This window comes from Streptomyces sp. 8N114, from assembly GCF_052245835.1.
Classification (GTDB): domain Bacteria; phylum Actinomycetota; class Actinomycetes; order Streptomycetales; family Streptomycetaceae; genus Streptomyces.
Genome location: NZ_JBQQBT010000034.1, coordinates 1 through 53,353 on the forward strand (window position 1 = coordinate 1; position 53,353 = coordinate 53,353).

The 53,353-nt window shown below is 67.7% G+C and carries 43 protein-coding genes and 9 pseudogenes; 29 read left to right on the forward strand and 23 right to left on the reverse strand.

All coding sequences use genetic code 11. From position 1 onward, the window contains the following. Nucleotides 1-722: 722 nt before the first annotated feature. Nucleotides 723-1,487: an AAA family ATPase gene (locus ACTWQF_RS34280; protein ID WP_443283673.1), complete on the reverse strand. Its 765-nt coding sequence runs from the start codon at nt 1,485-1,487 to the stop codon at nt 723-725. Further along, nucleotides 1,487-3,079: a transposase gene (locus ACTWQF_RS34285; protein WP_443283675.1), complete on the reverse strand. Its 1,593-nt coding sequence runs from the start codon at nt 3,077-3,079 to the stop codon at nt 1,487-1,489. The genes ACTWQF_RS34280 and ACTWQF_RS34285 overlap by 1 nt, the downstream gene beginning before the upstream one ends. A 54-nt stretch (nt 3,080-3,133) precedes the next feature. On the opposite strand from ACTWQF_RS34285, the gene ACTWQF_RS34290 reads away from it, so the two are divergent. Further along, entirely contained in the window at nt 3,134-3,283 is a 150-nt protein-coding gene (locus ACTWQF_RS34290; protein WP_443283676.1) for a hypothetical protein, read from the forward strand. Nucleotides 3,284-3,362: 79 nt separating this feature from the next. After that, entirely contained in the window at nt 3,363-3,893 is a 531-nt protein-coding gene (locus tag ACTWQF_RS34295; protein ID WP_443283677.1) for a hypothetical protein, read from the forward strand. 13 nt (nt 3,894-3,906) lie between these two features. Here ACTWQF_RS34295 and ACTWQF_RS34300 read toward each other — a convergent pair whose 3' ends face one another. After that, entirely contained in the window at nt 3,907-4,905 is a 999-nt protein-coding gene (locus tag ACTWQF_RS34300) for a hypothetical protein (RefSeq protein ID WP_443283678.1), read from the reverse strand. 823 nt (nt 4,906-5,728) lie between these two features. On the opposite strand from ACTWQF_RS34300, the gene ACTWQF_RS34305 reads away from it, so the two are divergent. Then, nucleotides 5,729-6,493: an IS5 family transposase gene (locus ACTWQF_RS34305; RefSeq protein WP_443283679.1), complete on the forward strand. Its 765-nt coding sequence runs from the start codon at nt 5,729-5,731 to the stop codon at nt 6,491-6,493. A gap of 647 nt (nt 6,494-7,140) precedes the next feature. On the opposite strand, the gene ACTWQF_RS34310 is transcribed toward ACTWQF_RS34305, so the two are convergent. Further along, nucleotides 7,141-7,650 (reverse strand): MarR family winged helix-turn-helix transcriptional regulator, encoded by a 510-nt coding sequence (locus ACTWQF_RS34310; RefSeq protein WP_443283680.1) that lies wholly within the window; start codon nt 7,648-7,650, stop codon nt 7,141-7,143. A gap of 106 nt (nt 7,651-7,756) precedes the next feature. Between ACTWQF_RS34310 and ACTWQF_RS34315 the strand changes: the two genes are divergently transcribed. The 8 genes from ACTWQF_RS34315 (at nt 7,757) to ACTWQF_RS34350 (ending at nt 15,831) form a co-directional block, all read left to right on the forward strand. Next, on the forward strand, nt 7,757-8,551 hold the full coding sequence (locus tag ACTWQF_RS34315; RefSeq protein WP_443283681.1) for an alpha/beta fold hydrolase: 795 nt from the start codon (nt 7,757-7,759) through the stop codon (nt 8,549-8,551). 42 nt (nt 8,552-8,593) lie between these two features. Beyond that, nucleotides 8,594-9,103: a cupin domain-containing protein gene (locus ACTWQF_RS34320; RefSeq protein ID WP_443283682.1), complete on the forward strand. Its 510-nt coding sequence runs from the start codon at nt 8,594-8,596 to the stop codon at nt 9,101-9,103. 75 nt (nt 9,104-9,178) lie between these two features. Further along, nucleotides 9,179-9,802: an NAD(P)H:quinone oxidoreductase gene (wrbA, locus tag ACTWQF_RS34325; protein WP_443283684.1), complete on the forward strand. Its 624-nt coding sequence runs from the start codon at nt 9,179-9,181 to the stop codon at nt 9,800-9,802. Nucleotides 9,803-10,057: 255 nt separating this feature from the next. After that, complete coding sequence (locus tag ACTWQF_RS34330) at nt 10,058-10,972, forward strand: NAD(P)-dependent oxidoreductase (RefSeq protein WP_443283685.1); 915 nt, start codon at nt 10,058-10,060, stop codon at nt 10,970-10,972. Between the two features lie 902 nt (nt 10,973-11,874). Next, a complete protein-coding gene (locus ACTWQF_RS34335) occupies nt 11,875-14,193 on the forward strand; it encodes a hypothetical protein (RefSeq protein ID WP_443283686.1) in 2,319 nt (772 codons plus the stop codon). A gap of 397 nt (nt 14,194-14,590) precedes the next feature. Further along, nucleotides 14,591-14,797, forward strand: a complete 207-nt coding sequence (locus ACTWQF_RS34340; RefSeq protein WP_443283687.1) for a hypothetical protein — start codon at nt 14,591-14,593, stop codon at nt 14,795-14,797. A gap of 198 nt (nt 14,798-14,995) precedes the next feature. After that, nucleotides 14,996-15,265 carry a hypothetical protein gene (locus ACTWQF_RS34345; protein WP_443283688.1) on the forward strand — a complete coding sequence of 90 codons (270 nt, stop codon included), beginning with the start codon at nt 14,996-14,998 and terminating at the stop codon, nt 15,263-15,265. Then, entirely contained in the window at nt 15,262-15,831 is a 570-nt protein-coding gene (locus ACTWQF_RS34350) for an ATP/GTP-binding protein (RefSeq protein ID WP_443283689.1), read from the forward strand. The genes ACTWQF_RS34345 and ACTWQF_RS34350 overlap by 4 nt, the downstream gene beginning before the upstream one ends. A 285-nt stretch (nt 15,832-16,116) precedes the next feature. On the opposite strand, the pseudogene ACTWQF_RS34355 reads toward ACTWQF_RS34350, so the two are convergent. Both ACTWQF_RS34355 and ACTWQF_RS34360 read right to left on the reverse strand, forming a co-directional pair. After that, nucleotides 16,117-16,284 (reverse strand): annotated as a pseudogene (locus ACTWQF_RS34355) (ABC transporter ATP-binding protein); the annotation flags it as partial. 484 nt (nt 16,285-16,768) lie between these two features. Next, a complete protein-coding gene (locus ACTWQF_RS34360) occupies nt 16,769-18,157 on the reverse strand; it encodes a pyridoxal phosphate-dependent decarboxylase family protein (RefSeq protein WP_443283690.1) in 1,389 nt (462 codons plus the stop codon). A gap of 95 nt (nt 18,158-18,252) precedes the next feature. Here ACTWQF_RS34360 and yczR point away from each other — a divergent pair, with 95 nt between their 5' ends. Next, nucleotides 18,253-19,617: an aminotransferase class I/II-fold pyridoxal phosphate-dependent enzyme gene (yczR, locus tag ACTWQF_RS34365; RefSeq protein WP_443283714.1), complete on the forward strand. Its 1,365-nt coding sequence runs from the start codon at nt 18,253-18,255 to the stop codon at nt 19,615-19,617. A gap of 9 nt (nt 19,618-19,626) precedes the next feature. Here yczR and ACTWQF_RS34370 read toward each other — a convergent pair. Then, nucleotides 19,627-19,998, reverse strand: a pseudogene (locus tag ACTWQF_RS34370) (NF041680 family putative transposase); the annotation flags it as partial. Nucleotides 19,999-20,435: 437 nt separating this feature from the next. Here ACTWQF_RS34370 and ACTWQF_RS34375 point away from each other — a divergent pair. Next, nucleotides 20,436-21,509 carry a hypothetical protein gene (locus ACTWQF_RS34375; RefSeq protein WP_443283691.1) on the forward strand — a complete coding sequence of 358 codons (1,074 nt, stop codon included), beginning with the start codon at nt 20,436-20,438 and terminating at the stop codon, nt 21,507-21,509. 380 nt (nt 21,510-21,889) lie between these two features. Here ACTWQF_RS34375 and ACTWQF_RS34380 read toward each other — a convergent pair whose 3' ends face one another. From ACTWQF_RS34380 to speB, 3 genes are all read right to left on the reverse strand, one after another. Next, a complete protein-coding gene (locus ACTWQF_RS34380; RefSeq protein ID WP_443283715.1) occupies nt 21,890-22,126 on the reverse strand; it encodes a helicase associated domain-containing protein in 237 nt (78 codons plus the stop codon). Between the two features lie 294 nt (nt 22,127-22,420). After that, nucleotides 22,421-24,268 carry a Helicase associated domain protein gene (locus ACTWQF_RS34385; protein WP_443283692.1) on the reverse strand — a complete coding sequence of 616 codons (1,848 nt, stop codon included), beginning with the start codon at nt 24,266-24,268 and terminating at the stop codon, nt 22,421-22,423. 537 nt (nt 24,269-24,805) lie between these two features. Beyond that, entirely contained in the window at nt 24,806-25,846 is a 1,041-nt protein-coding gene (gene speB, locus ACTWQF_RS34390) for an agmatinase (RefSeq protein ID WP_443283693.1), read from the reverse strand. Nucleotides 25,847-25,902: 56 nt separating this feature from the next. On the opposite strand from speB, the gene ACTWQF_RS34395 reads away from it, so the two are divergent. The 4 genes and pseudogenes from ACTWQF_RS34395 to ACTWQF_RS34410 all read left to right on the forward strand — a co-directional run bounded on the left by ACTWQF_RS34395 (nt 25,903) and on the right by ACTWQF_RS34410 (nt 28,410). Further along, nucleotides 25,903-26,961 (forward strand): ArsR/SmtB family transcription factor, encoded by a 1,059-nt coding sequence (locus tag ACTWQF_RS34395; RefSeq protein WP_443283694.1) that lies wholly within the window; start codon nt 25,903-25,905, stop codon nt 26,959-26,961. A 33-nt stretch (nt 26,962-26,994) separates the two neighbouring features. Further along, nucleotides 26,995-27,381: pseudogene (locus tag ACTWQF_RS34400) on the forward strand (transposase); the annotation flags it as partial. 147 nt (nt 27,382-27,528) lie between these two features. Next, nucleotides 27,529-27,723 (forward strand): annotated as a pseudogene (locus ACTWQF_RS34405) (Tn3 family transposase); the annotation flags it as partial. Nucleotides 27,724-27,936: 213 nt separating this feature from the next. After that, nucleotides 27,937-28,410: an amino acid permease gene (locus tag ACTWQF_RS34410; RefSeq protein ID WP_443283716.1), complete on the forward strand. Its 474-nt coding sequence runs from the start codon at nt 27,937-27,939 to the stop codon at nt 28,408-28,410. Between the two features lie 448 nt (nt 28,411-28,858). Here ACTWQF_RS34410 and ACTWQF_RS34415 read toward each other — a convergent pair whose 3' ends face one another. Next, nucleotides 28,859-29,080, reverse strand: coding sequence for a hypothetical protein (locus tag ACTWQF_RS34415; RefSeq protein WP_443283695.1), 222 nt, complete (start codon nt 29,078-29,080; stop codon nt 28,859-28,861). A gap of 231 nt (nt 29,081-29,311) precedes the next feature. Then, nucleotides 29,312-29,641, reverse strand: a complete 330-nt coding sequence (locus tag ACTWQF_RS34420) for a hypothetical protein (protein WP_443283696.1) — start codon at nt 29,639-29,641, stop codon at nt 29,312-29,314. A 266-nt stretch (nt 29,642-29,907) separates the two neighbouring features. Here ACTWQF_RS34420 and ACTWQF_RS34425 point away from each other — a divergent pair, with 266 nt between their 5' ends. Further along, nucleotides 29,908-30,246, forward strand: coding sequence for a hypothetical protein (locus ACTWQF_RS34425; protein WP_443283697.1), 339 nt, complete (start codon nt 29,908-29,910; stop codon nt 30,244-30,246). Nucleotides 30,247-31,194: 948 nt separating this feature from the next. Here the strand turns inward: ACTWQF_RS34425 and ACTWQF_RS34430 are convergent. Together ACTWQF_RS34430 and ACTWQF_RS34435 are read right to left on the reverse strand one after the other, a co-directional pair. Next, complete coding sequence (locus ACTWQF_RS34430) at nt 31,195-31,767, reverse strand: GNAT family N-acetyltransferase (protein ID WP_443283698.1); 573 nt, start codon at nt 31,765-31,767, stop codon at nt 31,195-31,197. A 20-nt stretch (nt 31,768-31,787) separates the two neighbouring features. After that, nucleotides 31,788-32,408 (reverse strand): TetR/AcrR family transcriptional regulator, encoded by a 621-nt coding sequence (locus ACTWQF_RS34435; protein ID WP_443283699.1) that lies wholly within the window; start codon nt 32,406-32,408, stop codon nt 31,788-31,790. A gap of 116 nt (nt 32,409-32,524) precedes the next feature. Here ACTWQF_RS34435 and ACTWQF_RS34440 point away from each other — a divergent pair, with 116 nt between their 5' ends. From ACTWQF_RS34440 to ACTWQF_RS34455, 4 genes and pseudogenes are all read left to right on the forward strand, one after another. Next, nucleotides 32,525-33,436, forward strand: a complete 912-nt coding sequence (locus tag ACTWQF_RS34440; RefSeq protein ID WP_443283700.1) for an alpha/beta fold hydrolase — start codon at nt 32,525-32,527, stop codon at nt 33,434-33,436. A gap of 153 nt (nt 33,437-33,589) precedes the next feature. Continuing rightward, nucleotides 33,590-33,967, forward strand: coding sequence for a transposase family protein (locus ACTWQF_RS34445; RefSeq protein ID WP_443283701.1), 378 nt, complete (start codon nt 33,590-33,592; stop codon nt 33,965-33,967). Between the two features lie 20 nt (nt 33,968-33,987). Continuing rightward, nucleotides 33,988-34,251 (forward strand): annotated as a pseudogene (locus ACTWQF_RS34450) (ISL3 family transposase); the annotation flags it as partial. A 665-nt stretch (nt 34,252-34,916) separates the two neighbouring features. Then, on the forward strand, nt 34,917-35,096 hold the full coding sequence (locus ACTWQF_RS34455; RefSeq protein WP_443283718.1) for a transposase: 180 nt from the start codon (nt 34,917-34,919) through the stop codon (nt 35,094-35,096). Between the two features lie 119 nt (nt 35,097-35,215). Here ACTWQF_RS34455 and ACTWQF_RS34460 read toward each other — a convergent pair whose 3' ends face one another. The 4 genes and pseudogenes from ACTWQF_RS34460 to ACTWQF_RS34475 form a co-directional block, all read right to left on the reverse strand. Next, on the reverse strand, nt 35,216-35,656 hold the full coding sequence (locus ACTWQF_RS34460) for a hypothetical protein (RefSeq protein ID WP_443283702.1): 441 nt from the start codon (nt 35,654-35,656) through the stop codon (nt 35,216-35,218). Nucleotides 35,657-36,397: 741 nt separating this feature from the next. Beyond that, nucleotides 36,398-37,006: a hypothetical protein gene (locus ACTWQF_RS34465; RefSeq protein ID WP_443283703.1), complete on the reverse strand. Its 609-nt coding sequence runs from the start codon at nt 37,004-37,006 to the stop codon at nt 36,398-36,400. 274 nt (nt 37,007-37,280) lie between these two features. Then, nucleotides 37,281-38,298 (reverse strand): annotated as a pseudogene (locus ACTWQF_RS34470) (IS110 family transposase); the annotation flags it as partial. Nucleotides 38,299-38,636: 338 nt separating this feature from the next. Continuing rightward, a complete protein-coding gene (locus ACTWQF_RS34475) occupies nt 38,637-39,647 on the reverse strand; it encodes a GlxA family transcriptional regulator (RefSeq protein ID WP_443283704.1) in 1,011 nt (336 codons plus the stop codon). Between the two features lie 100 nt (nt 39,648-39,747). Between ACTWQF_RS34475 and ACTWQF_RS34480 the strand changes: the two genes are divergently transcribed. Next, the gene (locus tag ACTWQF_RS34480; RefSeq protein ID WP_443283705.1) at nt 39,748-40,572 is read left to right on the forward strand and encodes a dienelactone hydrolase family protein; all 825 of its coding nucleotides are present in this window, start codon (nt 39,748-39,750) and stop codon (nt 40,570-40,572) included. A gap of 301 nt (nt 40,573-40,873) precedes the next feature. On the opposite strand, the pseudogene ACTWQF_RS34485 reads toward ACTWQF_RS34480, so the two are convergent. Next, nucleotides 40,874-41,689, reverse strand: a pseudogene (locus ACTWQF_RS34485) (transposase family protein). A gap of 180 nt (nt 41,690-41,869) precedes the next feature. Beyond that, complete coding sequence (locus ACTWQF_RS34490) at nt 41,870-45,661, reverse strand: nSTAND1 domain-containing NTPase (protein ID WP_443283706.1); 3,792 nt, start codon at nt 45,659-45,661, stop codon at nt 41,870-41,872. A 509-nt stretch (nt 45,662-46,170) separates the two neighbouring features. Between ACTWQF_RS34490 and ACTWQF_RS34495 the strand changes: the two genes are divergently transcribed. Further along, a complete protein-coding gene (locus ACTWQF_RS34495; protein WP_443283707.1) occupies nt 46,171-47,232 on the forward strand; it encodes a sialidase family protein in 1,062 nt (353 codons plus the stop codon). A gap of 88 nt (nt 47,233-47,320) precedes the next feature. Beyond that, nucleotides 47,321-48,010: a helix-turn-helix domain-containing protein gene (locus ACTWQF_RS34500; RefSeq protein ID WP_443283708.1), complete on the forward strand. Its 690-nt coding sequence runs from the start codon at nt 47,321-47,323 to the stop codon at nt 48,008-48,010. 98 nt (nt 48,011-48,108) lie between these two features. On the opposite strand, the gene ACTWQF_RS34505 is transcribed toward ACTWQF_RS34500, so the two are convergent. Further along, nucleotides 48,109-48,534 (reverse strand): hypothetical protein, encoded by a 426-nt coding sequence (locus ACTWQF_RS34505; protein WP_443283709.1) that lies wholly within the window; start codon nt 48,532-48,534, stop codon nt 48,109-48,111. Between the two features lie 184 nt (nt 48,535-48,718). Here ACTWQF_RS34505 and ACTWQF_RS34510 point away from each other — a divergent pair. Then, nucleotides 48,719-48,958 (forward strand): annotated as a pseudogene (locus tag ACTWQF_RS34510) (IS630 family transposase); the annotation flags it as partial. 176 nt (nt 48,959-49,134) lie between these two features. Here ACTWQF_RS34510 and ACTWQF_RS34515 read toward each other — a convergent pair. Then, the gene (locus ACTWQF_RS34515) at nt 49,135-49,602 is read right to left on the reverse strand and encodes a hypothetical protein (protein ID WP_443283710.1); all 468 of its coding nucleotides are present in this window, start codon (nt 49,600-49,602) and stop codon (nt 49,135-49,137) included. A 393-nt stretch (nt 49,603-49,995) separates the two neighbouring features. On the opposite strand from ACTWQF_RS34515, the gene ACTWQF_RS34520 reads away from it, so the two are divergent. Together ACTWQF_RS34520 and ACTWQF_RS34525 are read left to right on the forward strand one after the other, a co-directional pair. After that, nucleotides 49,996-50,757, forward strand: a complete 762-nt coding sequence (locus ACTWQF_RS34520; protein ID WP_443283711.1) for a metallophosphoesterase family protein — start codon at nt 49,996-49,998, stop codon at nt 50,755-50,757. Between the two features lie 407 nt (nt 50,758-51,164). After that, the gene (locus ACTWQF_RS34525; RefSeq protein ID WP_443283712.1) at nt 51,165-51,530 is read left to right on the forward strand and encodes a hypothetical protein; all 366 of its coding nucleotides are present in this window, start codon (nt 51,165-51,167) and stop codon (nt 51,528-51,530) included. A gap of 102 nt (nt 51,531-51,632) precedes the next feature. Here ACTWQF_RS34525 and ACTWQF_RS34530 read toward each other — a convergent pair whose 3' ends face one another. Next, nucleotides 51,633-52,364, reverse strand: a complete 732-nt coding sequence (locus tag ACTWQF_RS34530; RefSeq protein ID WP_443283713.1) for an endonuclease/exonuclease/phosphatase family protein — start codon at nt 52,362-52,364, stop codon at nt 51,633-51,635. Nucleotides 52,365-53,223: 859 nt separating this feature from the next. Here ACTWQF_RS34530 and ACTWQF_RS34535 point away from each other — a divergent pair. After that, nucleotides 53,224-53,353, forward strand: a pseudogene (locus ACTWQF_RS34535) (peptide-methionine (R)-S-oxide reductase); the annotation flags it as partial.

Here is a 53,353-nt window from a genome sequence, read left to right on the forward strand (position 1 = left end):
GCTTCGCAGACACGACGCGACGCCGCTACGCGGCGTAGGGCTGGCCCCCTCCGGGGTCCAGCCGACCCCTCCGGGGTCGAGGCCCCGGCCTCCGGCCGGGGCCAACCGGGCCTGATCGTCTGTGGATTCGCCTGTTCCGGTCTGCGGGTTAGCTTGGGGCTGAGGTAAATGAGTGTCCCCTCCGGGGCCACTCATTGGCGGGCTACAAGGAGGGGTAGGGGTTGCCCGCTCGGTTTCCTGAGTATGCATACCGGGGTTGGTTTTGGTCTCTGGAAACACTCCCCCGCAGTCTCATGCGGCTTTCCATGAAGCTGCCCTGATGCCGAATCAAGTATGCACCCGAGGGTCGGTATTGGGGACGGGGACACTGCCCACGCAGTCGAGTAAAACTTGCCTGGGTAGTTTGGACGCCCCGTCAAAAGACCGCTTGTTTCACTGTGATGAGCAACGGAATTACCGGCGGCGCCCTTCGTGAGGTTCAGCATTCGCCCTTTCGGTGAAGCATTCCCACCAGAATTTTAGTATCAGGCGTTCCGAAGGGCCCGGAATTCTATGGGCAGTGGCATTCACAGTCCCATACAAGAGGGTCCGGGACGTAGTTGAGCACGGCACCCGGGACCGAACCGGCCCTTATAGGGGCGTGGCCAAGCCACGGAACGCCATTCCAGTCAACTGCTCCTGGCGCCCCTTGCACGCATCTTTCGCGCAAGGTTGTGCCGGGGTCAGCCGAGTCTGCTGAAGGCCCAGCGAAGTAATTCCTGGTCAGGTCTGGCCCGCCCGGTCCGTTGGAGGGCTGTGAGGGTGTGGGCTGTGAGTCGGGCCCAGTTGCGGAAGTTGCCGTGCGCTGCGTGGCGATCGGCGTAGGCGATGTCCTCGGGATCGGTCCTGCTCCAGACGGGGTGGTACAGCGGGATGACCTGTTGGACTTCCGCCATCGTGAGCTTTTTGAGGTGCTGCCAGATGAAAATGCGGGAGGAGAGCATCGGTTCCTTTCGCAGCACGCTGTGCGCGCCCTCGCCTCCGGCGAAAAGGATCGCGATCTGCGTGTAGGGATTGTCCCAGGCGAACCGGAAGTACTCGAAGGTCTCTCGGTTGAGCCATTGTGCTTCGTCGACGACGAGCGTACGCGGCTGCGAGGCGAGAGAGTCCAGAAGGAGCCGGTCGAACTCGGATGGATGACGCGGGGGTTCGCCTGGCAGGCCGAGCGCGGCGAAGAGTTCGTGCCGTACCGCGCGGGCGGTGGGACGGGCGCGGAAGGTGATCCGGCAGACTTCCTCGCCCTGGGCTGCTTGGAGTTCGCGCAGGCAGACGTTGGCAGCGAGGGTCTTGCCGACGCCGGCCGGGCCGTGGAGGCACATCATGGCTCTGGCCTCGATTGTGTCGGCGATGTTCTCCCTGGCGGCCAGCAGGGCGCGGGTTGTCACGACCGCGGCGTCGGGGAGCTGCGTGTAGTGGTCGGTCTCCCGTGGGGGCAGCTGGCTGGTCATCACTCCTCCTCCCCGCCGGGTTGGGCTTTGTGTGTGCGGTGCAGGCTGGGTGGGGTGTTCCAGTCTTTGGGTGGTGGTGCGGGCGGGATGAGGTCGGGGAGGGCGAGGGCGTTCATGTCGCTGTGGGCTGTGATTTCGAGTTCTTGGTCGGCTTCGGCTGCTGTCACGGTGCCCAGGCGCTGTGGTGGTGTGGGGGTGGTGGCGGGGGCGAAGCGTTGCCGGCGCAGGGCTTGAGCTTTCTTGGTCTCCTCGCGCAGTCGGCGGGCCCTGGCTGTGCGGGTGCGCCGTAGTGCGTCGAGTTGTTCGGGGGTGGCGGCGTCGGCGAGGTGGGCGGAGCCGAGGTGGTTGCCGGCGGGGTCGAAGATTTCGATCTCGTGGTCGTGGTGGGGCATGTAGCGGATGCGGACGCTGCGTCCGGCTTGGCCGGCCATCCATGCGCCGATGTAGTCACGGCCCTTCCAGCGCACTCCGTGGCTGGTCAGTTTCCGGGTTCGGCCGTCGTCTTCCAGCATCAGGCCCCACAGAGCGGTTTCGGGGAGGTCGGAGAGGGGGGTGGGGTCGCTCTGCCATGCCTCGATAGGGGTGTGGCCGGTCAGGCCGTCAGGACGGTGGGTGGTGTTCCACCACGTCGTCCAGGCCAGGACCTCGGCGGTGAACTCGGTGAAGGCCAGGGGCGGGGGGTCATCGGGGTTGGCGGGCTTCTTCTTTCGGTGCCGGGGTGCGGCGGTGGTGGTGTGACCGGGCAGGGCGGCGAAGAGCATGCGGTCGGCCGAGCGGTTGAGGTTTTCCACCGTGCCTTTCAGGTGCGGGCTGTAGGCGGGCAGGTCATCGACCCTGGCGCCGAGGGTGCCGAATACGCCCAGGACCGTCCTTGAGAGGAAGTCCTTGCCTCTGTCGATGCGCACCGCTTCGGGGATGCCTCCGGCCGGGCCGTACGGGCCGGTGCGCAGGATCGCGGCGCGCAACGCGGCCAGGATCGAGGCACGGGACGGCTGACCCGGTGTGACAGCGGTGCCGGTGATGGTCTTGGTCGCGACATCGATGAACCAGGTCACCCACGGGCGCACCAGCTCCCCGCCGGCATCCACCAGGAGCGGCGCCTGGACGTGGTCGGCCTCCCAGGTGTGGTTGCGCCACAGCCGGGGCCGCTTGCCGAAGACGTCATGGGCGCGGGCCGCCTCCGGGCTGCGGGCCAGAGCGGCGCGTTCCCCGGCAGTCAGGTCACGGCGCACCGCGCGCAGGAACGTCGAGAGCGACGGCACCGGATCCAGCACCGGTACCGCCTGGGCTGGTGCCCCTCCCGGAACGGTGGGGGCAGGCTCTCCTGCTGCTTCCCGGGCGCGGGCGGTCAGTTGCCGGTGCACTGCAGAGGCGTTTCCCTTCCAGTACGCCAGCAGCACCCGTACCTCGGGCGTGACCTCGAACCGGTCTCCCGTTCTGAGGCCCGGACGGGCCGCCGCGTCCGGGTCGGCTTCGGCCTGTGCGAGCCAGCGCCACACCGTCCGCTCCGAGACTCCCAGACACTCCCCCGCCAGCCGCACATGCCCCCGTGAGAGCCGGCCCTGCCCGCGCAGCAGGAGCAGCTGCTGCACAGCGGGCCCACGCAGCACGGTCAGCCCGGGGCCCTCTGGTGGTGCGCCGACTGGATGCTCGGCTCACCGCGCTTCGGCGGCGCCGTGGCACGGGTACCCGTCATCACCCTGTCCGCCCTACTCGCCGGTTGCGCCCTCGCCGCGTCGCTGCACGCGCACTCCGCCGAACTCGAAGCCTGCGCCGCCCGCCGCATGGGACACTGAGCCCTTTCCATCCTCAGCCTGAGCTGGCCAAAGGTCAAAAACTGCTTTCGACCGGGCAGTGACGCGACAGACTTGCGGTATGACAGCCGCAATCATCTCCGCCAGCGCGAGCATCGTCGTCGCTGTGCTTGCCTTCTTGCTCGGTCAACGAGCCCAGATCCGCCAGGAGAGACGAGAAGCTCGGCTCGCCCGTGTCAACAGCCAACTGCGTGAGCTGTATGGCCCCATGAACACCCTTGTGCAGACAAACGAGCAGATTTGGGAAGCGCTGCGTGCAACTTTCCTTCCTCCACGCGACCAACGCGCGGCGAGCGCAGGTTCAGACGAATGGACCCTCTGGAGGAACCAGGCACTCATGCCCACGAATCGAAAGCTCCGCGATCTTATAATTGATCACGCCGACTTGGTCATCGAGTCAGAATTCCCACAACCTCTTCGTGATTTTTGCGCACACGTCCTGTCACTGGAGGTCGAAATTTCTTCCGAGCCGGAAAGACTAGCGAGGCGTGCCCTTATCCCGCACCCGGGTGATGAATTTGTTCACTACGTCCGGACATCTTTCGATCAACTGAAGGCTCGCCAGCAGGAACTGCTGGGATCGACAATGTGACTCAATAGCACCGTCAGCTCAAATCTTGCGCACTGGACATCAATCTTCTTTCCTTCAGACATAGTGGGCAGCAAGACAAGCCTTCCAGGTAGCTACTCACGGGCCACCCCTGCGCCTCTTCTTCTCTTCTCTTCATGCACGCCTGACTGGTCAATCTGCAATTTAGGCGCGAGTGCTCTTTATACAAGCCAAGGCGGCAGCACTCCAGTCCACCCAATCCGCTGACCATTGTGCCGTGCAGTGGGAGCCTCTTCAGCCCGAAGAGCTTCTGTAGCGCCAGGGCTTCAATCAACTCCTGCGTCAGGAAATTCCCTTCGCCCCAGTTGACGGAGGCCTGCTGCGCGCGCCCGGACCCGTCGAAGCAGATTACGGAATAGTACTCGGTCGGTAGAAATGGCTTCTTTTGCCCAAGTTTAAGCCGCTCAATATCTTGACGTAACGCCAGGACGTGGGCATTGTAAGCTTGCCTCAAGTTGCAGGAATCGGGAAAGTATGCAATGACTTCCTCGATAAACTCACGCGGATATGCGTGAACTGCGACGAGGAGGACTATGCGTTCAAGTGGGACGTTGCTGGCGAGGTGGCGCAACTCCCATTTCGTGTGATCTCCCTCGTGTAGCTGAATTACGATCAGGGAGGCTCTGGAAGCAAAGGTTCTGACCGCATGCCTCCATTCCTCATCTGCGGCGTAATGACGTGCTGCACCCGGATGCGCAAGCCTTTCTCCCGGTCTTCCGAGCGCAACGACTTCGCCGTATGCGCGTTTCAGTACCAAACACAGGAACTCCTCCTCCGTAAATGCGTCAATTGAATGGCGCATATCAATCTCCGCGTACTGGAACTTCGAGGCTCTGACGTCCGTCCCGAAAGTGCGGAGGTAAAGGACAAAATCCTCGGGTAGCTCAGAGGGAGATTCGTAACGTTTCGCCGCAATCGCGCGCCTAAAACGACCAACTTTATAGGCCGTCTCGTGAAAAGAGATGAGCTGAAGGATGGCGACGATGACGAGCATCGAAAACAAAAGGTACCGGGGAGATCTTTCCATCCAGCTGCCATCGCTTACATACCGCGCGACCCCCTCACTGTAAAGTAGGCAGAATATAATAAAGCCGCCAGGATCCCTTACGGCTCGCGCGAGACGCTGAAGTACGGTGCTGCAGATCGCGGCAGACGCCTTTCGAAACCACCCTGGCATTGCGCCTCCATCGCACGGCCGTAGTCGTGAGTACAAGGTGTTGCCGACCAACTCTGTGCCACAGCAGGAGGTTTCCAGAGGCTCCGTGCACCTCGGAAATCCGGACTCCCGTGAACCCTCTGCCAGTCTGATGACACAAGTTCGTCGTCAGCGAAGATCCTCCTGATCGCTACTCCCCATGCGTACGACAGCTTGACCACCACAGCGCCGCCCCCGATGTGCCAGCTGCCACGCCTGGAACACATTGTGGTGGCCATGGTCATCTATGTCAGCCGAACTTCAGAACGACAAAGGACGACTGCTACCCTCTTGGCCCGAAACAGTCTGGTTTTCGGGTCATTCGTTCGGTTTAAGTGATCTGGTGGGAACACGCGGCATCCGCGCCCATCGCCGGAAGCAGCATCCGCGGGGCGGCCGGGTTTCACCGCCAGGTCGTCCATGTGGGGCGTCGGCGAACGGGCCGGAGCGTTCGATGATCATCGCGAGGGCCTGGTCGCGGGGCGGTGTCCACGGTCTGGTGCTCGGTGTCAGTGACGTTCCCAACCCGCCTTGGTGGCACGGCAGTTGGCGTGACAGTGGAGTGAAGGCCCTGGTAGACGGGTTCACGACCTAGATCACCCGTGCCGGCCAGAGGCTTCACGTGCTTGTTTACCCTTCTGGACTTGACCTGTCCAGCTCGCACCTTCGCGTCCTGACCGCCCGCATCCGTGACCGCCGCCGGGAGATCGGGAGCCGATGGCGACGGCTGAGCGCCGGCCGACAGGCACTCCTCACCCTCGCCCACCTGCGCAACGGGCATCCCTACGCCCAGCTCGCGGCAGGGTTCGGCATCGGCACGACCACGGCTTACCGGTACATCACCGAAGCCGTCGACCTGCTGGCAGCCCTGGCACCCACGCTCGAACAAGCCGTCCGCGACGCATCGAGGAAGGCGTTCGTCCTGCTCGACGGCACGCTCCTGCCGATCGACCGGATCGCCGCCGACCGACCGTTCTACTCGGGCAAATGCAAGAAGCACGGCATGAACGTCCAGGTCCTGGCCGACCCGGCCGGACGCCTACTGTGGGTCTCGCCAGCTCTGCCGGGCGCCGTTCACGACATGCGTGCCGCACGCGAGCACGGCATCCTGGACGCACTGGCCACGGCGGAGGTCAACTGCTGGGCCGACAAGGGCTACCAGGGCGCCGGCTCGGCTGTCAGCGTGCCGTACCGAGGCCCCAGGGAGCACCTGTCCGGCGGTCAGCAGGCCGTCAACCGCTCGCACGCCAAGATCCGAGCCCTCGTCGAACCCGCCATCGCCACCCTCAAGACCTGGCGACTCCTCCGCAAGCTGCGATGCTCGACCACCCGCATCACCAGCCTCGTTCAAGCGGTTCTCACCCTCCACCTCACCTGCTCAAACTGAGGTTGGAAAAGGCTCAGTGTCTCCTTCGACTGCAAGGACCAGAACACCTGCTACTCCAACCCTCCGACGCCCGGGGGCGTTCCGTTCCCCGGTGGACGGGTCGCTGTCGACTTCGCCGAGGTACCGCCCGGTTCCACCGTGACCATCAGGGTTCTCGTTGACGGTGTGACCATGGAAGAGGTCACCAGGAACGCCGACGAGGTACCCGGTTCGTGGTACGTGGATGTTCCGGTCGCGGGTAACCTCAGCCTTGTGGCCAGTGTCCACGGCGACGGGCGGGGTACCCTGCGCGGCGGTGCCCGCTGGGGGCTGAGAGGCTGTTTTGTGCCGGCCCGGTCGGCGCTCCGCGTTCCGATAAGGAATCTCCGTGTCCTATCCCGATCCCCGCTCCTTCGGTGAGCATGGAGAGACCAACGCCGGGTTCCGGCCCGCGAGCACCGTGCCTGACTTCATCGCCACGCCGCGCACGTGTTCTGCCGGGTGGAGGAAGGAGCCGTGCTCGATGTCGGGCGGCAGGAGTTCGGCCGCCACGGCGTAGAAGGACGCGAGCGCGGGCGGGAGTTCGGTGGCCGCCGCCGGGGGGCGGCGGTTCTCGGTTCGGGCATACGCGCCATTGTCCCGGCTGTCCCGGTGCCGCTGTCCCGGCGTCAGCGGGCGGTGTCGCCGGCGGTGTCGCCGTAGGACTCCAGCACCGCGGCGAGCGTGGCGGCGAGGCGCCGGCGGTCCTCGGCGTCGAGGCCGTCCAGGAGGCGGGCCTCGTTGGCCAGGTGGAGGGGGAGCACCCGGTCGATCACCTCCAGGCCGTTCGGGGTGAGGCGGATCTTGACGGAGCGCCGGTCGTGGGCGTCGGGGACGCGGGTGACCAGGTCCTTGGCGGCCATGCGATCGACCCGCAGGGTGATCGCCCCGGTGGTGACAAGCGAGGACTTGAGGAAGGTCTTCGCGGTCAGCTCGTAGGGCTCCCCGGAGCGGCGCAGCGTGGACAAGATGTCGAACTCGCCCGGTTCGAGGCCGTGTTCGGCGAGGAAGTCCTTGATCTCCTTGTCCCACAGCCGGGACAGTCGCATGATCCGCCCGACCACGCCGATCGGCGTGAAGTCGAGGTCCGGGCACTCCTGGCGCCACTGCTGCAGTACTGACTCCACCGCGTCCGCCACGGGGTACCTCCTGACTTAGATAGGTGAGCGCTCATTTAATTGACACTCGCGCAAGTGGCGTTTAGCTTAGCACTCACTTAATCGCTCCTCATGCAAGGAGGCGGCCATGCCGTTCACCTCTGCCCGCACCACCCGGGTCCACTACGAGATCGACGGCGAGGGCGAGCGTCAGGCGCCCGGCCTCGCCCTGGTCCACGGCGTCGGCGGCGACGCCGAGAAGGTCTTCGCCAACGTCGTGGACCACTTCAGCGACACCCGTACCGTCGTCCGGCCCAACCTCAGCGGCAGCGGGCTGACGGACGACGACGTCGGCGAGCTGACCGTCGACCTGATCGCCGACCAGGTCACGGCCGCGGTCCGGGACGCCACCGACGGCCCCGTGGACCTGCTGGGCTTCTCCCTCGGCGCGGTCGCCGCCGCCGCGGTCGCCGCCGCCCACCCCAGCCTGGTCCGCCGGCTTGTCCTCGTCGGCGGCTGGACGCACTCCGGCGGACCGCGCGACCGCTTCTACTTCGAGACCTGGCGCAAGCTGCTGGAGACCGACCGCGACCTGCTGAAGCGGTTCTCGGCCCTGACCGGCTTCAGCGCCGCCACCCTGGACCGGTTCGGCCACGACGGGCTGGCCCAGTCGCTGGCCGACCCGTGGCCGCCGGCCGGCATCGTCCGCCAGATCGACCTCGCCGGGCGCATCGACATCAGGCCCCTGCTCCCCTCGATCACCGCGCCCACGCTGGTCGTCGGCTTCGGCGGCGACGCCATGATCCCCGTCGAGGGCTCCCGGCAGCTCCACGCGGCGATCGCCGGCAGCCGGCTGGTGGAGGTCCCGGGCGAGGGGCACATGGACTGGTTCGCCGACCCCTCCGGCCTCGTCAAGCTCACCCACGACTTCCTCGACGACTGACCCGGTTCCCCCTACGCCCCCTCCTGCGCCCAAGGAGTCCTCATGTCCTATCCCGATCCCCGCTACTTCGGTGAGCACGGCGAGATCAACGCCAGCTTCCGGCCCGCCACCGCCCCGCCCGACTTCGTGTCGCAGCCGGCCGCCACCGACGGCCCGAACGTCTCGCAGGGCACCGCGTACCACTACCTGTCCACCACCGTCTCCACCGGCGGCGAGTACGGCCTGTACCGGGTGGACATGGGCCCGGACTTCGGCGGGCCCAGCACGCACTTCCACAAGGCGATGTCCGAGTCGTTCTTCATCCTCTCCGGCACCATGCGGCTCTACGACGGCCGCCGCTGGATCACCGCCACCCCCGGCGACTACCTCTACGTGCCCGTCGGCGGGCTGCACGCCTTCCGCAACGAGTCCGGCGAACCCGCCTCCATGCTCATGCTCTTCGCGCCCGGCGCACCCCGCGAGGACTACTTCGAGGGCGTCACCCAACTCGACGGCCTCAGCGAAGAGGAACGCGCCGACTTCTTCCGCCGCCACGACAGCTTCTTCGTCTGACGCTACGTCAGTCATCCCCCGGTCCCGGCACCAACCGCCAACCGCCACTTCCCACTTGCAAGGAGAGCCACTCCCATGACCACCGTGGCCGTCATCTACTACTCCTCCACCGGCAACGTCCACACCATGGCTCGGGCCGCCGCGCAGGCCGCCGAGAAGGCGGGCGCCGCCGAGGTCCGGCTGCTGAAGGTCGCCGAACTGGCGCCCGCCGAGGCCATCGCGAGCAACCCGGCCTGGGCGGCGCACATCGCCGCCACCGCCGACGTCCCGGAGGCGACCCCGGCCGACGTCGAGTGGGCCGACGCCATCCTCTTCGGCACCCCGACCCGGTTCGGCCTGCCCGCAGCGCAGTTGAAGCAGTTCATCGACACCACCGGCGGCCTGTGGGCCCAGGGCAAGCTCGTGAACAAGGTCGTCTCCTCGTTCACCTCCACCTCGACCTGCCACGGCGGCCAGGAGAGCACCCTGCTGGCCCTCAACAACACCTTCTACCACTGGGGTTCGATCATCGTCCCGCCCGGCTTCGCCGACCCGATCCAGTTCGACGCGGCCAACGGCAACCCCTACGGCGCCAGCAGCATCTCCGACAACGACCCCGACAACGTCGCCGAGGCGAACCTCGCCGCCGTCGAATTCCAGGCCCGCCGCGCCGTCGAAACCGCCGCCGCCCTGCTGCGCGGACTCACCCCCACCGCCTGACCGGCCCACCCGCACACAACCCGCCCCCCGGGCCGGTGAGCGGGATGCGCCCCCTTCCGCAACGGGTCCGGCGAGCCCGCCTCCATGCTCATGCTCTTCACCCCCGGCGCGTCCCGTGAAGGCCACTTCGGCGTGAGCGCACTCGCCGACCTCGGCGAGCCGAACAGGAGCGCGCCGAGTTCTTCCGCCGCCCCGCCCCGCCCCGCCCCGACAGCCTCTTCGTCTGCTTCTTCGCTCTGATCCAGGAGGACCCCCATGACCACAGCAACGGACACCACCACCCGTCCGGCCGCCGAAGCGGGCCCGGTCACCGTGCTCGGCCTCGGCGCCATGGGCTCGGCGATCGCCAGGACGTTCCTGGACCACGGCCACCCCACCACCGTCTGGAACCGCACCGCCGCCAAAGCCGCGCCCCTGGCCGATGCCGGAGCCGCGACGGCCCCGACCGCCACCGAGGCCGTCGCGGCAAGCCCCCTCGTGGTGATCGCCCTGCTCGACAGCGCGGCAGTCGAGCAGGTGCTGGCCTCCGTCGACACCGCGATCACCGGCCGCACGCTGGTCAACCTCACCAGCGGCTCACCCGACCAGGCCCGGGCCAACGAGCGCTGGGCACGCGAACACGGCGCCGCCGGATACCTCGACGGCAAGATCATGGGAGACCCGCCCTACGTGGGCACCCCGAACATCCTCTTCCCGTTCAGCGGCTCCGACACTGCCTTCGCCGCCCACGAGACGACTCTCCGCGAGTTGGGCACCGTCACCTACCACGGCGAGGAACCCGGCGCCGCCGCCGTCGAGTTCATGGCCCAGGTCGCCACCTCCTACGAACTGCTCATCGGCTACCTGCACACCCTGCGCCTGCTCCGCGAAGAGGGCGCCGACCTGGCCGGGTTCACCCGGCGGTTCGGCGACTCTCTGACAGTGTTCCCGGCGTTGCTGACCTCGATGGCCCAAGCGGTCGAGGCCGGGGAGTACGGCCCGGACCTCGGCTCGCTCGACGTCCAGGCGGCGCTGATGGACGACCTGATCGGCCACCGCGAATCCGTAGGCGTGGAAGCCGTGCGGATGCGGGAGGTCAAGAGGCTGATGGACCGCCGCATCGCGGACGGCCACGGCGACCAGGGCTTCTCCAGCCTGTTCGAGCTGCTCGCTGCGCAGAGCGCGGCGTAAGGCAGACACCGCCCGCGCACGTAAGCGCACGCACCCGACGACGGAAACGGCAACCCGTGCTCTGCGCACCATCCCCGGCCGCCACCCGCATGAGGCGGCCGGGCTGTCCACATTGCGACCATCCAGGCCGGCCTTGGGGACCAGGAGTTCTCCGCCCTGGTCAATGCCCTCGACGATTCGCTGACGGCTCTCCGTCCTGAGGAAGACCTCAGCTCGACCCCCTGAGGACGTGGGCACCTTGCGCGTCCGTTCTCGTCCCGTCCCGTGGGTCACAGTGCATTGCGACGTGCTGCTCGACCCCGCCTTGAGCGCGACGGCTGGCTGCTGCATATCGTCCTGCTGGCCGCAGCCGACTACGAGGTGCCTCCCGAAGAGGTCCCGGCGCTGGTCGGGTTGCCCGACAGTGACGCGATGGAGCCCTTCCTCCAGGAGCTCGCCCAGGCCGGACTCGTTGACCTGGGCGAGCACCTTGGCCGGCCGCCTGCCACCACCGTGTACCCGCAGCCGCTGCCGGAAGAGCGGCGCCACCCCTGTGTGCCGTGTCAGCAGTGCGGCGAGTGCTCGTGCCGGTACATGCCGGCCGGTGCCAGCCGTGTGCCGATGCTGACCGTGCTGAGGCGCGTCTGCGCCAGGATGTGGCCCGCTGGAAGGCGCAGCAGGCGGCTGGTGCCACCTATGCCAAGGGCCGAGGCGGGACGCGTTTGCACCGCTGGGACTGTTCCTCGCTGGAGAACCCGGACAAGGCGATGGCCCGGTTGTCAACGGTAGGTCTATCATCCGGCACACCCTGCTGAGAGCAGCGCTTCTCGATGAGCCGCGAAGGCACCACGGCTGCTGGCCTCGGCCGGCGGCGGACAGCAGCAATGGACAGGACTCCCCGGCTGTCGGGGAACACGGAGTGCATGACTCTCCAGCACCCCTCGCATCGGGGCGGTGAGCGCCGCGACCGGTTCGCCCGCTTCGCGGAAGCCGCCTCGAACCTGACCAGTTCGCCGCTCTTCTTCCTGATCTGCCTATTCCTGATCACCGGGATGGTCATCGTCCACATGGTGCATCTGCCAGTGCCCTGGCTGGTCTTCGCGGGTGACGTACTGACTTCCGTCAACCTGCTCATGCTGGCCCTGCTGAAGAACTCCGAACGACGCGCCGAGGACGCTATCCAGCGCAAGCTGGACGCGATCGCGGCGCGCCCGGAGTTAGCCCGTCCCCGAATGGGAATCACGGTGATGTCGGTGCCGGTCAGTAGTCTCCGTCCCATGAATCTAAAAGGCCGTGATATCGCGCTCTCCGGTAGTTTCGACGCCCTCGGGCCAGGCGAGGCCGAGCAACGTCTGGAGGCCGCGGGCGTGCACGTGACGGACGAGCTCACGCCCTCGACAGCTGCGATCTTCGTAGGGCGTGAGACTTCACGCGACAAGGGCAACAAGGCGTACGTCCTGGGCATACCGAGGTACGACGAGGCGGTGCTCCTCGCGGCGCTCGCGGAACTTGAGGAGCCGGTGAGCCGGACCGCTGAGCCACCGGGCTGTTTCGTCGACTCGGCAGCGCTCCCTGCGGCCGGCCCGGCGGAACTGGAAGAGGTGCTGAGGGACGCCGACTGGGCAGCGTTTGTGCCGGCCCGCGACCTCCCTCCGCTGCGGGCCCGGCTTATGGAGCTCGAAGGCGAGCACGGCGTCACCCCGGCGCACCGATTGGCCACGAACATGATCCGCGTGCGGGGCACGATGCTGAGCCGCCCGTACGGGCACCGGTCGAAGATCACAGCGCTGGCGCTCAGCCCTTCCGGCAGCCATCTGGCCACCGGCGACTGGGGCGAAGGCGACAGCGGCACCGCGCAGGTCTGGGAGGTCGCGACCGGGCGGTGCGTCAACGTCCTGAAGTGGATCGACGGCGGCGTCGGCTGGGACGGCGAGGCGCGCACCATGCAGTGGTCGGCCGACGGCCTGCACCTGGGCATGGCCTTCCGCACCAACGCGATCGGCGTGTGGGACCCGTTCGGCGAGTCTTCCGAGCCACGCGCGGAGGCCCAGGTGACCGACGGTAATCCCCGCCCGCCGGCCTGGGCACTGCATCCCGACGGGCGCAGCGCCTACATCGCCACGGGCAACAAGGAGGGGGGCGGTGTGGAGGGCTGCCTGGCCCCGCTGGAGCACGGCGTCCTGTTCTGGCTGGCCGCGGAGGCCGAGATGCCGCACGAGCACATCCTGGCCAAGGGACCCGTGCCAGCGGACATCCGGGAACCCTGCGGGGAGAATCTGGAGGTCGACCGCTCGCCCCTCTGGTCCCCCGACGGAAACCGGCTGTACGTCGCCAACCGCTCCGAAGCTTTCGTCGTCGATGTCCCCACGGGCGCCCCGCTCTGGCTCTCCCACAGGGTCGACTGGCTTGCCGAGTGGAGCCCGGACGGACGCTACCTCGCTCATATCCATAAACGGCTGCTGCACTTCCGTGACGCGGACACCGGCCGCCCGGCCACCGACCCCACACCGACCGCCGGGTCACGCTGGAACCTGTCGCTGCACTGGGGCATGCGCGGTGACACCGCCCGACTCGCCGCCGTGCTGAGCGAGAAGGCGGCCGAGCCCGGCGTGGCGGTCTACGACGACGGGCGACTCATCCACCGGCTGGCCATCACCCCTGCGGAAGCAAAGCTTGCCCGGGAGAACAAGGACTTCACGGTATGGGCATGGGCGCCGTCCGGAGACCAGGGAGCCGTCCTCACAGCAGCGGGAGACATCGAGATCTGGTCACTGGGCGACGGCGAGCCCAGGCGACTGCGCACATTGGCCGCCCCGATCGATACGCAAGGCGTGCTGTGGGGCGCTGACAACGTGATCGTCGCGGCAGGCGAGAAAGTGCTGCGGTTCCTGCGGGCCGACAGCGACGAAATCGTGGGCGACTATACGTTTCTGCGAAAAGCGGAAGCTGAGCTGCCGATCCACCCAGACTACGTCTACGACGAATTCGACGGCAGAATCCTCACACTCGACGAGCACACCTGGTGCCTGCCCATCGAACCGGACACGGCCATCGCGCCACCCGAGCGCCGCGCCGACATCGAAGCACATCTCGCCTGGATCATCGACCGGCGCTTCGCCTGGCCGCTCCACTGGGGCCGGTTCGATATCTGGCCGGACGCGGCAACCGCGGTCGCCCATCTCCAGACAACGTCACCGGACACCAAAGCACTGCAGCAGGCCGTAAGGGAAACAGCCGGATAAGAACTCCTCATGTCAGTGCGCACACACGCCTGTACAGGATGATGCAGACGGCCAAGCGCAGGAGGGTGACGTGGATGTCATCGCAGCGATCCCAACGACCGCGACCACGTGCATGAGCCCTTCGGTGAACAGTCATGGCGGCGCGTGAAAACGATCGTGGAACAGCGGGGCGGGCCGCCAGCAGCGCAAGGCCGACCTCGCCGAGGTCCTCGATCAGGTCCTGCGCCGAGCACGCCCTGGGGTCCTGTCGGCCCGGAACGGGGGGAGCGTTGGTGCACTCTCGGCGGGTGTACCCGAGCAGCAGGCGGTGCAGGCCTGCAAGGGGCGCAAAACCGGCAGGGCTGCGGCGCCCGCCCACGACAGGGACGAGGGCACAGGGAGTGCTGCTGGTGGTCCGTTGGGTGTCCCGGTGGGTGCGCTGCCGGGACAGTACGGCGGTGCCGAGGTGGAGGACGTCGCCGTCGAAGACGTCGAGTGGGAAAAGGCAGACAGCCTCGACGACCTGACCGCCCAAGGCGACAGCGAGGATGCGCCGCCGCGCGACACGCGGCCCGACGGTGGGTTCGCGTTGTGGGACGCCTACCAGGAGGCACAGCGATGGTGAGTGAACTCGAAGCCGTCCCGCTGTCCGCAGAGCCGTCGGCGATCACTACCTGGCAGGGATTCGAAGCGTTCGCCACCACTCCCCCACCGGCGCCACCGGCGGCGGGTGCACCACGGCGCAGCGTGGACGAACGTCTGGCCTACCACTCGGCGTTCGTCACCATCCGCACCCCGGCCCGTCGACACCCTGGCCCGCAACGTGCGCACGTTGATGATCCTCGGACAGCACCAGCGGGTCACCGCACGACCCAGCCTGATCGTCACCGGCCCCGCCACCACCGGCAAGACCACCGCGCTCCTCGAGGTCGGCCGGGTCTGCCACCTCGCCCACACCGCACGCAGCCACCCCGGCATCGGCCACACCGCCGCCGTGCCGGTCGCCTACGTCCTGGTACCACCCGCCGCCAGCGCGAAAACTCTCGCCGCCGAGTTCGCCCGCTATCTCGGCATCCCATCACAGCCCGGATGACCCAAGCCCAGATCACTGCGGCAGTGTGTGCCACCTACGCCCAAGTAGGTGTGCGGCTGGTGCTGATCGACGAGATCCACCGCCTCAACCCATACACCGCCACCGGGGCCGAGACCGCCGACCTGCTCAAAGACCTCACCGAACGTATCGGGGCGACGTTCGTGTACGCGGGGATCGACGTGGCACGCAGCGAGTTGTTCAGCGGGGTGCGGGGTGCTCAACTCGCCGGACGGGCCAGCCTGATCGACTTCGGTTCCTTCCCTGCCCGTCTCGGACAGCAGGAGCCGTTCAAAGAGCTGATCACGTTGATGGAACAGGCACTCGACCTCGACCATCACAAGGCGGGCAGCCTGCCCCGCCTGGCCTCATATCTTCACGAGCGGACCGGCGGGAAAATCGGCAGCCTGGCCCGGCTGATCCGGCAAGCCGCGATCGACGCGATCTGCGACGGCAGCGAACGCATCACCCGCGCATCCCTCGAGGCCATCCAGCTCGACCATTTCGCCGAAGAACACTACCGACCCCGTACCCGCCACTCCCCCACACACGGGCGTTCACGCCGGTAACAGCGCTGACGCGCCGACTTTGAGTACACAGCCCGGGAGCGGGGCTGCCCCCTGGGAACGGGCGTGTAAAGCCCCGGCTGTCTTACGGTCTGCCAGTACAACTGTGCAGACAGGCCATGCTCACCCAACCAAACTGCACAGCACGCACGAAAGCCCAGGCCATCGCCACAATCACCCCCGCTGAACGCAGCAACAGCCAGTCCCTGTACCGGACTTGACCCCCTACCCCGGACCGGCAGATCACCCAGCCAACCCGCGAAACCCCAGCTCACAGGACCGCTCTCTACGCAGACTCACCGACCGGCGACACCCATTCGGGCCGAAGAACCCCGTCACTCTTCCCGACCCGACCGTGAACGACAGGTCGTCGACTGCCGTTCTACGGCCATAACGCTTGGTCAGCCCTTCGACCCTGATGGCCACCGGGTCCCCAACAAATGTTCGTGAAGTCATACCCGGAGCGTCCGGTGTGGTGATCCCCCAGTCATCCGCCCACGGTCGAAACCCGAACTCCCACCAGGGGTGGAGACCACACCGCTGGGCGCCGTCTCCCCGCGGCCCGCTCCAGCAGGTGTTCATAGGTGTCCGCCTGTAAAGCGCGGCGATGCTCGCTGATCGTGCTGTGGGTTTCATACCTTCATGAGTGGCCGCAAATGGCTGGATTCCTGAAACACCTTCACGAAACAGCCAGGGATCGCGGCGCTTCAAGCGCGTGGACGCGCACGACGGCCTGTGAGCTGGTCACCAACGCCATCAAGCACAGCCACGGCACCGAGATCACCGTGACGCTCCGGCTCGACAGCGGCGTGCTGCAGTTCGGCGTCAGCGACAAGGCCAGCCGTTGTCCGCAGATCCAGCAACCGAATCACGACGCTGAGGCCGGGGTGATGCCGCAAGGCGAGGAGCCGGGTGGCCGCGGTTGTTTCCGTGAGGCCTTTCACAACTTGTGTACCGCGGCTTGCAGCGCCGCGGCTATCCGGCGAGTGTCGGTTTCGGTGGTCTGCCAGTTGCTGAAGGCGGCGCGCAGTGCGGGCACGCCGTCGAGAACGGTGGGGGTGAGGAAGACCTCGTCGGCGAGTTGCCCGGTCAGCGCGGTGAGCCGTTGGGCGGTGGGGTTGTCGGCGAGGGTGAAGCAGACGACGTTCAGGCGGACCGGCGCCAGGAGGCGCAGGCTGGGGGTGCTGTCGATGGCGTCACCGAGGGCCCGTGCACATGTGGTGCACCGCTCGGTGATTTCACGATGGCCGTCCCGCCCGTAGGCCCGCAGGGTGAACCAGGCGGCAAGGGCGCGCAGGCGGCGGGAGTTCTCCGGGGTGAGGTGGGCCATGTCGGGGGTGTCGCCGAGCGGGCCCAGGTAGGCCGCCGCGTTCTGGAAGACGCTCGTTTGCAGGTCGGGCCGGCGAGTGAACTGCACGGCGCTGTCGTAGGGGACGTTCAGCCACTTGTGCAGGTCGACGCAGATCGAGTCGGCCAGGTCGAGGCCGTCGACCCAGTGCGCGTGATCGGGTGACAGCGCGGCGAAGGCGCCGAAGGCGGCGTCCACGTGCAGCCAGAAGGCGTAGCGCTCGCGCAACGCGGCGATGGCGCGCAGGTCGTCGAAGTCGGCGGTGTTGACGGTACCGGCGTTGGCGACCACGATGCACGCGCCGTCGGCCTCGCCCTCGCGAAGCGCCTGTTCCAGCGCCGATACGTCGATGGCTTCTCGCCCGGGCAGGGACCGCACAGGGGTCAGGGCCCGGCGTCCCAGGCCGAGTACCGACAGAGCCTTGGGCACGCTCGAGTGCGCGGCTCCCGACAGCACACGTACCGGCCCGAGTACACCCGCTCCGGACTCCGCGGGTGAGACGCCCCGCTGTTCTCCGAGCCATTCGCGGGCGACGGCGAGGCCGACAGTGTTGGACATGGTGGCGCCGCTGACGAAGGTTCCGTGGTGCCGGTCGGACAGACTGAACAGACTCCGCAGCCAGGCGATCGTCTGGCGCTCCAGGTGCTGTCCTGCCCCGTCCAGGGACGAGAAGGCGTTCTGGTCCCAGGTCGCGGTCATCCAGTCGCCGGCCAGCGCGGCCGGCGTCGCCCCGCCGGTGACGAATCCGAGATAGCGCGGTCCAGCGCTCGCCGAGAACGCCGGCTCCCAGCGGGCGGCGAACTCCTCCAGGGCTGCCCGCGTTCCCGCCCCCTGGGCGGGCAGGGCATCCGGCTCCGGTATCGGCGCAGCGGGGACGACGTCCCGCTCGGCGACCTGCCCGAGCAAGTGCGACGCGTGTTGCTGGACAGCGTCCAGCAGGTGTGGCAGCCCGTCGCGGTCCTCGGCGAGTCGTGGATGCATGGCATGTCTCCGTTCGTTTTGTCGGCCGACCACGACCGTAGGCAGCCTCGCGGGTCCGGTGCCTGATCCAATCATGGAAAACTGGACCAGTGCGCATGAGGGACGACTTCCTGGTACAGGCCCTGGGGCCCTGGCGGAACACCAAGGCGCCACTCAGCGCGGCGCTGGCCCGCGCGGTACGGGAAGCACTGCTCGACGGCCGTATACGCGCTGGCAGCGAGTTGCCCGCCGAGCGCCGCCTCGCCGCCGCTCTCGGAGTGAGCCGTGGCACGGTGACAGCTGCCCTGGACCGGCTGCGTAATGCCGGATGGGTCCGCACCCGGCACGGCAGCGCCAGCACGGTGCAACTCCCCGCCGCCGCCGCGGAACGGATCGCTCCCCTCTCGGCGACCGGGGAGGTCGGCTCCCTGATCGACCTGCGCCGGGCCGTTCCCGCCGCGCCACAGGAGCTCTACCTGGAGGCAACCCGGCGAGCCACCGAACGGGCAGGGCCGTTGCTGGCCGAGCACGGCGAACCGGGCCCGGGCATCCCGGAGCTGCGCGCGGCGATCGCCGCACAGTACAGCCGCGAAGGCACCGCGACACGGCCCGAGCAGATCCTCATCACCAGCGGGGCGCGAGCCGCACTGACCCTCCTCGCCACACACTTCAGGCCTCGCGTGGCGGTGGTGGAGACCCCCACGTACTTCGACGCGCTTCAGGCCCTGCGCCATGCCGGAACGAGGCTGGTGGGCTGCCGAGTCACCACCGACGGCTGGGACCTGGACCAACTGCGCGACGCCTTCGCCGCCGCGCGCGGCCACCTCGCCTACCTGGTGCCCGACTTCCACAACCCGACCGGAGCGCTCATGCCCCCGCACACCCGCCGGACCGTGACCGAACTCGCCGCCCAGCACCAGGTCACCCTCGTGGTGGACGAGACCCTGCGCGACCTCGACTTGCGCGACCAGCCGGACCCCATACCCCGCATCCCCGGCGCGCTGCTGATCGGATCGACCAGCAAGTCCATCTGGGGCGGTCTGCGCATCGGCTGGATCCGGGCCCGTGCCTCGCTCATCCGGACGCTGCAAGACCACCCACTGTCCGGACCATTGTCCGCGCCCCCGATGCAGCAGCTCGTCGCCGTTGAACTGCTCCGGGACCTGGAACCGGTGCTCGGGCGACGCCGGAAGGAGTTGCGGCAACAGCGCGACCACCTCGGCAACCTGCTCGCCGAAGACAGCCGTTGGCACTTCGCTCTCCCACCCGGCGGACTCACCCTGTGGCTGCGACTGACCACCACCCTCGCCGACACCGTCGTCGAGCGGGCCGGCAGGCACGGGGTCGCACTCGTGGCGGGCCCACGCTTCGCGGCCGACGCCACCCTCACCCGCTACCTGCGTGTGCCCTTCACCCCACCACTGCATGTACTGGATCAGATCGCAGGCGTCCTCGACGACGCCTGCCGAGATGAACGCTAAGCTTGTTCTTTAACTTTTCAACCGTTGTAGGGCGATAAGGGTCTTCTCGCGGCGGACGGTTTTGCCCACGTCGTAGCGGGGTGCCCGGTGTCTGTTTGGGGTGCCTGGTGGTCGTCCGGGGCCGGGTCGGTGGGGTTTCGGTGCTCTGGCGGGGCAGGGCAGGTGCTGGCGGAGGTTCCGAAACGTCCGCCGGACCCGGGCGGGTGTGAGCCGGTGTGGTGCGGCCGGCTTCTCCCACGGGTGTCGCAGGTCGTGGGTGATCGGGCGGGCGAGCCGTAGCTGGGTGTAGGCGGCGATGATCAGCCAGGTCCATCGGTCAGCAGCCTCGGGGTCCCGTAACCGGGGACGGGCCCAGCCCAGCGTCTGCTTGAACAGTCGGAAGACACCTCACCTTCCTAAGTCGTCAAGCTGCGGCGGCCCGACTTCCACGACTGACCGCCCACCGCCCACCGCCGACCGCCGACCGCCGACCGCCGACCGCCGACCGCCGACCGCCCGGACGATGCTCGTTGACTCCATCAACTCCACGGGCACACGTGCCCACCTCGGTGCTCAACCCGGTGGGCGTCGTCCACTCGCTGCCGGGAGACCACTGCCCGCCTGATGCTCCAGCACGTGGTGACGTGGGCGCACGGACAGGTCAGATGGTGTTGCGCAGTCGCGGTAGACGGCTTCAGCGGCTTGATTTCGATCACTCGTTTGGGTGACGCCTGCGATTCTGGGAATTTCCTCGGCTCCCTCGGGCAGTCACGCACGAGTCGACTCGCCGTGACAGAGGGAAGCGGCCTGCGGAAGTAGCTCAGCACGCGGAGGTGTTCATGGCACTGCCGAAGATAGGTAACGTCTACACACTCAGGATGCAGCCCGAAGAAGGGTACTCGGCATACTGGTGCGGAAACTACATGGACGAACGCTCGGAGGATGATCCCGGTGAAGATGCCGGTAAGTATGTCATCCATTGGGCCGATGAGTCTGACTCTTCTCTTCTCCTCGCCTCCGTGACCAAGATTGGCGATGACAGAACTCCCAATTCTCTCCCCGGTCACATCCTGTGGACCGACGGCGGAGGGGTCACGGACGTCTCTGTCAGCGACATCCCGGACGACAACAGGGACGGCTGCATCTGGCGCATTGAAGAGTCAAATGGCGGCTGCATTCTATGGAATCGCGGGAGTGCGCAATACGCCCAGTCGGACGGCCAAGACATTGTGTTCGTGGACGAGCGCAAGGAGGCGACCACCTTCTACTTCGACGAGCAGCCCGGTGGCTTCCCCGAGGTGGCGAAACTGGGCCGGGTGGAGGCTCCGCGGCTCGCAGCTCCCGAGCTGACCGACTACTCTGTCCCGCCCGAAAACACCCCCTGGCAGATTGCAGGCGAGGTCGCCGTACCCTATTTCTTCATCGCCAACGATCACGGGCACGCCGTGCAGTGGCAGGGGGAACATAGCCCTTACTACATTATTCGCCGCTGGTCCAGCTGGAACAGGGTCGGATGGAAGGTGCACCCTGCCAAGGTCACTCAGACGCATTCCTGGTCCACCACCGAGGGCACCACAGCAGAGGCCGCCTCGGAGGTGGACCGGACGCTGAATGTCAGCGTCACCGCTGAAGCAGGTTTCGGCATCAAGGGACTCAGCGCAAGCGTCAGCACCACGATCGAGAAGGGACTGAGCGTGAAGACCAGCAAGAAGTGGTCCCAGTCCTACAGCAAGGCGGTAAGCGACAGCTACCAGGTGGGCCCCACGGACCAGGATATTGCCGTCGGTGACTGGTTCCGTCAGGACAGGTACCGCATCTACCGCGCGCAGGGCGGCGGAGAAATCATGGAATTCACCGTGACCCGCCCAGGAACACAGGTCTCCCGCACCTACATGCGCCCGACAAAAAAGTAGAGCGCCCAACATCAGCAGCATGATCCCCAGGACAAGTCGCCAACCCTGTGCCGACGATGACGCCGACAGCGAAGCCGTTCCCCGGCAGCGGACAGTGCTGTCCATCAAGGGCCTGACAGCGAATCTCTTTCATCCTGTGCCGAAGGGTGAAATGGGCTGGTCAGCGGGTGGTGACGAGACAGGGCCCCTCGTCGTCGGCGTGGTGATTCCATTCAGCACGCCGACGACCCGAGGGGCCCGGTGGGCCGTACCCCGCCATGCGCGACGTCTCGCATGAGCTTATGGGGCGCATCGCCTGGCAGTGTTGCAAGCCTTTAGTCCGCCGGACGTGCCCTAACAGCATATCGACCGTGCGGAAATGCTCGGTCAGTTGGCTGAGATCAGACCAGTAGGCCCAATTCATGGGCTTCGCGAGACTGATCGGGGGTGAGTTTCTGTTTCTTGTGACGGGTACGGGCGTTACTCCGAAAAACGCCCAGACGAATCGGACGTTCGCGCCCGCCGTTGTCGGTGACGGTTTCGATGTGGTCCCGTGGAACGCGTAGGTGTCCCTCTCGGGTTTTGAATTGGCGGGCGGCGGCAAGGTTGATTTCCCATCGTGTTGCCCCGGCGGGCATGGTCGGGGCGGTGAGTGCCGCCGTGGCGGCCGGCCGGACCCCGAGCTCAGTGAGGCGCTGCTGCTGGCCCTCTTCCAAGGTGTTCCAGACTGCTGGTTGTTCGGCGAGCCAGGTGCCGACGTCGTCGCCGCCGAGGCTGACGCCGGGCTGGAGCTCCGCGAGGGTGGCGCCCTGGGACAGGAGCCAGCGGGCTTTCGCGTAGTGTGCCGCTGCCAGGACAGCGACCAGGCGGGGTTCCAGTCCGGGTCGATGGCCTCCAGCCGCTCCCGCCGGGCCTCAGCCCGCGCGGACTTCTTACCCAGCCCACCAGGCTTGCGGGCCTGGTGCAGCCGCTCCCCCACCGCCACGCCCGCAATGACAGCATCCCGGGGCGCAGCGAGGGTGTGGTACTCGGCGAAGTAGAGCGCGCACACGTCCTAAAACTCGGTGAACGCCTGGTCGCGGGGATCGAAGACGAAACCCTTCCGCGGCCAGCAGCTCGGTGCGCCAGTCGGCCAGATCGCCGTGGCGCCAGGCGCGGCGCTGCTCGGCCGCCCACTGGCCGGCCGGGTAGGCGGTCGCGTGGTCACCGAGGTCGACGGTGGCGGTGTAGGGGATGTTGGCGTGTCCGTGGGCGGCGGTGTAGGTGCGGACGGCTTCCAGGCCGGTGAGCCCGGCGGTGGATTCCGGGCGCAGGACGCGGGTGCGCACCAGCCGTGCGATCTCCCCGGCCTCCCGGCCGCGGCGGGAGAAGTGCAGCAGCGCCAGCTCGGCCGCCTCGCCGTGGCTGTCGGTCTCCTCCTGGTCGTCGGCCGGCTCGGCGCCCTCGACTGCCTCAGCGGGTGTTTCGGCCTGCTGCCGGGGGTCCCCGGCGGGGTCGGCAGCGAGAGTGTCTTCAGGCGCGCCGCTGCGGCCTGCGGGGCGCAGCGCCAGGTGCTCGATGATGCGCGGGTCGAAGGCGCGCAGCGCACGCAGGACGGTCACCAGCGGCTCGAACGCGGCCACAGCGGCCATGTCACGGCCCTCGTACTCGGCGGCCAGGAGCACGGGCACGACCAGGCGGGCGGTCTTGCCCTCGTGGGGCTTTTGCCGCAGGGCGCGGCCGACGGCCTGCACGATGTCGACGGGGCTGCTGCGCACGTCGGCGAACAGCACGCCGTCCAGCCCGCAGCGGCCCGTGATGTCGGTGCCCTCCCCCAGCAGGCGGCAGGAGGACAGGATGCGGAACTCCGTCTTACGGCCCTCGGCATCCACCCCGTTGGCGAACTGGTCAAGCGTGGCGCGCTGGTGGGAAGCCGGGTGAAGGCCACACAGCCACTCCCCCCACACCTCACCCGGAAACCGGCCCGCCGCACGCAGCTCATCAGCCGCATCCGGCAGGCCACGGGCGAAGGAGAGGGCCTCCTGGGTACGGGAGTGGAAGGACAGCAGGCTGACGACACCGGCCGTCTCCACGTGGGCGAGGGCCGCGGCGCGGATCGCGCCCAGCCGCAGTCCGCGGCGCTCCTCCAGGCTCGCATCGGTGCCGGCCGGTGCGGGGTCGCGGATCTCCAGGATGTCGATCTCGAAGGAGGCCAGCACGCCCTCCTCGATGGCCTGCCCCAGGGGGTAGGTGAAGGCGGGCTTGCCGTAGAGAGCTTCATCGTCCATCGAGGCCACCAGCACCTCGCCACCGGTGGCGTCCCCTTCATAGATGCGGGGCGTGGCGGTCATATACAAGCGGCGGTCGGCCGGGATGCGGGCATTGTCGTGAATGACCGCCCACGGCTTGGTCGCCAGACCGGCGGTGCGGTGAGCCTCGTCCACGACGGCCAGGCCGAACCCCTCCAGCTGCTGCCCGAACGCCCCGGCCAGCGCCCGCTCCAGGACACCGGCCACCGCCCGCTCCTCGGCGACCTCCGCGTCTTCCTCGTCCTCGTCGGCGCTGCGGCGGCCGGGGTTGCCGACCAGGGAGGCGTACGTCGCGAACACCGTGACGGGCCCGCTGCCCGCCCACAGTGCCAGCCGGAGCGGGTTCGTGGTGCACCGCACCCCGAGCTCGTCGGCGAGGTAGGCGCGCACGTCGGGGTCGCGGTCCAGGGAACAGACAGCGACCGCGGGGCCGCGCATGCCGTACTGGCGCCACTTGGCCACCGTCTGCGTCAGCAGATTCAAGGTGGGCACCAGCACTACGGCGAGAGCCCAGCATCCTCTGACCTTCCCGTACAGGCTTCCAAGCCCGAGGCGGCCGAGGCGGGGGCCTCAGTCGACGTGCTGCTTGGACACTCAGACGAGACACGCGAGCAGTTGGCGCGCGCCGTTGAGCAGTCCGGGATGCACGTTGGAGTCTGATGCATGATCCGCCGCTACATCATCTGGCAAACCGGCACGCGAACGATCAGCGGCTACAAGCCGTGGTCAACAGGGCGAACGTCGCCCTGTTGCAGCACAAGATTTGCCCGTAATGGAGCGGCGGTCGGTGCGTCTTGGGGGTCCCACTGGCTCCTCCCCCTAGCTTCGCCGGGCGGTGCCCCCAGGGGGACCCCACCCCGCGAAGCGGGGGAGAGCGCGCGTGCCGCGAGGGCCTGATGCGTCTACTGCTCGTCGCGATGTCTCGCCAGGCAGTACGTGCGGATCAGCGGGTTGAGTAGGCGTTTGGTGACCGTGCCGGGCATCGCCAGTGAGGCCGGCTGCGCATGCCTTGCGGCGCATTCTTTGAGGTCATGACGTCAACCGCGCCTTGGCATGCTTGTTGAAGGCCAGGCCAGCGAGCGTCTCCCAGATCAGCCGGTGGGCGTTGTTGACGGTCAGGTCGGCGTGGTCGTACGGAGGGGAGACCTCGGTGACGTCGAGTGCCACCACGTTGGTCTCCAGGGCGATCCGGCGGACGGCTCTGAGCAGATCGGCCGGAGCGAACCCCCCAGGCTCAGGTGTCCCTGTCCCCGGGGCGAACCCGGGGTCGAGCACGTCGATGTCGATCGAGATGTAGATGCCATCCGTGCCGTCGATCGCCTCGGCGATGACATCGTCCATGACCGCCTTGATACCGCGCTCCCAGATCTCCTGCATCGTGTGATGGCGCATGCCCTGCTCGCGCATCCACTTCTGAACGTCGGCCGGTGGCCAATAGCCCCGGAGCCCGACCTGGATGAAGTCACTTCCGGCGATGGCCCCCGACTCGATCAGTCGCCTCATCGGTGTGCCGTGACTGGCGAGGTTGCCGCGCAGAACGTCAGCCGTGTCGGCGTGCGCGTCGAAATGGATCACCCCGATCCGGCCGTGACCGTGATGCGCGCCGACCGCCATCCCGCTCGGCCACGTCACCGAGTGGTCGCCCCCGATCACCACGGGGATGATTCCGCGGCTCACCACTTCGGATATGCGCTGGCGGATGGCGTCTCGCGAGAGCTCCCACATGCCGGGCAGGACAAGCGCGTCACCGTAGTCGACCACGTTGAGGTGGTCGAAGATCTCGATCTCCAGGTCGAGGTGGTAGCTGCCCGCATCGTAGGCGTTGGCGCGCAGTGCCCGGGGCCCGAAACGAGCACCGGGACGGTTGGTCGTGCTGTCGTCCCACGGTGCGCCGATCACGGCGACGTCGGGCCGCCACTCGTCGAGTTGCTCCGGCTCGGTGAGGTAAGGCCGCCGGCCGAACGTCGGCACGCCCATGTACGAGGACGCATCAAGTTGGGCCTGCATGCCGGACGGTAGGGCCGGTCGGGCACCGGCCGTCGCGCGTTCGCCACGGGTTTCCTGTGTCATGCGGTGGAGTCCACAGCAGCGACGATGCCCTGCCAATCGATGTAGCCTGCGGCTTAATGATTGGCTTCGCGCTGGGTGTCGAGGATCTAGCCGACACCAGGTTCGCCGTCTCACCCCTGCAGGAGACCGTGCTCAGTCTGCGGGTGCTCCGTGATCCGGGCCTGTCCGCGTTGCACCTGCCGTGGCGCAGGGCCGTTCTCCCCAAGCTCGGCGCGCTCGACACCGGCCCGCTGATGTCCCTGGTCGGAAGGCGCCACACCGTTCCCGACTTCCTGACCCCACGGCCCACGAACTTCGCCCCGTCCTTTGAAGACGAACTGGCCGCCGTCCGCCGGACCTCCCCTCACGTGGTCCGCCGCGAACTCGAGGCCGTATATGCACCCGACCCGCTTCCCGAAGCTTTGCACCACGCCGCCGCAGCTTTCGCCGATGCCGATGCCCATGACACTGACGCGGCTGTCGCCGGACTCGTCGACACCATCTGCGGACTCCTGCAGCAGTACTGGGAACTCGCCATCAGACCGACATGGCCGCAGCTGCAGCTCGTGCTGGAAGCCGACATGACCTATCGCGCGGGGCAGTTGGCCGTAGGAGGCGCCCGCCTGCTCTTCACCGACATGCACCCGAACCTGCGGTGGCATGACGGAGTGCTGCACATCGACAAGGTGATCGGCAACTACCTCGTCACGGCCTCCGGCCGGGGGCTGTTGCTGATCCCGTCCGTGTTCGCCACCAAGCCAGCGCCCCCCATCAGCCCGGACGAACCCCCGGTGCTGGCATACCCCAGCCGCGCGGTGGCGACGCTGTGGGCCCCGGCACCGGCCGCTGACGGGACCGCTCTCGCCTCGCTTCTCGGTACGCCCAGAGCCGGACTGCTCCGCCTCCTTGAGGAGCCGCTGGCAACAACGGAGATCGCCCGGCGCCTCAGGGTGACCCCGAGTGCCGTGTCCCAACACCTTCGCGTGCTGTACGCCACGGGCCTGGTCACCCGGGCACGCCACGGACGGCGGGTCCTGTACCGCCGCAGCTCTCTCGGCGACCAACTGGCCGACCGTCATCCGGCCGCGCAGATCCCAGCGATCAGGTCCGGCCGACCGGCCACTGGTCAAGACTGATGTGCTCCGGGTCAGATGGAGTCGAGTCGCCGGAAGATCGAGCTCTACGGGCACATCAAGAAGACCCAGAACAGATCGAAGTTCCTGGAGTTCTGCCGCTGCCTGCGCTCGTTGCACCCGGCGAACGTACGCATCGTGATCGTCTGTGACAACTACTCCCCGCACCTGACCACGAAGCCCTGCCTGCGGGTAGCGAGGGCGGCGGCGAACAACGTCGAGATCGCCTACAACCCCGACCAACAGCTCCTGGCTCAACCGCATCGAGGCCCAGCTCACCGCCCTGCGCTACTTCACCCTCGACGGAACCGACCACACCAGCCACAGAATCAGGGCAGCATGATCCGCCGCTACATCATCTGGCAAAACCGGCACGCGAACGATCAGCGGCTACAAGCCGTGGTCAACAGGGCGAACGTCGCCCTGTTGCAGCACTGGAAGTCGGCAGTCTGCTGTTGCGGTCCGAGGCCGATGGTGTGCCTTGATCGACACAGCTACCGGGGAAGTTGAACAAAGACCCGAATGAGGACTTGTTCCGCAATAGCGTCTGAAAGCTGCCCCGGCAGCATCCGCCTGTACCGCCCCGACGACGTCCCGCCCGGCTGGCCGGCGCTCGGCAGCTCGCTGACCCGGTCGATCCGCTGGGACCTGATCGAGCAGCAGTACGACCAGATGGTCAAGTACGCCACCACGCTCCGGCTGGGGACGGCCGAGGCCGAGCAGGTGCTGCGGCGCTTCACCCGCGGCGGCCCCAAGCACCCCACCTCTCGGCCGAGTTCGCACGCCCACAGCGACACCTGCGGATCGCCACGATCACCACCCTGGCCGTCGTCGGGACCCTCTACCTGGCGCTGGCCACGGTGACTGTCGGGGTGCTCGGCGAGACCTCCGACCGGTCCAGCGTTCCTTTGATGCTGCTGATCGAGCAGGGCGCGGGCCCGGGCGCCCAGGCCATGACCGCGGCAGCCGCCGTGGTGCCTGACCTTCGGCGCCGTCAACACCTTCATCGCCGGCGCAGCCCGGCTCGGCGCCGCCCTGGGACGGGACGGTGCGATGCCCGGCTGGCTGGCCAAGGGCATCGGCTCCGGCCAGGCGACTCGGCGCAGCCTCCTGGTACAGGCCGTACTCACCGGCGCCTTGCTCATGGTGGTCGCGGTGGCAGGAACCGAACTCGACCTGTTGATGCAGGTCACCTCGGCGTTCCTGGCCACGGTCACCGCCGCGGGAATGGCCGCGGCCGTCGCCCTCCTGCCGCGTCGGCGGCCGCTGTGGTGGCTGGCAGTCATCGCGGTGGCCTTCACGCTGCTGGTCCTGCTGTTCAGCAAGTGGCTGCTGGCACTGCCGGCAGCGGTGGCAGCAGCCGCGATGCTGTATCTCGGCGTACCGCCACACCGACCCGGGAACAGCGGCCACCGCGAGACCGAAGTGGAAACGACGCCGCAGCACACGTGACCGGATGGCGGGTGCGGGTGTTGCTGCGGAACACGCCCAGCCTGATGTGGTGTTCACCTCCGTCGGCGTCGGTGACGGTTTCGGTGTGGCCCCTTGGGACGCGCAGGTGTCCTTCCCGGGCTTTGAATTGACGGGCCGCGGCGAGGCTGATTTCCCACCGTGTTGCCCCGGCGGGCACGGCCGGGGCGGTCAGCGCCGCCGGAGTGGTGGGCTGGATGCCCAGCGCGGTGAGGCGCTGTCGCTGGCCGTGGGTGAGGGTGTCCCAGGCGGCGGGCTGTTCGGCCAGCCAGGAAGCCGATGTCGTCGCCGCCGAGGCTGACACCGGGCTGGAGCTCGGCGAGGGTGGCGCCGTGGGAGATGAGCCGGCGGGCTTTCGCCCAGTGACGCTGCCAGGACGGGGACCAGTCCAGGTCGATGGCCTCCAACCGCTCCCCGCGTTGGGGTGCGGTCAGGTGGTCGTGTAGGGCCTGGGGTGGCCCCGTCGCTCGTACCCCGCTGTCTCCTTATCGAGCCACTGGAGTGCCTGGGCGCGGCCGAGGGCTTCCAGCAGCATGACCACGGTGCAGACCGCGATGGCGTGGATGCGGTCCACCAGGGTCAGATCCTCGACGGCCTGGAGGAGTGTCGCCTCCTTCGCGGCGACCCGGTGAATGGCTGTCGTCGTCGCCACTCGGCCTCCAGCGGGGCCAGGGCCGCCACCGCGTCCAGTTGACGCACCGCCATGGACGGCTCCCCCAAGTCGCCGAAGAGCGCGTCATGGTCCAGGACCAGCCAGGCCAGGGTGCACTCCAGCCGGCCGGGGTCCACACCGGTGAGGCATGCCGCGACCCGCGCGCGGTTTCGGGCGAGGTAGGCGCGTTTCAGGTCGGCCGCCCGCCACATCGCCTCTGTCAGCAACGGATCACTTGTTCCTGCCACCTCCTCCATCTATCGCAGTCGCAGCGCTCGGGGTGCGGAATCCCGCCTGGTTCACCACTACGGGGCGGCCTCCACCCGCGGCGAGCGGACTGCCGTGCACGGTGATGGGAGGAGAGCTGGGGGCGAGGTGGGAGCCAGCCCTTCTTGCGGAGTGTGTGGGCTCGTGCCGTGCACCACGGGCTGCAGTAGTCGCGCGGCCGAGGTCGAAGACCGCGCCCAGGTCCTGCGCGCCGAGGCACGGGTGGCCGGGGCGGGCGTAGGGGTGGGGGTCGTCGTGGTCGCTGCCGTAGACCCGCCGGCTCGGCTCGCTCATATCGGCCAGCCTCCCACCCGCCACTGACACGACCGTGCGGCCTGGGGTGTCCTGGGGCGGGACAGGGCGGGAGGATGGGCGGCATGCAGCTTCGCGAACAGCTCCAGCAGTGGGCCGACGAGGACGCCGCCGGCCCTTCCTCCGTGACGTGGCGGGCCGCGTAGGAGAGAGCCCTCGCGCTCACAGCCCCGCTCGTTGGTGACCGGGAGCTCCGTGGGAGCGGCGGGGATGCCGAGGTCCTGGCCGACGGCCTCGCCGCGCTCGCAGTGGCGCTCTACACAGTGGCGGCGGAGACCGGTTGCCCCGCTGGTGAGGTGCGGCGGGAGCAGGTTGCCCCGCTGGTGTGGGAGGGCCAGTACGGCGGCAACGCTCGGAAGCTGGCGGCGCGGTGGGAGGAGCGCCTGGAGGCGGCCGGCCATCAGCTCGACGCCGAGGACGACCCCGTGGCCGCGCGCTGGCGCGTCCTGCGGCACGACCACACACCGCCCGAGGACGCGCCGGACTGGGTGTGGGACGACTCCACCCGCCGCATGGGCCTGGCCGCCGTCGAGGGCCTGCGCGCCGTCCTCGCACCCCGCTGGCGAGACGAGCTCGCCCTCGTCTGAGCCCGCGGGCCCGCCGCCCGCCAGGGCGGCGGGCGGGCGCCCTCCCGACCCCGACGAACACCCACACCACGCCCCCACTTGCCCCAGGTGTGTCCGGAAGGGGTAGTCGGGCTCCCGATCGCCGCTCACCACGCGCTGCGACCTGCGGCGACGCTTGCCCGCGCACAAGAGTGCGGGCCCCTGCTGTGTGCCCTGCACGGTGCCCCGGAGGCAGGGCGTACACGTCGCCTACGCGTCATCGGCTGGCTGATCCGCGTCACCTACGCGTCTGCGGGGCGAGGCCAGCGCCCGGCCCACACGGCAGCGCGGTCCCGGCCGGCGCGCAGCCAGACGCGTGGTCTGGGCCCTCCGCCGCGTCACCGCGCCATCCCGGGCCGGGGGGCGGCCGGGCCCCCCGAGCTCGACATCACGCGCACCCCCGCACCCATCCCCGTCATGCGCGTTCCGGAGAGATGTCGGGCTGCGCGCCGCTGCCTACCACGCGGGCCGAGCTGGGCCGATCCCCGCAGCCTCACAGGCAGTGATGTGACACCTGGTACGGCCCCTGGCCAGATCTGTCCCACGACCCTCCGCCGCCCTGTCCCCGCCCTGTCAGCGCCCTGTCCGGGAGACAGGGGCGGGACAGGGGCAGATACAAGGGAAGCTGGGCGGACAGGGCAGAGGGCGCAATTCCAAACCCCCGTGCTCCGGCGCCTGGCCCCGGCCGCCAACAGGAGATCAACCTTCCCCATTCCAGGGGGAGGTGTCAGCGCGCCGGACCCGGTTGCCCATAGGCACTGGCTTGCGGCGGTACGGCGCGGCGGCAGGGCAACCCGCAACCACCCGTGAAACCGGACAGGCCAGCGGACACGTGTGACTGAGCGCGCTGGTTGGTTGTGACCGCGCTTCCGTGATGGCTTCGCCTTGGCAATGAGATCGGCTCGACAGGGGTATGCGGCCGCCCATCAACTAGGGCGCCTCGTTTGGATCTCGGAGTCCTGGTGTGTGATCGCGTCCGTTTGTGGCCTTGTTCGCCGGTTGGGCCATGTAGATCCAGTCGAAGCCGTCGTATCCCTGGGTGTCGAGATGCTGTGCTCGGCTGAGCCCGGCGCGTATCGCCACGCGCTGGGAAGCAACGTTGGCTGGTCGAACGCGGGCGATCAGCGGGAGGTCGGGCAGGTGACGGGATGCCCAGGTGGCAACTGCGGCTGCGGCTTCACCGGCGAAGCCCTGGCCCCAGGCTGAGGTGACGAAACGGTAGAAGAGGTTCAGGACCGGGGCCCCGTGCAGTTCCATGGGCTTGATTCCGCAGAATCCGAGTTGCTGAGCGGAGCCGTGGTGCCGGACAACCCAGTACCCGTATCCGTAATGCTGCCACTGGTCGTCCCAACACTGGTAGAGCGCCTCTGCTTCCTCGAACCGGGCGAGTGCATCGGACGGGTTGTGGGTACAGGTCTCAGGATCGTGGTGGACGGTGAAAATCGCGTCGACATCGGCTGCGGTTGGGCGTCTCAGCAACAGCCGGGCGGTCTGCAGCTCCACGGCTGCTGGGCTCCGGTCGCTCATGTCGAGACCGCATCACCGGTGCGGAAGATCCGGTTCAGGTGGTGGTCCAGGACTGTGGTCGCGGACTCCGGGCTACGCTGGCCGACGAGGATGCTGGTGCCGAGTCCCGCGGACATGGCAAGCAGGCCGGCTGCCTCCAACCGTGCGTCCACACCGGGCTCAAGCAATGCCGCTTCTTGCGCTTGCCGGAGGAGTTCGGTCAGGGCATCTTCGGCGGCATCGGGGTTCTTGATGAAGGGCTGAGCTGCGAGTGCCGGGTCGTTCACGGCCAGAACTGCGTATGACGTGTAGAGGTGGTGGAAGGTGCGGCTTTCGTCGTCGGTCGGCAGCGCCGCCATCAGCAGCGCCTCGACCTTCGCGCGCGGACCTGGACTGTCCCCGGTGGCCCGTACACGGGCGGAGACCCGCTCCCCGAATCTTTCCGCCAGCAGCTCGAGCCCGAAGAGCAGCAACTTTTCCTTGTTCTGGAAGTAGTACTGCACCAGTCGCAGTGATACGCCCGCCTCCGCTGCCACATCGCGCATCCCGACGGCATGCAGCCCGCGTCGGCCGGCGACCCGGACGAGGGCCTTGGCGATCTCGGTGCGCCGTTCTGCGTGGTCTACGCGCTTGGGCATCGGCCGGTTCTCCGCTCGTCGTTCCTGTTACGGCTCCCCATGGACCCTTTTGATGATACAGCTGTACCAACTCCGTGGTACGTTCGTATCACAAAACCGAGACGCCGGAGGTGGCCATGCCGGAGACCGCTGCCCGAACCCAGGCCGATGTCGGCCGTTATGTGAGCGATTCCTGGCGGGAGCGCTACTTCACGGCCTGCGATGCGGTCTACGCACTGGGGGCGCCCGCGCTCGCGGAAGAGGACGTGGAGACGTCCTTCGGCTCCACGCACGTCTACCGCTACGGCCCCGCGAACGAGGCCGCCCGATCCCGCACCCCCGTCGTCCTGGTGCACGGGGCGGGCTCCTGCTCCGCCATGTGGTACCCGAACACCCCCGCCCTCAGCGCAGACCGCCCGGTCTACGCGATCGACACCCTGGGCGATCCCGGCCGCAGCGTGCAGCACGAACCCATCCACCAGCCCGAACATGCGGCGCAGTGGCTGGATGAGGCACTCGCCGGCCTCGGACTCGACCGCGTACACCTCGTCGGCTCCTCCTACGGTGGCTGGCTTGCCCTGAACCAGGCGCACCGCAGGCCCGGTCGCCTGGCCTCGGTCACCTTGCTCGACCCCGGCGGCCTGGAGAAGGTGGGGCTGCGCTTCTTCGTCTGGATCTTCGCCAGCCTCTTCGCGACCTTCGCCCCCAAGGCGCTCCGCCCGCGACTGGCCGCCTGGCTCGAACAGCCGGTCCTCGTCGTGCCGGAACTGCGCGCGATGATCAGAACGGCGGTTCGCGCCTACCGCATACGCCGCCCGGCGCCGCTTCCCCTGTCCGAGGAGGAGCTGTCCACCATCCGGACTCCGCTCTATCTGGTGCTCGGCAAGCGAAGCCTCCTCGTGCACCCGCAGCGGCAGGCGGAGCGTGTGCCGCGCCTGGTCCCCGGTGCCCGAGCCGAGATCATCTCCAGCACGGGCCACGGGCCGCAGATCGACCACGCGGAGGAGATCAACCGCAGGATGCTGAACTTCATGGCCTCCGTCGACTGACAACCGCCACGCCGACGGGCCAGGACAGTGCCGAGGGATGGCCCGGCCAGAGCCTGGTCCGGTGGTGCCCGGACTGCAGGACCGTTCCACCAGGGAATCCCTCCGTCATGCGAGTGGAGGCTTGAGGACCTCCTTCTGCCGGGCCCGAACCTCATGGCGCGTCAGCTCACGACAGTCGATGGCAACTTGGTGGTCGACGCGGCCGGATGCGGGCCGCCGGGCAGCTGTCCGCGGTGCACGCATCCCGCCACGCGGGTTCGCAGCCGATATTGGCGTCAAATATCCGAAGTACCCGTCGGCGGGCGGGGGTTGATCGTCCGTCTGCACGTGCGTCGGTTCTTCTGTGATCAGATCCAGTGCCCACGCCGGACATTCGTGGAGCAGGTGGCGGGCCTGACCGAATCAAGTCGCCGTTCTTCACCGGCGGCACGGTCGGCGATGAGGGCGGTGGCGATGGAACTCGGTGGGCGTCCGGGTGCCAGCGTCTGTGCGCGAAGCTGCGGCTCCCGGGCCGACGGACTGCTCTGCTGAGTCAGCTGGTCGCCCCGCCCGTGCCGGCCCAGGCACCGCGGATACTGGGCATCGACGAGTTCGCGTTCCGTAAAGGGCGGACCTACGGCACGGTCCTCGTCGACGTCGAGAGCTCCAGGCCCGTAGACGTCCTGCCTGACCGCGAGACCTGCTCGGTTGCCGCTTGGCTCCAGGAGCACCCTGGCGCCGAGATCGTGTGCCGTGACCGCCTGATGGCCTTCGCCAAGGCCATCAGACAGGCGGCCCCCGACGTTCTGGAAGTCGCCGATCGCGGGCACCTTCTCCAAAACCTCTCGACGGCCGTAGAGAAGACGTGCCGCCGACACCGCGCATGCCTGCGCCGACACGCCACCACGGAAGCAGGACCGCCGTCGGCCGCCCCAGCGACTCCCCTCCTGGATCGCGTGCGCCAACGCCACAGAGACGTCAACGAATTGGCCGCCACCGGGGCTGTCCCTCAGCGCCATGGCCGCCGCCTGCAACTGGACCGCAAGACGGTACGGCGCTACCGGCACAGTGGCCTTGACGACCTCCTCGCCTCGGCACGCGACCGGGGCGCAGGTGTACTCGACCCGTTCGCCGACTACGTGCAGCACCGCTTCAAGGCCGGCTGTACGAGTTCCATGCAGCTCTACCGCGAGTTGCTTGCGCTCGGCTGCACCGGCGGCTACCACGTCGTGAACCGCTACGTGAGCACCATCAAGAAGGGCTCAGCCATCCCCACCCAAGCGGCGACGCCCAGCCCTCGCACCATCACCGCATGGATCATGCGCCCGCAGGAGACACTCCGCCCCTCGGATACCGCACAACTGGAAACCGTACGGAACGCCTGTCGGGAGATCGCCGCCGCCTGCGACCTCGCACGGGAGTTCACGACCCTGGTCCGTCACCGTCAAGGCCACCTTCTCCGAGACTGGATCCAGAAAGCTGAACTGAGCGGCCCGAGGCCATCGGCGTCTTCGCCAGCTCCGTCCGCCAGGACCTCCCGGTCGTCACCGCTGGTCTCACCCTGTCCTACAGCTCCGGCACCGTCGAGGGCCACGTGAACAGAATCAAGACGATCAAGCGCCAGATGTACGGCCGAGCCTCCTTCACCCTGCTCAGAGCCCGCATACTCCTCCAGCCGTAGCCGTCACGGAAGCGCGGTCACAACCCTCCAGTTGGCGAGTGAGCGCGCGAGTTGGCGAGTGGAGCGGGCGGCGTCGACGGCTCGGGTGAGCTGGGTGACGTAGGCGTCGAGGAGCGGTTTCATCTGCTGGTAGTAGGGCTGTTTGTGCTGCCTGAGCCAGTGGCCGATGGTGAACGGTCTTGGCTCCATGCCGCGTTGAGCTCGGGGGCGTTTCGGGGCTTCAGCCGGTTGTGGGGCGAATTGGTCTCGCCGTGGGTGACTTGGGTCCAGATGTAGGCGGTGGCGGCGAGGCGTGCGCGGTCGTCGGAGACGTACCGGGGGCTGGGCCGGCGTTTCAGTTGGTCGGCGATCTGGTGCCATGCGTCTGGTGGCAGTGCCCAGTCGGCGAGAAGGGTGCGCCGGTGCCGGTAGTCGATCAGCGGTGAGGAGGCGAGCTCTGCGGCGATCGCATCCAGGGCTCGTTCGCATGCTTCCGGGGTGCCCTGTCGGCGGGCCCACCGGGTGATGGGGGTGGCCCAGGCCATGTCCGGCGAGGCGGAGTCCGAGGAACTCGGCGGCATCGACGATGGGCCTTCCGAGGGCTCGTCGGACAAGGAAGGCGGCGGTTGTGCGACGCAGGACCGACATGCTGAAGGCGGCGGTGAAGGCGCCGAGGTGGCGTTCGGCCCACTCCAGGGGGAGGAACGCCGGAACGTGTTGAGGGCCGTAGTTGAGGCCGAGCTGGGGGCAGTCGGCTTCCGCCCCTGCCACGTCGGTGGTGGGTGGAGACCAGGTATTCAGCGGCGTTCTGGAATCTCTGGGAATAGTCGTCCTGATAGCGGCGGAACGCGGTGTCCCAGCTGCGGTGACACTTCGGGTCGATGCCGCTGCGGGTGCGGTTCTCGACCGGTGCGAGTGGAGCCAGTGCGGTTCGCAGGTCGGCGGCCGACAGCATGGTGTCGGCGGCGAGGAGGATGCTTGCGCGGGCTCCAGGGGTCTTGGGGCGGCGCGCTGACATGGATCGAATACGAGGGGTCCTGCCGGGCGGCCAGCACCTGATCGGTGCGAGCGGGTGTCGACGCCCGGGGGCGGTGGGGCGGGCCTTCGGCCAGGTGATCAGGACGAGTCCGCTGACCATCTGGAGGTCGGTGAAGTACTCGCTGGCCGTCGCCGGGGGTTCCGGGCTGAGCATGGTGGTGATCTTCTTCTGCAGTGCGGCGAGTTCGTCGGGCAGGGGTTCTGCTGGTCCGGTTGGCTGAATCAAGTGCCCAGCCACATTGACGGGTGAGCGGCTTAGCGCGAGCTCCGGACCGGTGGCCCCGTCAGGTTTGCTGCCCGTTTGTTGAACCCATGGGGTAGTGCTCCCGGATCAATCGGTTCAGGCGTTCCCGGGCACTTTCGAGTTGGGCGGCTGTATCAGCTGATTCCCGAATGAGGCAGCCCAGGTGGGGAAGGAGAATACCTTCCTGAAGGGCTTTGTTGATTTCCTCTCGATGGCTCAGCATCCAGGAGGCCCGGGCGTCCACCGCGTTCTCGAACTCTTCAAGCAGATCGGCGCAGTAGAGGCGCATGAGGCCAAGCAGCGTTCGGCGGGCCGCCTGCCGGCGCTTCGCGGAGCTCCAGCGCTGTGTCAGAGGAGCCGACGAGCGCATGATCCCCTCGATATCGCGCCGCGCCGCTTCGACGTATCCGGGCTTCAAGGGGATCTTGAGAAGCGGTACACGGACTGGTGTGCCGGCGTTGTTCGGGCCAGAGATGAGACGTGTGGCTCGGCTTGTGAGGTGGTGGGTTTCGAGGCGCTGAAGGGCTTCGCTGGTGTTGTTCGCGGCCTGGCACCATTCGTGCAGGATTTCATGCAGCTCCATCAGGGCTTCATGCATGTTCGGCCATGCCGGTGTGCCATTGGCGCTGTTCGAGACTTTCTGCAACATGCTGCTGGCTGCTTTGGCGACGACTGTTGCCTCAGGACCTACCGACATTCGGGACCCCCACCCCAGAGTGTTCAAGTCCCATTACGCTAATCCAGCTTCACGGCGCGAGAGGGGCGAATGGCTGAACTCAGGTTGTGACGGTCAGGCGGCGTCGTAGCGGTGCGCGCCAGCTGCGCCACCTCACCCTCACCGGGACGTCGAGCAGGTTCATTCCTTGCCTTGTACGAAGCCACCGATGGGGATGTGCCTCTCTGGACGTTGACGTCGCCCCCGTGCTCGACTCAGTGGCCTGGCTGTCTGTCACCCCCTCGATGTAGAAGACCCGCTGGAGGCGGCGGTTGTATCGCTGCGGGCGCCGCAGATTGCCGCTGATCTTGCCGGAGTCGCGCGGGACTGGCGCGACGCCGCCGAAGCCCGCGAGCCGGTCCGGGGTGCCGAAGATGCTCATGTCGCCGCCGGTGGCCGCCAGGAACTCGGCGCCGAGGAGGACGCCAAGGCCAGGCATGCTGGTGATCACTTCGAAGGTGTGGTGGTCGCGAAACCGAGCCTCGATGAGCTTGTCGAGCTCGGCGACCTGCTGGTCGAGGCCATCACCTCCCTCGCCAGGGTGTGCACCAACTGGGCTGTCAGCTTCTCTCCAGGCAGACTGGTGTGCTGGCGTTCGGCGAGCTGGTCGACGCCTCGAACCTTGCGGTTACGCAGCCAGGTCTCCAGCCGTTTGGCACCGAGTCGGCGAAGGGCGGCCGGGGTGGGTAGCCGGTCAGCAGGGTGAGCGGACCGGTGTTTGCGAAGTCCAGCGCACGTTCCAAGCCAGGGAAGATGCCGGTGAGCTGAGCCCGGAGCCGGCTGAACGGTGGGGGTGCGGTCGGCGACCAGATCCATGCGGCGACCGGTGAGGATCTTGAGGTCTGTGGCGGTCTCGTCGCCGACGCGTAAGGGGTGCAGATCCGGCGGATTCGGACCTGGTCGGCGATGACCGTGACGTCCTTGGCGTCCGTCTTGCCCTCACCGCGGTAGCACTCGGAGGCGCGGTGGATGGCCCGTCCGGAGACGTAGTGCACCGGCTGGTCGTGGTTGAAGAGGATCGCGATGGCCAGGCCGGCTCCGCCGTCGGCCAGGTCAATGCCCCACGTCACGCAGTCGCCCAAGGCGAGGACATCGGCGAGGAGTCCGAGCAGTTCGGGCTCGTCGTTGGCGACGCGTCGCGACAGCAGCCGGCAGCCGCTCTCATCGATCGCGACGCAGTGGTGAGGGGTCTTGCCTGCATCGATGCCGGCCCAAATCTCGGCCATGCGGTGCCTCCGTGCGGTGAGCTGCTGATGCCTCCCAACGGACGACCTCGCTGTCGATTCCCTACGGAGCGATCATTCGCAATTCCTAAATGGCAGCCGAGTCGTCGTGGGCGTCGGACGGCCAATCGATGGAAGCCACAAGCGGCAGAAGTTTGAAAGCCACACCCGACGCCCCTGGGCGGGCCAACCATGCGAAGGGCTCGCCCGGTCCCGCAGAAGAACGTAGGGAAGTTTGACCAGCCAGGGTGCTGGTGTGCCAGGGGTGGGGGTTGTGGGCTCGCTGGAGGCCTGCGCTATGGCCCGCCTTCGAGGGGGCCTGTTGCCGTCGCGGGCGGGTCTCAAGTCTCCGTTCGTCGGGTTGACCCGTGGTGGTCGCAGCGCCGATGGAATATCGCGCGGTACTCCCTCGGCCGCTGGCCCGTATGTCTGGCAAAGATGTCGCTGAATGCCCCAGGGTCGCCGTACCCGACGTCGGCGGCGATGCTCGCGACGGTCCTGTCGGTCGTCTCCAGCAGGTGTCTGGCTCGACGCACCCGGACCGTCTGCAGGTACGCGAGGGGCGTCTCGCCGGCTTCGTCGCCGAAGCGGCGGAGCATGGTTCTCGTGCTTACGTGGAACTCCTGGGCGAGGGTGGGCAGGTCATAGCGAGCACTGAGGTTCTGGTCGAGCCACCGCTTGACGCTGAGCGAGAAGTCCCTGCCCACAGTGGGTATGAGCCCCGGGTCGACATAGGGAGCCTGCGTGGAACGCGCATCATCAACAAGCGCGATACGCGCGGTGCTACGGGCGACGCGGGGGCCGTCGTGCTCGCGGATGAACTGCAGGGCGAAGTCGTACATGGCACTGAAGGCCGCTGTGGTCGTCACCCCCCGGTCGGTCACGACCAAGCTCTCCGGGCGGAGGCGCACGTCGGTGTACCGGCGGGCGAACCGATCCGCGAACAACCAGGACGTGGTCGCTTGGCGCCCGTCGAGCAGACCGGCTTCAGCGACCAGGAAGGCGCCCACGCAGATCGATACGACAGCGGTCCCCGAGGCGGCCTGCGATCGAATCGACGCTGCTTCCGGTCCCAGGTTTGCGAGTGTCGCGTCGAGATCGAGCGTGGGCGAAAGCTCGAATCCCGGCACGATCAGGACGTCCACCGGGCGAACCGCCGAGACGTCGAGGACCGAGCCGCCGGCCGCGATCACACGACGCCGGGGCGAGATGACCGACGCCTCGTAGGCCGGCTGAACCGACCCTTGCGCCGCGGCGACGTGAGTTGCCATTGCCAGGAGGTCAGGGACGCCGAATACCTCCGACGCGAAGCAGCCGGGGTACGCCAGCACACCAACGCGCAGCGGACTCATGCGGCCCCCTCCGGCACCTTCGAACGGGTGGCGATATTACCGTGGTACGTGGCGATGCCGCCGCTCCTCAGAAGGGCGGCCGCCCGTCATCATCTCGGTCATGACAATCATGCGAGGACAGAGCGACCCCTTGGACGACTTCTCACGCAGAGCCGTCCGCGTAGATGACGTCGACAAGACCGTGTACGTTGCCGGGTCAGGACCGGCAGTCATCCTTATGCCCGAGATGCCGGGTATCAGCCCCGACGTCGCGCGGTTCGCGCGGTGGGTGCGTGATGCCGGCTTCTCCGTGTACCTGCCCTCTCTTATCGGCGTCGACGGTGCCTATCCGCTCGCCGAGGCACGCGAGACCGTCGTTCGACGCGCCTGCGTCAGCGCCGAGTTCCGAGCCTTCGCCGGTGGCGGCACCAGCCCCGTCGTCACATGGCTGCGCGGCCTCGCCCGCCTGGCGCACGCCGAGCGTGGCGGGCCTGGCGTCGGCGCCGTCGGTCTGTGCTTTACCGGCAACTTCGCCTTGACCATGGCGCTCGAACCGGCCGTCATCGCACCAGTGGTCAACCATCCGTCGCTTCCGCTGGACGATCCCGGCGGTCTGGAGATCAGCGACGAAGACGCTGCTGCCGTGGCCGAACGCGTAGCGCGAGAGGGATTGAAGGTTCTCGCCTACCGCTTCGACAACGACAGGTGGTGCACTGATCAGCGGTTCGCGGCTTACCGAGCGCTGCTCGGGGACGCATTCGACGGCCGCGTACTCAAAGCCGAGACGGCGAACACGAACCCTCCGCCCTTCTTCCGTGACGTCGTCGGTTGCGCCCACAGCGTCGTCACGGCACACCTCGTCGACCAGGACGGTCACCCCACCACGCAGGCCCGGAACGAGATCATCGCCTTCCTTGCCGAGCGGCTCGGGATGTGGGCTGAATGAGCCCCTTGGCACTCCGGCACCTGGCGATGCGACAGAGCGCCGCCGCTTCCCGATGCGATCTGGTCATCGACCCGGGGTACTCGTGACCGCCCCTCGGCGACCACGAGTGACACAGGCCACTCAGATTTCGATGACACACGCTCAATCCTCGGTGGCACAGGACACCTGCGGCTGCGGTACGCATGCCGGCGAGGTGGCACTGCTCCCACCCGTCTTTGGAATACGAAAGAGGGCCCCGCCATTTCCTCACCATAAGGAGTGGCGGGGTCCTTTCTTTCACAATCAGGCCAGTGAACCTCTTTCATCCTGCGTATTCGCAGGTGAGGGGGGTGTGGACTGCTGCGACCATTCTGCCGATGCGATTGGTCGAGCATCGGGCTTGTCGTAGCAGTCGCCAGGACTTGAGGCGGGCGAAGGCGCGTTCTCCTGGAGCGCAGAGACGGGCGTGGTCGCGGTTGTACTGCTGGTAGTGCTCTGTAGTGCTCCGGGAGTTCGCGGTGGCCGTAGTAGGGGGTGCGGACAGTGGCGCCGGCGCCTTGGCAGGCGCGATCGGCCAGGACGAGGATCTGGCGGGTGAGACAGGCCTGGACGATGCCGTGAGCGCGGGCTGCGGTCAGGTCATGGATGCGTCCCGGCGTTGCCCGCGAAAACCACAGGGACTTGCCGTCCGGACGCGTGATGACCTGGACGTTCATGCCGTGCGTCTTGTGTTCTTGCGAGTAGTACGGCTCATCGACCCGCGATCCGGTCGGTGGGGATCAGCGTCCCGTCGACGATGACGAAGTCGCCTTCGCCCAGACCGACGAGGGCTTCCTGCAGGCCCGGTGCCCACGCGGCCAGTACCTCCACGGTCTCGCCGACGTAGCGCCAGGCTGTCGCTTCTGACACGCCGAAGCCCGCCGCCAGCTGTGCGAGGGTCTCGTTCTTCCGCAGGTGGACCAGCACCAGCAGGGCTTGCTCGAAGCACCCCAACCTCCGCCAAGGCGAGCGAAGTTCATGCCTCCGGGCGTAGACGAGCCACGACACGTGCTCAACCAGCTCGCACGGGGCGTCGATCATGGAAAGACACGGAACCACGAAACCCCCCGGCCGATGGCGTGCTGCGTGAGATCACCACACCAACGACGAGAGGCTTCGCCACGTCACCCCACCCGACCAGCCCATTTCACCCCCACAGCACAGGATGAAAGAGGTTCACTGAACACTTCACGCCGAACCACTGAAAACCAAACACCGAACATCAACCCGCCTTTCCGTAGGAGTTCGAGCTGCGCCCGGAAGAGGACCCCCGATGAGATCAGCGTGTGCCGCACGTTCGGTGGTACGGAAGTCCGGGGAGGAAGCGTCGCCATTCCGCGCGGGAGAGGTTGCGGTCGAGCCTGGCGCACAGTTGGGTGGCGGTGCGTTGCGGGTCGGTGTTCCAGAGTTGGGCTGTGTGGTCGTCGCTGGCGGTAGCGAGGGTGCGGCTGTCCGGGCTGAAGGCGAGCGCGCTGACGACTTCGGTGTGGCCGCTCAACGTGGCCAGGATCTCACGCCGGTCCACGCTCCACAGCGCGACAGCGTTGTTGGCGCTGGCGGTCGCGAGAGTGCGGCCGTCGGGGCCGAACGCCACGGCCAGTGCGGGGCCGGTGTTCTGGACGAGGGTGGCCTTGCGGGTGTGCTCGGCCACATCCCACAGGATCACCCGCTGATCGCGGCTGGAGGTTGCCAGGCTGCGGCCGTCAGGGCTGAACGCCGCATCGGTCAACGGCTCCGAGTGCCCGCGGAGGGTGGCCACCCGGGTGCGTTTGGCCGCGTCCCATATCAGGGCTTTGCCAGGGTGCGTTGTAGCCAGGAGACGGCCGTCGGGGCTGAAGGTCACGGAGGCGGCCCGGTCGGCTCCGCTCTCGAGGGTGGCGAGCCGGGTATGGCGCTCGGCGTCCCACAGCACGATCTTCCCGTCCTGTCCCGCGGTTGCGACCATGCGGCCGTCGGGGCTGTAGGCGACATCCATGACCCGGTCGGTGTGGCCGGTGAGGCGGGTGGGAGCGGAGCGGTCTTCGGGATTCCACAGCGTGAGCGTGTTGTCCTGGGCCCCGGGCCGCTCCTGGGGGGCGCCGGTCGCCGCAGCGACCGTTCGGCCGTCGGGGCTGAACGCCACAGCGTTCACGGGCCCGCTTCCATCCCCGTTTCCCTCGGCGAGCTCGGCTTTGCGGATACGGCGCCGGGCGTCCCACACCGCAATGGTCCCGTCGTCGCCGGCCGTCGCGATCGACCGGCCGTCGCGGCTGAACGCCACATCGTTCACCCGGTCGCTGTGACCGGTCAACGGGATGCGCGTCACGTCCCACAGGACGACCCTTCCCTCGCTGTGTGAGGCCAGCAGAGTGCCGCGCGGGTCAAAGGCGACCCCGTAGACGTTGCTGGAGTGGCCAGTGAGGGTGACCTTGCGTACCCGGCGCTTCACGTCCCACAGCACGGCCGTCCTGTCGTGCCCGGCAGTGGCCAGGGTGCCGCCGTCCGGGCTGAACTCCAGGGTCCTGACCATCCTGGTGTGGCCGGTCAGAACGGCTTTCCTCTCCCGGCTCCGCACGTCCCAGAGCCGAACGGTCCGATCGTGTCCGGCTGTGGCGAGCGTGCGACCGTCTGGGCTGAACGCGACAGTGTGGACGGGTCCTGTATGCCCCCGCATCGTGTCGAGCCGCTTGCCGGTGGCCACCGACCACAGCCGCACCTTGCCGTCGTCGCCGACCCCCGACACCGTACGGCCGTCCGGGCTGATGGCCACCGAGTTCACCGCACCGTCGGAGCCCGGGAGCGTGTCCCGCGCTTTCCCCCGCTTCCCCCGGCTGATATCCCACAGCCGCACGGTGCCGTCGGCGGCCCCACTGGCCGCCAGCCGACCGCCCCGGCTGAACGCGACGCTCCGCACCGCCTCGGTGTGACCGGACAGAGTCGCGGTCCTCTTGCGCTCCGCGACATCCCAGAGCACCACATCCCCATCGTCCCCGCCAGTGGCCAGCCACTGCCCGTCCGCGCTGAACGTCACGGCCCGCAGCGGCGCGTCGGGACCGGTGAGTGTGGCCAGCCGAGTGCGGCGGGTGGGGTCCCACAGCCGCACCGTCTTGTCCCGGCTCACGGTGGCCAGGGTGCCGTCGGGGCCGAAGGCGATCCCGGAGATCCGCTTTGTGTGCGGGCCGATCTTGGTGCGGTAGGACTGGTGCGTGGACATGGTCAGAAGGGCGCCGCGCGCCTCAGGTGTCGGCGCGGCGCGGTACGCCTCCACGCTGAGCAGCATGGCCGTGTCCGGTCGGGAGTCGGCCAGTTCCGTCGCCTGCACTGCCAGTTGGCGGGAGATGGCCTCCTGCTGGGCCGCCGTCGCCTGGCGGCTCTTGCGTAGGGCGACCACGCCGATGCCCGTCACCATGACCAGGAGCACGGCGAGGCCCGTCGCCAGATAGCGCAGTCGGCGACCGCGACGTGCGTCGGCCCGCTGCTCCTCGTTTCGCGCGGTGATGCCGGCGGTGAGGAACGCGGCCTCCCGCTGGGTGAGCTCGTCCTGGCGCCGGGCCGCGACGAAGTGCTCCTCGGCGGTGGCCAGCCGGGTGCCCCGGTACAGGGCGCCGGGATCACGCTCCAGCGCTTCCCACTCCGCGGTGGCATCGGTCAGGCGCCGGTGGATCACGAGGTGTTCGCGGTCCTCGTCGATCCAGCCGCGCAGCCGAGGCCATGAGGTGATCAGCGCTTCATGAGCTACGTCGACGGTGGGGGCGGTCGGGGCAGCCGGGGCGGCTGCGGTCGGGGTACCTGCCGGGCTGCCAGGCCCAGGGGCAGCGTCGTCGAGGGTGATCAGCCGTGCGCGGACGAGGCGTTCGAGCACGGTGGTGACGTCCCCGTCCGCACCGGCATCCCGTTCGCCCCGTTCATTCAGTTCCCCGAGTTCCTCCAGTTCCGTGCGGTTCACCGGCCGCCGGGTGTCCTCGGTACCTTCACCAGGAGTGACAAGTTGCAGGAGGATCCGGCGAGCGTACGCGGCCTGATGCGGCGGAAGTTCCTGGTAGATCTCCTCGGCCGTGTGGGCGATCGCGCCCCGCACACCGCCCGCGGCCTCGTACCCCGCGATGTCCAGTTTCCCGCCCTTGCGGCGGCGCCAGGTCTCCAGCAGAGCATGGGACATCAGTGGCAGACCGCCGGGCTCGTCCGCGACCTCGTCGACGATCCGAGCGGTGAGGGCACGCTCGACAACGAGCCCATGGGCCGCGGCGGGTTTGACGATCGCCTCCCGCAGCTCCGCCGGTGTCATCGGCCCGACCAGCACGGTGGCTTCCCGCAGCGCATCGGCGAGCTCCCGGTGGCCGGCGCAGCGGCCGAAGAAGTCAGCGCGCACACCGATGACTAAGCGCAACCGGGATGCGGGGCGACGCGCGGCCAGCAGCAGACCGATGAACTCAGCCCGCTCAGCCGCGTCGCGGCACAGCGTGAAGACTTCCTCGAACTGGTCGACGATGACCACCGTGTCGCCGTCCGGCTCCGCCGCCACCAGCTGCCGGGCATACGTACGGACGGGGTGCGGGCCCGGAGTGAAGATCCGGATGGCGGCTGGTGGGGTCCGGGTTGCGGCGCCGTCTCGCAGAGCGGGGATCAGCCCGGCTCTCAGCAGGGAGGACTTCCCGCTTCCGGAGGCGCCGACGACCGCTACGAGGCGATGGATGTGAGTCAAGGCCGTGAGATCGGCGGTCAGTTGATCGCGCCCGAAAAACCGTTCCTGGTCCTCCGGCTGGAAACGCCGCAGCCCTGGATACGGCGGCACGGCACCGTCGTCGGCGGGCGGCTGCGCCCGTTGTGCCGCTGCAATGTCATGCCAGCGCTGCTCCCACGCCTGGCCGTCCCCGCCGCATGCGGCGACGTAGGCCAAGGTGACGGGAAGCGAGGGCAGTTTCGCGCCCGCCGCTGCCTGAGCCAAAGTCGCCGTCGCATAGGAAGTCTTCCGCGCCATCTCCCGGTAGGTGAGGCCACCCGCCTCCTGGCGCAGCTTGCGCAGCTCAGAAGCAAATCGCTCCACCGGCCCCGCAGCCGGGTCCAGTGGACTCTCCCGACGCCCCGTGCCCACCCCGTCTCCTTCCCCCCAGCCAAGACGAGTTCGATGTCACGCTACGCGGCTCCTCATCAGCCCTACAAGCGGATACTTCGGCGGCCGCTACGAACCGGAGCGGCGTCAACCGCGGCACCGGCCCGTTGTCCTGGCGTTGTCCGTGTCCCTGTCCATGGCCTGGTCCGTTGGCTTGTCCACCCCCGTTGTCCACGCCCCTGACCTGGTCTTACGGACAACTCCCGCCGCCTTGAGAGTTGAGTCACCGGCACGGCCGACGACCGAAAGCCGTGCCGGCGCCCCTTCGTAATGGCCGTACTGCTTGAGGAGAAGAAATGGACGGTTACTCCCGTATCAGTCGTCGATCCGTGCTGGCTGCCGGAGCAGGCATGCTCGCCCTGCCAGGAATACCCGCCGCGATGGCCGGGGCCACAACCGGTCCGAGGGGTGGCACGGCGTCGGCCGTCACTGGCAGCACGGTCTTCGCCCGGGGCGAAGGGCACTTTCACACTTTCCGGATTCCCGCCCTCGTGCGCGCACGTGACTCCGGCGACCTGCTCGCCTTCGCCGAGGGCCGGATCGGTGACGCCGATGACGACGGCAACATGAACCTCGTGCTGCGCCGATCCACCGACGGCGGCCGGACCTGGGGAAAGCTGAAGGTGATCTGGAACGCCGGGAAGAACAAGATCGGCCCCGGGGTGCCGGTCGTCGATCAGAAGAGCGGCGACATCGTGTTGCTTGCCATCCGTACGGCCGGCCATGTGACGGCCGAGGACATCACCACCGGACGCGCGACGTGGGAGGAGAGCCGTCGGCCGTTCGTCCTGCACAGTACGGACGAGGGCAGGAGCTGGAGCGATCCGGTCGAGATCACAGGCCAGGTGAAGCCGCGGACGTGGCGGCACTTCGTGTTCGGGCCAGGGCATGCGATCCAGCTCACCCGAGGCAAGCACGCGGGCCGGATCGTCGCGCCCGGCAACCACACCATCGCTCCACCGGCCGGCTCAGGCGACAGCGGCCGTGAAGCGAAGTATCACGGCGTGCACCTCGCCTACAGCGACGATGGCGGGCGCACATGGCAGCTCGGTGCCACCGACGCGGACCACGGCGGCGAGGGCGTGAACGGCAACGAGTCCCAGCTGATCGAGCTCACCGACGGCACCCTGTACCAGAGCATCCGCCACCAGGGCCGCGATGCCCCCAGCCACCGGGCCTACGTCCTCAGCTCCGACGGCGGCGCATCGTACGACGGCCCGCTGAGGTTCGAAAAGCAGCTGCAAACCGCTGTCGTGCAAGGCACCGTGCAGCGGGTGTTCGCCACCGACAAGGGGGACGACAGCGACCTCATTCTGTTCTCGTCGGCCAAGGAAACGTCGAGCGAAGGCCGGGGCGCCATGGCGATCTGGCGGAGTACGGACGAGGGAAAGACCTGGCGGGAAGCACACACCATCTGGCCCGCCCGCAGCGCGTACTCCGACATGGTCAAGCTCTCCGACGAGCACATCGGGCTGCTGTACGAGGGAGGAGAGAACACTCCGTACGAGGAGATCTCGTTCGCCCGCGTCCCGATCGCGAAGCTCACGCCATAAGAGCTCCCCAGCGAAGCTCAGCCGTAAGAGCATCCCCCGCTCTCCACGCCTTCCGCCTTCAGACCCTGAGACCGCTGAGGAGAGGTCGATGATCAAGAGTGTCTTCCGGACTGACGACGTGCCTGTGGCGGACCGGTTGCCCTGCGACTGCGAGACCGTGGACAGCCGGCAGCCGGCCATTCCACTGGGCATCGAGATCCCCAAGGCCTTCCTGAAACCGGCTGGGAACGGGGCCGACGAGGTGCTGGGGCGGCAGCTGCCAGGGCACAGCGGAGCCGGCGCTTTACTGACGCAGTTCCTCACCCACCTGACCGGGGAGGCCGACGTGCTTCGACAGGCCAACGGCCCTCAACTGGCGTCCGTCCTGCTGGACCTGGTGTCCGCGCTGTTCGCCCACCAGCCGCCCGCCAAGGACTTGCCCACCCCGGAAACCCGCCGGCGGACGCTGGTCCTGCGTATCCGTGCCTTCATCCTGCAGCACTTGGCCGACCCAGACCTCACGCCCCGCTCGATCGCCGCCGCACACCACATTTCCACCAGCTACCTGCACCGGCTCTTCCAGCAGGAAGACGACACGGTCGCGTCCTGGATCCGCCGCCAGCGCCTCGAACGCGCCCGGAGCGACCTCACCGACCCGGCTCACCGCACCGTCCCCATTTACTCCATCGCCGCCCGGTGGGGCTTCTCCCGCGCCGCTGACTTCACCCGGGCCTTCCGCACTGCCTACGGCGTCCCGCCGAAGGACTACCGCCGGCATGCGAAGTCAACTCTCGTGTAGCGCCCGGCCCACCGCTCAGGGCCGGGACAGTCATCCGAACTCCGGGGCTGACGGCCGCGATCGGCCGCCCGCCCCGGAGTAACACCCCCTCAGGCCGGTCAGGGAACCATGTCGGAGGAGTTCTGGTTGTTGCGCCAGGAGTCCGAGTCGCAGTAGGCGATGTCACCCGGCCTGACCAGGCAGACCTTGAAGCCGTAGGTGGTGTTCTCCTTCAGGTTGTACACGCCACCGTCGCTGGCCTGCTTCGTGTTGTGATCCCCGCTGCCTGCTGCATTCACCTTGTAGCGCAGCGAACCGTCAGGGTTGTAGACGAAGGCTCGGACCGCCCACCCGTCCTCCTCCTGGTCGGTGACCGTCACCACGTCCCCGCGTTCGATGAGCGTGACCTTCCCGCCCGGGTCCCCGTCATCGGTCTGCATCGAGTGGTCCGGGTCGGCGGCGGACGCCGAATTCGGGAGAGCGACCAGGAGAGCGGCGGCCGCCAACGGGGCCCCCAGGATGGTCGCGAGTCGCCGTGCTGTCATTTCTGTTTCCCCCATCGTGTGGTGCAACTTGGTGCGACTTCAGCTGAGGCTGCTTGCTCGCGCTCAAGTTGCTCGCTTGCTTGCTTGCCCCTTCAGCATTCCGTGGCAGCACACGGCAGTCGTTAGCGTGGAGTTCACAGTCACTTAGCGATGCGTGAACCGGCGTCGGCGATGCGGGTCTCGACTCAACCTCCAGCCCCATCCCGCGCGGCAGTGGGCCGAGCACGGCGGACGGCACACGGACACCGGCCGGGAACCGAGGCCGCGCCGACGGGCGGCCTACACCTGTCCGCACGGGGGGCCACCACCTGTTCGCCGCCTACGACCTGGCCCGGAAAAAGCTCTACGGCCACACCAAGCCGAAGAAGACCGTACGAGGTCCCTGGAGTTCTGCCGCTATCTGCGCGGCCTCTACCCACCGAAGAGTTGCTAGGCCCTCGGCGGTGCCGCCCCTTTCCTCCGTCAGACCCCTACGAGGTGACGGAGGAGTTCGTGATCAGTCTTGTTTGTCTTCCTCCTTGCCGTCCGGCATGACCACCGGGGCCACAGAAAAGCGAGAAGAGGCATCTTCGACGAGATGCCCCTGACTGACGATCGTCTTCATCCGGCCCGGGTCGTCTCCACGCGAGCAGGGGTTGAGACATCCTCGCCGATGGCCTCCGCGACCTCGCGGGCCTTCATCGCCGGCCCGCAGGTCGCCAGCACTGACAAGATCCGCTGACGCCCCTCCTGCAAGTCGAATGGGCCCTTAGCGCGCTCCAAGGTCCGTCCCGAAGCTGCTCGGCCATCGGCCGCACCCGTTCCCCTGACCTGCCCAGTTCCGGCTTCGGAAGAAGCAGCCGGGGCAGCAGCGTCGCTGTCGGTCGGCTCGTCCACCGTCGCTTCCTCGAAGCCGACTTCGTCCCCGCCCAGTTCCATCAGCGTCTCCCGCGTAACCTGGATCCTGCGGAGCTGTTCCTCGGTGTCTGCGATCTTCTTGCGGGTCATCTCGAGTTCGTCGTGCAGCCGGGCAAGGTCGCCATGGATAGCGCTCTCCCGCTCCCTGAGCCGATCGAGAACCGGTCCCATCGCCCCTCCACAAACCCACACGAACGCACCCTCGGCTCCAACCAGCCCCAGGGCGGCCCCAAGGCTATGAGCCCACAGCACAAGATCGCAGGGCCTGTTCATCATGGATCGGAAGCGACAACTACCGGCAGATGAGCAGCACTTACAGCGCAAATGATCAATCGCTTATGGTGTTGATGAGCCACAAACGGAATCGACCTGGGCAGGTCGCGGGACGACGGACCCCACGCGTCAGCTTGTGGGCACGTGCCTTGTGCCTGTGGGATCGCCGACTGAAGCGTTATCAGCTCGGGTGGAACCAATATGGGGGAGCGGCCAGTCCACCCGGCTGAACAGCTACGCGCCAAGCGAACCAGCCTGGTTCTTGGCTGCTGTCCTCCCACAGTGGTGGCCATGCTGAACCGAGTAGCCGTCCTGTCCGACATCCACGGAGTCCTGCCAGCCTTGGAGTCTGTGCTCGCAGAACCTGAGGTGAGCACGGCCGATCGCATCGTTCTCACCGGGGACATCACCGCCGGCCCGCAGCCGTGCCAGGTTCTCGACCTGCTGACCAGCCTCGGTGAACGTGTGGCCTGGATCAGCGGAAACGCCGACCGCGAACTCCTTGAGTATCGCCGAGGACAACGGGACACTCTCCCTGATCCGATCGCCCCCTGGGCCGCTGAGCAGTTCCGCGAGGACCATCTGAGCCTTCTCGCCTCCCTGCCGCGATCGCTCTCCTTGCCCGTGCGCGGGCTGGGAACGGTGCTCTTCTGCCATGCCACCCCACGAGACGATGAAGAGGTCGTCCTGGTCGACTCCCGCCTCGAACGTTGGAAGGAAGTCTTCAGCGGACTTGATGCCGACATCCGCACCGTGGTCTGCGGTCACACTCACATGCCGTTCGTCCGCCTGGCCCACGGCCGACTCGTGATCAACCCCGGCAGTGTCGGTATGCCCTACGGAAGAGCCGGGGCGCACTGGGCCATCTTGGGCCCGGGTGTCGAACTTCGAACCACAGACTTCGACATCGAGGCTGCCACCCTCCAGGTCACCCGAGACTGCTCTTACCCCGACATCGCCGAGTGGGCCGACTATTTCCTGCTCGCCCGCGCTACCGACGCCGACGCCCTCAAAGCCTTCGCTCCACGGGATGGACGCGACTACATGCCGTGATGTCCATCCCGTTCTTCGACAAGGAGCAGCTGAACCCCCACACAATCAAGGACGCCTACCAATCCCGGAGACCGAACGAGTCGCGCCTACTGGGGAACGATCACCTCCCGATCGGGAAACGATCTTCAGTGCCCCGAAAGACTGCAGGCCATGCCTACTCGTGAACGCCCGACCTCGACAAAATCGAACCGACGACCGTGTCGGCACAGCACTTTGTACTGGAATGTCGGCAGGGCAGGGCCTCGCGGTGACCTTCCGGGGCAGGTGACTGGTCATTCTCTGCGACATCGAAGACTTCATCGTGCGCGGCGATCGGGCGTGACAACCGCCGGAGGCGGGCATCAGCATGGGCGCGCACGAGGGGAATGCACTCGCGCTGGGGGCATCCCGCGACTACCTTGCCGCCCATGAAACCGATCTTCCGGCTTCCGCTCAATTCCCCGCTGGCCACGGCTGTTTCAGAGGAGGAGGAACTGCTCCCACTGCGGGTCCCAGCCGGTTGGAACGTCATCTACAACACCCTGCATGCACGACGTCTGCCAGATGGAAGAGTCGAGACTTACGACTCCGAGGACCTGTATTGGGCGCGTACCGTAGCGCCGCCGTGCCTGACCGCACAGAAGGTAGCGGAGGAGGGCGAGCTGTGGGCTCGGGAGATCAACATAGACGCTGGCTGGTACAACCACTTCTACCGCGTCGTCGTCCTCGACCCTGACTGGGACCATCAGAGAGCTTCCTACATTGTGGTTCTCTCTATTCCATCAGGCAGTTGACTCATTGAGTCATACTATTTACCACCGCTCCTTGCGGCACCAGTAACGACAGATGCGATCCCACGCCGTCCCGGCCAGGCCGACGCAGCAAGGCAGTGGGGATCACACGGTGAGGCTCGCGTGGATCAGGTTGTGGTCTGAGAGGCCGCCTACGCTCTCGACTGCGGCGCTGCTGACACCAGCGCCGCGCACGACCACATGGTCGATCCACTGCGATGCCGAGCTTGATGTGTGTGGCCGTGTCGGCAGGGCGTCCGGCGGGAGATCCACGACGGTGAAGCCCGGTCCCAGAGCCGATGCCACGGTGGCACGATCGGCGTTGAAGTCGCCGAGGAGTACCGCCGGGCATTCCGTCGATGTGGTGGCCAGCTCGGCCAGGCGTGCCAGCTGGCGCGTGCGGCGCTGATTGCCGCTCACATGCGTGGCGACGATCAGCATTCCGTCGGTCTCGATTGCGAGTGCGCCCTTGCCCGGGTCATTCTCGAAGGACTCGGCAGCGATCTGGCAGTTCGGTCCGCCGACCAGAAGTACGAGATACTCCCCGGGCTCTCGCAGCGAGCATGTGCTCCGGCGCTGTGCCGGGACGCGCGGATACCTCAACGCGTGGACCGTCCGGCCAGGCAGCGCACCGCGGAGGGCGGCCAACTGGTCACCGCTGACCTCCTGAAGAGCGATGACCTGCTCGCTGCGGCCCTCCAGCAGCGCTGTCACCGCGGCGATCCGCTCGGACTCATCCGGGCAGCGCACAAGGACATCCTCGTCCCAGTTCTCGGCATGCACCCGGTGCAGAACATTCCAACTGGCAACCGTCACCACGCGAGGCAGCGCAGCCACAAACATCACTGAAAACCTTCACGCCGAACCACTGAAATTGGCCCGAGCAGTTGGCATTGCAGTCCGGCACCCAACGTCAGCAACCTTCATCTCTCCCTACCGACCATGCTGTCCGAGCAAAGTTGGCCAGCTTACCACTCCCCGACGACAGATCCCGGGAGGGGAAGTTTTCGTCTTCTGGTGCTGCGGCTTCCGGGAGGCTGGAGAGATGGTTCCTGGGGTGTTCCGTCTGTCTCCTGTAAGCGGGGAGACGACGTTGTCGTTTCTTTGCCGGATCGCGGATCGGTACAGGCTGGAGGCGAAGACGCTGCTGTCCTGTTTGCAGTGGCGCGGTCACCGGCCCCGGCACGAGGGTGGCGGGCTGCCGGCGGATGCGGAGGTGACGCTGGACGCGGCGGGCCGGCGCGCGCTGGCGGGACTGTCCAGGGCCAGAGAGGAAGCGTTGGCGTGGGCGCTGCCGTCCTGGGGGTGGGAGGATCCCAAGCTCGACGGGGCAGAGGACGGCCGAGGGCGGGGGCTGTGGCGGGTCGGGGGTGCGGTGGTGGGGCCCGTGGCGATCGGGTGCCGGCTGTGCACTGCGCGGCGTGCGGGCGGACCGGGTGGTGCGGTACGCGCAGCGGCGGGAGCGGGTGTGCGTGGCGCATGGGCGGTGGCTGTTGGACGCGGACGCCGAGCAGGAGTTGGAGTATCTGGACCTGCGGGGTCTGCCAGATGTGGTCGGGGCGCAGCGGCGGTGGTGGGGTGTGGCGCGGCGGGCGGTGCGGGGCGGGGTGGAGCCGGGTGAGGTGTTCGGGCTGGCGTATGCGCGGTTCGACAAGAACCTGTGGTGGGTGCGGCGGGAACACCAGCCATCAACGATGGCTGGCCCAGCTTCTACGACCCGGCCGACTCGGACGCGGTCGAGCTGCTGACCGACCGCTCCATGGGCATGGTCCGCACCGAGGTCCGCTGCGCCCGCTGCGGCTCCCACCTCGGCCATGTCTTCGAGG

Bases quoted from the DNA above. Each gene is read 5' to 3' on its own strand.
- ACTWQF_RS34330 (WP_443283685.1), top strand. From the start codon at position 10,058: ATGACCACAGCAACGGACACCACCACCCGTCCGGCCGCCGAAGCGGGC.
- ACTWQF_RS34380 (WP_443283715.1), bottom strand. From the start codon at position 22,126: ATGCCCGCCGGGGCAACACGATGGGAAATCAACCTTGCCGCCGCCCGC.
- ACTWQF_RS34435 (WP_443283699.1), bottom strand. From the start codon at position 32,408: ATGCCCAAGCGCGTAGACCACGCAGAACGGCGCACCGAGATCGCCAAG.
- ACTWQF_RS34295 (WP_443283677.1), top strand. From the start codon at position 3,363: ATGACAGCCGCAATCATCTCCGCCAGCGCGAGCATCGTCGTCGCTGTG.
- ACTWQF_RS34475 (WP_443283704.1), bottom strand. From the start codon at position 39,647: ATGAGTCCGCTGCGCGTTGGTGTGCTGGCGTACCCCGGCTGCTTCGCG.
- ACTWQF_RS34320 (WP_443283682.1), top strand. From the start codon at position 8,594: ATGTCCTATCCCGATCCCCGCTACTTCGGTGAGCACGGCGAGATCAAC.
- ACTWQF_RS34505 (WP_443283709.1), bottom strand. From the start codon at position 48,534: ATGACAGCACGGCGACTCGCGACCATCCTGGGGGCCCCGTTGGCGGCC.
- ACTWQF_RS34480 (WP_443283705.1), top strand. From the start codon at position 39,748: ATGACAATCATGCGAGGACAGAGCGACCCCTTGGACGACTTCTCACGC.
- ACTWQF_RS34520 (WP_443283711.1), top strand. From the start codon at position 49,996: ATGCTGAACCGAGTAGCCGTCCTGTCCGACATCCACGGAGTCCTGCCA.
- yczR (WP_443283714.1), top strand. From the start codon at position 18,253: ATGAGGGACGACTTCCTGGTACAGGCCCTGGGGCCCTGGCGGAACACC.
- ACTWQF_RS34290 (WP_443283676.1), top strand. From the start codon at position 3,134: ATGCTCGGCTCACCGCGCTTCGGCGGCGCCGTGGCACGGGTACCCGTC.
- speB (WP_443283693.1), bottom strand. From the start codon at position 25,846: ATGACACAGGAAACCCGTGGCGAACGCGCGACGGCCGGTGCCCGACCG.
- ACTWQF_RS34445 (WP_443283701.1), top strand. From the start codon at position 33,590: ATGGCGCGTCAGCTCACGACAGTCGATGGCAACTTGGTGGTCGACGCG.
- ACTWQF_RS34465 (WP_443283703.1), bottom strand. From the start codon at position 37,006: ATGTTGCAGAAAGTCTCGAACAGCGCCAATGGCACACCGGCATGGCCG.
- ACTWQF_RS34375 (WP_443283691.1), top strand. From the start codon at position 20,436: ATGGCACTGCCGAAGATAGGTAACGTCTACACACTCAGGATGCAGCCC.
- ACTWQF_RS34335 (WP_443283686.1), top strand. From the start codon at position 11,875: ATGACTCTCCAGCACCCCTCGCATCGGGGCGGTGAGCGCCGCGACCGG.
- ACTWQF_RS34500 (WP_443283708.1), top strand. From the start codon at position 47,321: ATGATCAAGAGTGTCTTCCGGACTGACGACGTGCCTGTGGCGGACCGG.
- ACTWQF_RS34350 (WP_443283689.1), top strand. From the start codon at position 15,262: ATGACCCAAGCCCAGATCACTGCGGCAGTGTGTGCCACCTACGCCCAA.
- ACTWQF_RS34300 (WP_443283678.1), bottom strand. From the start codon at position 4,905: ATGCTCGTCATCGTCGCCATCCTTCAGCTCATCTCTTTTCACGAGACG.
- ACTWQF_RS34460 (WP_443283702.1), bottom strand. From the start codon at position 35,656: ATGCCGCCGAGTTCCTCGGACTCCGCCTCGCCGGACATGGCCTGGGCC.
- ACTWQF_RS34515 (WP_443283710.1), bottom strand. From the start codon at position 49,602: ATGGGACCGGTTCTCGATCGGCTCAGGGAGCGGGAGAGCGCTATCCAT.
- wrbA (WP_443283684.1), top strand. From the start codon at position 9,179: ATGACCACCGTGGCCGTCATCTACTACTCCTCCACCGGCAACGTCCAC.
- ACTWQF_RS34420 (WP_443283696.1), bottom strand. From the start codon at position 29,641: ATGAGCGAGCCGAGCCGGCGGGTCTACGGCAGCGACCACGACGACCCC.
- ACTWQF_RS34525 (WP_443283712.1), top strand. From the start codon at position 51,165: ATGAAACCGATCTTCCGGCTTCCGCTCAATTCCCCGCTGGCCACGGCT.
- ACTWQF_RS34315 (WP_443283681.1), top strand. From the start codon at position 7,757: ATGCCGTTCACCTCTGCCCGCACCACCCGGGTCCACTACGAGATCGAC.
- ACTWQF_RS34440 (WP_443283700.1), top strand. From the start codon at position 32,525: ATGCCGGAGACCGCTGCCCGAACCCAGGCCGATGTCGGCCGTTATGTG.
- ACTWQF_RS34395 (WP_443283694.1), top strand. From the start codon at position 25,903: ATGATTGGCTTCGCGCTGGGTGTCGAGGATCTAGCCGACACCAGGTTC.
- ACTWQF_RS34360 (WP_443283690.1), bottom strand. From the start codon at position 18,157: ATGCATCCACGACTCGCCGAGGACCGCGACGGGCTGCCACACCTGCTG.
- ACTWQF_RS34280 (WP_443283673.1), bottom strand. From the start codon at position 1,487: ATGACCAGCCAGCTGCCCCCACGGGAGACCGACCACTACACGCAGCTC.